The sequence below is a fragment of the Dolosigranulum pigrum ATCC 51524 genome, from assembly GCF_000245815.1.
In the GTDB taxonomy this organism is placed as follows: Bacteria; Bacillota; Bacilli; order Lactobacillales; family Carnobacteriaceae_A; genus Dolosigranulum; species Dolosigranulum pigrum.
The window spans coordinates 57,672-115,342 of record NZ_JH601103.1 but is presented as its reverse complement, the minus strand read 5'-3'; the positions used below and the strand labels follow the sequence as shown (position 1 = coordinate 115,342).

General features: G+C 41.0%; 44 protein-coding genes and 2 pseudogenes (2 of these 46 cut by a window edge). 37 read left to right on the top strand and 9 right to left on the bottom strand.

What is annotated here, in order from left to right; genetic code table 11:
• The 4 genes from HMPREF9703_RS00480 to rnmV all read left to right on the top strand — a co-directional run.
• A protein-coding gene (locus HMPREF9703_RS00480; RefSeq protein WP_004634662.1) for an ATP-binding protein crosses the window boundary here: on the top strand, positions 1-825 show its 3' portion. It extends 633 nt beyond the left edge of the window; only the last 825 of its 1,458 coding nucleotides appear in the window; its start codon lies beyond the left edge, outside the window; its stop codon occupies positions 823-825.
• A gap of 23 nt (positions 826-848) precedes the next feature.
• Complete coding sequence (locus HMPREF9703_RS00475; RefSeq protein ID WP_004634660.1) at positions 849-2,030, top strand: class I SAM-dependent rRNA methyltransferase; 1,182 nt, start codon at positions 849-851, stop codon at positions 2,028-2,030.
• A 95-nt stretch (positions 2,031-2,125) separates the two neighbouring features.
• Entirely contained in the window at positions 2,126-2,899 is a 774-nt protein-coding gene (locus HMPREF9703_RS00470) for a TatD family hydrolase (RefSeq protein ID WP_004634659.1), read from the top strand.
• Positions 2,899-3,456, top strand: coding sequence for a ribonuclease M5 (gene rnmV, locus HMPREF9703_RS00465; protein ID WP_004634657.1), 558 nt, complete (start codon positions 2,899-2,901; stop codon positions 3,454-3,456). Before HMPREF9703_RS00470 ends, rnmV begins: the two co-directional genes overlap by 1 nt.
• A 257-nt stretch (positions 3,457-3,713) precedes the next feature.
• On the opposite strand, the gene HMPREF9703_RS00460 is transcribed toward rnmV, so the two are convergent.
• Entirely contained in the window at positions 3,714-4,313 is a 600-nt protein-coding gene (locus tag HMPREF9703_RS00460) for a TetR/AcrR family transcriptional regulator (RefSeq protein ID WP_004634655.1), read from the bottom strand.
• Positions 4,314-4,442: 129 nt separating this feature from the next.
• Between HMPREF9703_RS00460 and HMPREF9703_RS00455 the strand changes: the two genes are divergently transcribed.
• Both HMPREF9703_RS00455 and HMPREF9703_RS08530 read left to right on the top strand, forming a co-directional pair.
• On the top strand, positions 4,443-5,144 hold the full coding sequence (locus HMPREF9703_RS00455; protein ID WP_004634654.1) for an ABC transporter ATP-binding protein: 702 nt from the start codon (positions 4,443-4,445) through the stop codon (positions 5,142-5,144).
• 9 nt (positions 5,145-5,153) lie between these two features.
• Positions 5,154-9,191 carry an FtsX-like permease family protein gene (locus HMPREF9703_RS08530; protein WP_004634652.1) on the top strand — a complete coding sequence of 1,346 codons (4,038 nt, stop codon included), beginning with the start codon at positions 5,154-5,156 and terminating at the stop codon, positions 9,189-9,191.
• 116 nt (positions 9,192-9,307) lie between these two features.
• On the opposite strand, the gene HMPREF9703_RS00440 is transcribed toward HMPREF9703_RS08530, so the two are convergent.
• The gene (locus HMPREF9703_RS00440; protein WP_004634650.1) at positions 9,308-9,595 is read right to left on the bottom strand and encodes a hypothetical protein; all 288 of its coding nucleotides are present in this window, start codon (positions 9,593-9,595) and stop codon (positions 9,308-9,310) included.
• Positions 9,596-9,877: 282 nt separating this feature from the next.
• Between HMPREF9703_RS00440 and HMPREF9703_RS09250 the strand changes: the two genes are divergently transcribed.
• The 7 genes and pseudogenes from HMPREF9703_RS09250 (at position 9,878) to metF (ending at position 17,845) form a co-directional block, all read left to right on the top strand.
• On the top strand, positions 9,878-11,194 hold the full coding sequence (locus HMPREF9703_RS09250; protein WP_081476603.1) for a sensor histidine kinase: 1,317 nt from the start codon (positions 9,878-9,880) through the stop codon (positions 11,192-11,194).
• Positions 11,193-11,648 (top strand): annotated as a pseudogene (locus tag HMPREF9703_RS00430) (DNA cytosine methyltransferase); the annotation flags it as partial. The gene HMPREF9703_RS09250 and the pseudogene HMPREF9703_RS00430, both read left to right, overlap by 2 nt.
• A 98-nt stretch (positions 11,649-11,746) precedes the next feature.
• Positions 11,747-12,763: an acyl-CoA thioester hydrolase/BAAT C-terminal domain-containing protein gene (locus HMPREF9703_RS00425; RefSeq protein ID WP_040376741.1), complete on the top strand. Its 1,017-nt coding sequence runs from the start codon at positions 11,747-11,749 to the stop codon at positions 12,761-12,763.
• Between the two features lie 42 nt (positions 12,764-12,805).
• Positions 12,806-13,732 (top strand): annotated as a pseudogene (locus tag HMPREF9703_RS09110) (helicase-related protein); the annotation flags it as partial.
• 18 nt (positions 13,733-13,750) lie between these two features.
• Entirely contained in the window at positions 13,751-14,539 is a 789-nt protein-coding gene (locus HMPREF9703_RS09165) for a LytR/AlgR family response regulator transcription factor (RefSeq protein WP_306424275.1), read from the top strand.
• 181 nt (positions 14,540-14,720) lie between these two features.
• On the top strand, positions 14,721-16,982 hold the full coding sequence (gene metE, locus HMPREF9703_RS00410; RefSeq protein ID WP_004634639.1) for a 5-methyltetrahydropteroyltriglutamate--homocysteine S-methyltransferase: 2,262 nt from the start codon (positions 14,721-14,723) through the stop codon (positions 16,980-16,982).
• Between the two features lie 5 nt (positions 16,983-16,987).
• Positions 16,988-17,845 (top strand): methylenetetrahydrofolate reductase [NAD(P)H], encoded by an 858-nt coding sequence (gene metF / locus HMPREF9703_RS00405; protein WP_004634637.1) that lies wholly within the window; start codon positions 16,988-16,990, stop codon positions 17,843-17,845.
• Positions 17,846-17,889: 44 nt separating this feature from the next.
• Here the strand turns inward: metF and HMPREF9703_RS00400 are convergent, their stop codons facing one another.
• Positions 17,890-18,810, bottom strand: a complete 921-nt coding sequence (locus tag HMPREF9703_RS00400; protein ID WP_004634636.1) for a LysR family transcriptional regulator — start codon at positions 18,808-18,810, stop codon at positions 17,890-17,892.
• Between the two features lie 157 nt (positions 18,811-18,967).
• Between HMPREF9703_RS00400 and HMPREF9703_RS00395 the strand changes: the two genes are divergently transcribed.
• From HMPREF9703_RS00395 to HMPREF9703_RS00365, 7 genes are all read left to right on the top strand, one after another.
• A complete protein-coding gene (locus HMPREF9703_RS00395; protein WP_004634633.1) occupies positions 18,968-20,269 on the top strand; it encodes an MBL fold metallo-hydrolase in 1,302 nt (433 codons plus the stop codon).
• Entirely contained in the window at positions 20,266-21,855 is a 1,590-nt protein-coding gene (locus tag HMPREF9703_RS00390; protein ID WP_004634630.1) for a bifunctional metallophosphatase/5'-nucleotidase, read from the top strand. The genes HMPREF9703_RS00395 and HMPREF9703_RS00390 overlap by 4 nt, the downstream gene beginning before the upstream one ends.
• Before the next feature lie 152 nt (positions 21,856-22,007).
• Positions 22,008-23,795 (top strand): flavocytochrome c, encoded by a 1,788-nt coding sequence (locus tag HMPREF9703_RS00385; RefSeq protein WP_004634628.1) that lies wholly within the window; start codon positions 22,008-22,010, stop codon positions 23,793-23,795.
• A 260-nt stretch (positions 23,796-24,055) separates the two neighbouring features.
• Entirely contained in the window at positions 24,056-25,087 is a 1,032-nt protein-coding gene (locus HMPREF9703_RS00380; protein ID WP_218914821.1) for an ABC transporter ATP-binding protein, read from the top strand.
• Entirely contained in the window at positions 25,084-25,974 is an 891-nt protein-coding gene (locus tag HMPREF9703_RS00375) for a carbohydrate ABC transporter permease (protein ID WP_004634625.1), read from the top strand. Before HMPREF9703_RS00380 ends, HMPREF9703_RS00375 begins: the two co-directional genes overlap by 4 nt.
• A 71-nt stretch (positions 25,975-26,045) precedes the next feature.
• Complete coding sequence (locus tag HMPREF9703_RS00370; RefSeq protein ID WP_040376849.1) at positions 26,046-26,855, top strand: carbohydrate ABC transporter permease; 810 nt, start codon at positions 26,046-26,048, stop codon at positions 26,853-26,855.
• Between the two features lie 99 nt (positions 26,856-26,954).
• Positions 26,955-28,280, top strand: coding sequence for an ABC transporter substrate-binding protein (locus HMPREF9703_RS00365; protein WP_004634620.1), 1,326 nt, complete (start codon positions 26,955-26,957; stop codon positions 28,278-28,280).
• 84 nt (positions 28,281-28,364) lie between these two features.
• Here HMPREF9703_RS00365 and HMPREF9703_RS00360 read toward each other — a convergent pair whose 3' ends face one another.
• From HMPREF9703_RS00360 to HMPREF9703_RS00350, 3 genes are all read right to left on the bottom strand, one after another.
• Positions 28,365-28,577, bottom strand: coding sequence for a hypothetical protein (locus HMPREF9703_RS00360; protein WP_040376739.1), 213 nt, complete (start codon positions 28,575-28,577; stop codon positions 28,365-28,367).
• 240 nt (positions 28,578-28,817) lie between these two features.
• The gene (locus HMPREF9703_RS00355) at positions 28,818-29,156 is read right to left on the bottom strand and encodes a hypothetical protein (RefSeq protein ID WP_004634618.1); all 339 of its coding nucleotides are present in this window, start codon (positions 29,154-29,156) and stop codon (positions 28,818-28,820) included.
• A 107-nt stretch (positions 29,157-29,263) separates the two neighbouring features.
• A complete protein-coding gene (locus HMPREF9703_RS00350; protein ID WP_004634616.1) occupies positions 29,264-31,888 on the bottom strand; it encodes a cation-translocating P-type ATPase in 2,625 nt (874 codons plus the stop codon).
• Between the two features lie 392 nt (positions 31,889-32,280).
• On the opposite strand from HMPREF9703_RS00350, the gene HMPREF9703_RS00345 reads away from it, so the two are divergent.
• From HMPREF9703_RS00345 to HMPREF9703_RS00315, 7 genes are all read left to right on the top strand, one after another.
• Positions 32,281-35,721 (top strand): pyruvate carboxylase, encoded by a 3,441-nt coding sequence (locus tag HMPREF9703_RS00345; RefSeq protein ID WP_004634614.1) that lies wholly within the window; start codon positions 32,281-32,283, stop codon positions 35,719-35,721.
• Between the two features lie 112 nt (positions 35,722-35,833).
• On the top strand, positions 35,834-36,655 hold the full coding sequence (gene purR / locus HMPREF9703_RS00340; protein ID WP_004634612.1) for a pur operon repressor: 822 nt from the start codon (positions 35,834-35,836) through the stop codon (positions 36,653-36,655).
• Positions 36,656-36,784: 129 nt separating this feature from the next.
• Positions 36,785-38,158 carry a bifunctional UDP-N-acetylglucosamine diphosphorylase/glucosamine-1-phosphate N-acetyltransferase GlmU gene (glmU, locus tag HMPREF9703_RS00335; protein ID WP_004634610.1) on the top strand — a complete coding sequence of 458 codons (1,374 nt, stop codon included), beginning with the start codon at positions 36,785-36,787 and terminating at the stop codon, positions 38,156-38,158.
• Positions 38,159-38,241: 83 nt separating this feature from the next.
• Positions 38,242-39,216 carry a ribose-phosphate diphosphokinase gene (locus tag HMPREF9703_RS00330; protein ID WP_004634608.1) on the top strand — a complete coding sequence of 325 codons (975 nt, stop codon included), beginning with the start codon at positions 38,242-38,244 and terminating at the stop codon, positions 39,214-39,216.
• Between the two features lie 108 nt (positions 39,217-39,324).
• Positions 39,325-39,798 (top strand): NusG domain II-containing protein, encoded by a 474-nt coding sequence (locus HMPREF9703_RS00325; protein WP_004634606.1) that lies wholly within the window; start codon positions 39,325-39,327, stop codon positions 39,796-39,798.
• 281 nt (positions 39,799-40,079) lie between these two features.
• Positions 40,080-41,408, top strand: a complete 1,329-nt coding sequence (rsxC, locus tag HMPREF9703_RS00320; RefSeq protein WP_004634604.1) for an electron transport complex subunit RsxC — start codon at positions 40,080-40,082, stop codon at positions 41,406-41,408.
• Positions 41,409-41,410: 2 nt separating this feature from the next.
• Positions 41,411-42,475 carry an RnfABCDGE type electron transport complex subunit D gene (locus HMPREF9703_RS00315; protein ID WP_004634602.1) on the top strand — a complete coding sequence of 355 codons (1,065 nt, stop codon included), beginning with the start codon at positions 41,411-41,413 and terminating at the stop codon, positions 42,473-42,475.
• Positions 42,476-42,535: 60 nt separating this feature from the next.
• Here the strand turns inward: HMPREF9703_RS00315 and HMPREF9703_RS00310 are convergent, their stop codons facing one another.
• Together HMPREF9703_RS00310 and HMPREF9703_RS00305 are read right to left on the bottom strand one after the other, a co-directional pair.
• The gene (locus tag HMPREF9703_RS00310; RefSeq protein ID WP_004634600.1) at positions 42,536-43,102 is read right to left on the bottom strand and encodes a chromate transporter; all 567 of its coding nucleotides are present in this window, start codon (positions 43,100-43,102) and stop codon (positions 42,536-42,538) included.
• Positions 43,099-43,656 carry a chromate transporter gene (locus HMPREF9703_RS00305; protein WP_004634598.1) on the bottom strand — a complete coding sequence of 186 codons (558 nt, stop codon included), beginning with the start codon at positions 43,654-43,656 and terminating at the stop codon, positions 43,099-43,101. The genes HMPREF9703_RS00310 and HMPREF9703_RS00305 overlap by 4 nt, the downstream gene beginning before the upstream one ends.
• Before the next feature lie 201 nt (positions 43,657-43,857).
• Here HMPREF9703_RS00305 and gorA point away from each other — a divergent pair, with 201 nt between their 5' ends.
• On the top strand, positions 43,858-45,216 hold the full coding sequence (gene gorA, locus HMPREF9703_RS00300; RefSeq protein ID WP_004634597.1) for a glutathione-disulfide reductase: 1,359 nt from the start codon (positions 43,858-43,860) through the stop codon (positions 45,214-45,216).
• 86 nt (positions 45,217-45,302) lie between these two features.
• Here gorA and HMPREF9703_RS00295 read toward each other — a convergent pair whose 3' ends face one another.
• Positions 45,303-46,172, bottom strand: coding sequence for a helix-turn-helix domain-containing protein (locus HMPREF9703_RS00295; protein ID WP_004634595.1), 870 nt, complete (start codon positions 46,170-46,172; stop codon positions 45,303-45,305).
• 174 nt (positions 46,173-46,346) lie between these two features.
• On the opposite strand from HMPREF9703_RS00295, the gene HMPREF9703_RS00290 reads away from it, so the two are divergent.
• From HMPREF9703_RS00290 to HMPREF9703_RS00255, 9 genes are all read left to right on the top strand, one after another.
• Positions 46,347-47,540 carry an MFS transporter gene (locus HMPREF9703_RS00290; RefSeq protein WP_004634594.1) on the top strand — a complete coding sequence of 398 codons (1,194 nt, stop codon included), beginning with the start codon at positions 46,347-46,349 and terminating at the stop codon, positions 47,538-47,540.
• A 93-nt stretch (positions 47,541-47,633) separates the two neighbouring features.
• Positions 47,634-47,756 (top strand): hypothetical protein, encoded by a 123-nt coding sequence (locus HMPREF9703_RS09155; protein WP_004634592.1) that lies wholly within the window; start codon positions 47,634-47,636, stop codon positions 47,754-47,756.
• Between the two features lie 340 nt (positions 47,757-48,096).
• Positions 48,097-49,500 carry an NCS2 family permease gene (locus HMPREF9703_RS00285; protein WP_050815196.1) on the top strand — a complete coding sequence of 468 codons (1,404 nt, stop codon included), beginning with the start codon at positions 48,097-48,099 and terminating at the stop codon, positions 49,498-49,500.
• Between the two features lie 171 nt (positions 49,501-49,671).
• Entirely contained in the window at positions 49,672-51,642 is a 1,971-nt protein-coding gene (locus tag HMPREF9703_RS00280) for a S9 family peptidase (RefSeq protein WP_004634588.1), read from the top strand.
• Positions 51,643-51,784: 142 nt separating this feature from the next.
• Positions 51,785-52,345 carry an aminoacyl-tRNA hydrolase gene (pth, locus tag HMPREF9703_RS00275; RefSeq protein WP_004634586.1) on the top strand — a complete coding sequence of 187 codons (561 nt, stop codon included), beginning with the start codon at positions 51,785-51,787 and terminating at the stop codon, positions 52,343-52,345.
• Between the two features lie 49 nt (positions 52,346-52,394).
• A complete protein-coding gene (mfd, locus tag HMPREF9703_RS00270; RefSeq protein WP_004634583.1) occupies positions 52,395-55,919 on the top strand; it encodes a transcription-repair coupling factor in 3,525 nt (1,174 codons plus the stop codon).
• Position 55,920: 1 nt separating this feature from the next.
• Positions 55,921-56,973: a MazG nucleotide pyrophosphohydrolase domain-containing protein gene (locus tag HMPREF9703_RS00265; RefSeq protein ID WP_004634581.1), complete on the top strand. Its 1,053-nt coding sequence runs from the start codon at positions 55,921-55,923 to the stop codon at positions 56,971-56,973.
• A gap of 2 nt (positions 56,974-56,975) precedes the next feature.
• A complete protein-coding gene (locus HMPREF9703_RS00260) occupies positions 56,976-57,248 on the top strand; it encodes an RNA-binding S4 domain-containing protein (RefSeq protein ID WP_004634579.1) in 273 nt (90 codons plus the stop codon).
• A 207-nt stretch (positions 57,249-57,455) separates the two neighbouring features.
• Positions 57,456-57,671, top strand: the 5' portion of a protein-coding gene (locus HMPREF9703_RS00255) for an FtsB family cell division protein (protein WP_004634578.1). It continues 249 nt past the right edge of the window; only the first 216 of its 465 coding nucleotides appear in the window; it begins with the start codon at positions 57,456-57,458; the stop codon falls past the right edge of the window.

Here is a 57,671-nt window from a genome sequence, read left to right as displayed (position 1 = left end):
GAGCACGGTGATCGTGATGAATTAGATGCGTTGTCACGTGATTTTAACAAGATGGTATTGGCACTGGAAGAGACTGAAAAAGCCTTGAACCGACAAGAAGAGCGGCGGAAGACTTTCATGCAGGATGCAGCCCATGAGATGCGGACGCCACTGACAACGATCAATGGGTTGTTAGAAGGATTAGAACATAATGTGATTGCAGAAAATAACCGTCTGCGCAGTATTCAACTGATGCGCAAAGAAACGACTCGCTTGATCAGACTTGTTAACGAGAATTTGGATTATGAAAATATTCGCTCCAATCATATCAAGTTGAACAAAACCCACATTTCACTTAAAAATATTTTTAGTGAAATTCGCTATCAGATGGATAAATTAGCCAATGAATCGAATAATCAATTAGAGATCGCAGAGGCGAATGAGCTGACGGTTTATGCTGATTATGACCGCTTGAAGCAAATTTTTGTGAATTTAATTAAAAATGCCATTCAATTTACCGAAAATGGAAAAGTATCGGTGAAGGCTTGGAAAAGTGAGTATGGGACAGTGATTGAAATTGCCGATACGGGTATCGGGATGAGTGAAGAGCAGTTAGCTAATATTTGGGAGCGATATTATAAAGCAGATGCTTCCAGACGAAATACTAAATATGGTGAATCAGGCTTAGGTTTATCCATTGTTCAGCAACTCATCACACTACATGATGCGCGGATTGATGTGACCAGTGAAGAAGGAATCGGCACAACCTTTCGCTTAGAATTTCCGGACTCACCAGAACAAGCACAAGGATTGAACCGCCAAGGAAAAAAAGATTTGATCGAATAACAGAAAGGGAACGATATTACTAGATGAAGACAAAGCAAGTAAGAGAATTAGCAACTAATCGCATTAAGGCAGGATACCCCGCTATTGAGGAGCTAGATTTCGCTTCGCGCCTCAGCAAGGAGGATAAAGATGGTGATTTACTCCGTCTGATTGGTCATAATGAAGAGTTCTTAGGTCTTGGCTACTTAGGAAAAGAGAATCGCTCAGTCGGCTGGATGTTAACGGATCAAGAAGAGACGATTGACCAATATTTCTTCCAAAAGTTATTCATGGATGCTAAAGCAAAACGTGGTTCGTTGTATGCAGATGAAGGGACAAATGCTTTTCGCGTTTTTAACGGTGCTGGCGATGGACTGGGTGGCTTAACGATCGATTATTATAATGACTATTATGTCGTCTCGCTGTACAATCAAGGGATTTATCGCTTCTTAGATGCTATTCAGCAAGCACTGTTTGATGTATTCAAGGAGGCTAAAGGGATCTATGAGAAGAAAAATGTGGCCGGTAAACCTACTCAGAGTCGTCTGATTCATGGAGAAGAAGCCCCAGAGCCGCATCTTGTCCGCGAAAATGGCATTCGTTATGCCACGTACTTAAATGATGGCTGGATGACAGGGATTTTCCTCGATCAACGTCATGTGCGGGCAGCGATGATGAATCAATATGCGGTGGGTAAGCGTTTATTGAATTTGTTTAGCTATACGGGAGCCTTTTCCGTAGCAGGAGCGATGGGCGGAGCGACTCAGACAGTTAATATCGACTTAGCCAATCGTTCAAAGGAACTAACAGCTGAGCAGTTTGAAGTGAATGGATTGAATCCTGATGATCATGAAATTCGCGTGATTGATACGGCTTCGTATCTTGATTATGCCAAAAAACACGCCCTTGAGTTTGGGGTAATTGTGATTGATCCACCAACATTTGCGCGGAGTAAAGCAGGAACATGGCGGATTGAAGAAGATTATCCACAAGTGATTGCGGATAGTTTGGCTGTGTTAGAGACAGGTGGGACACTGATTGCTTCGACCAATGCATGGATGTTATCGGCGGATGAGTTTTATGATTTGATTTTGGCGGGTTTCAAGCAAGCGGGTGTGGATGGTGAAGTGATTGAGACATATGGCCTTCCAGAAGACTTCCCCACAAATCGTCAATATATCGAAAGCCAATATTTGAAAGTCTTTGTCTTACGAAAATTAAATTAGATAGTGGCATGCAGAAGAATAGTGGATTTTCTTCTGCTTTTCTATAGTTAGCGTGTTATAATAAAAAGAGCAATCAGATAGTTGAGGAGAATGTTATGTTTTTCGATACCCATACGCATATTAATGTGAAGCAATTTAATGAAGATGTTGAGCAGACAATAGATCGAGCACGTGAGGCGGGGGTGACGCGCATGTCGGTGGTTGGATTTGATTATCCAACTATTGAGCGGGCTTTTGATCTGGCTGCAAAATATGAAGGGATTTATCCAACAATTGGCTGGCATCCAACTGAAGCGGGTAGCTTCTCTGATGAAGTGGAGGACTTTTTGCGTCAAGCTTTAGGTCGTCAAGAGGTCGTGGCAGTTGGCGAGATGGGCTTGGATTATCATTGGATGTCGGATCCGAAGCCTGTTCAGCACGAAGCTTTTCGTCGTCAAATCCAGTTAGCAAAAGATGTTAGCAAGCCATTGACGATTCATAATCGCGAATCGACCGAAGATGTCTATCAGATAATGAAAGAAGTTGGTTTACCGGAAGCTGGGGGGATTATGCATAGTTTTGGTGTAAATACGGAATGGTTGCATAAGTTTTTGGACTTAGGTTTTCATATTTCTTTAAGTGGTGTAGTGACGTTCAAGAATGCACCGGAAGTGAAAGAAATTGCGAAAGAAGTGCCACTCGAGCGCTTATTAATTGAGACAGATGCCCCGTACTTAGCGCCAGAACCGAATCGAGGCAAGCGTAATGAACCGGCTTACGTGCGCTATGTTGCTGAGGAAATTGCACGCTTGAAGGGATTATCACTAGAAGAGATTGCCACACAAACAACTCAAAATGCCAATCGTTTATTTAAGTTGGCGGATCAATGATGCAGGTGAAAGAAGTAATTGTCGTGGAAGGTCGCGACGATACGCAACGGATAAAACTAGCTGTGGATGCTGATACGATCGAAACAAATGGGTCAGCGATCGATAGGGATGTCATTGATCAGATTAAACATGCCCAAGCTAAGCGCGGTGTCATTGTCTTTACTGATCCTGATTTTCCTGGTGAAAAAATTCGAAAAATCATCTCGCGTGAAGTACCAGGTGTCAAACACGCATTTTTAACACAGGATGAAGCACGCCCCAGCCATAAAGGCAGTCTGGGAATCGAACACGCTAGCCGAGAGAGTATCCGGCAGGCTTTATCAGCGGTGTATACTGAACAAACAAACACCTCTACGTCAGAACCGGTCTCTAAAGCATTCTTAATGAAGCATGGATTAATTGCACGCCCGAATTCCGCTGAGTTACGAGCAGAGTTAGGACGACGGCTGCGCATCGGCTATACGAACGGTAAGCAGCTTCAAAAACGACTGGCTCTTTTCGGTTTAACCGAAGCAGATGTTGAATCAGGCTTGGCAGAGATCGCACGTAAAGACTAAACGTAAAAATATAAGGTCCCCAAAAAGTTAGAGCAATGATCCTAACTTTTTTGGGGGCCTATTACTATATTAAAGTTTTTTGTTTTATACGAGAGAGTACTATCAGCCAAGGTCGAACCAAAATGTATTTCAAAAAAGATTTAATAGGAACTGCAATAGACATTATAAATATATCTGAAATAGTTGTTGATATAGGTGTTCAGGCCGTTATTTATGCCAATTAGTGGCTTCTACAACGGAGTACTTGCTTGTTATGTCTAATGATCTTGTGGGTTCAAGCCATAGTTAGCAATCGGTTGAATGCCAGCTTCGCTAATAAACTGAGCAATTGCTTCAGGCGATTCTTGCATGCCGCGGTCGAACCACTCCCAGATCACACTTGTATAAATCGCCGAAATCATCACGGCTACATAATTATCGGGTACCATAACATGAGCAGGGCGCGTCCAATGAGGCAATTCATTCATTTTTTCAGAGACAATATTGGCAATCACTTGCTCGAAAGTAATACGCATACTGGATGATCCGTTTGGGCCGAGTAAGGCACTGAGTAAATCAGCATGCGTCGCAATGAGGTGCGTGATATCGGTTAATAACCGGGTGATATCATCGTAGTTATGCGCTAAATCAGCTGTATTGAATTGATCCACGGTTTGGGCTAGTTCATGAACAATATCAGCTTGAATCGATTCCATTAAGTCATCGATATTATCATAATGCAAGTAAAAGGTGGCACGATTAATATTGGCTGCTTTTGTCAGCGAGCTCACCGTTAAATTATGCAGTCCATGAGCATTGATTTTCGAAATTAAAGCCTCTTGAATGGCTTGCCGTGTTTTTTCCTGACGTCGGTCCATGATTTTGACTCCTTTTCTTAACAAAAATAGACAAAATGTTGTTTAATAAACACATTATATAATAATGACCTTATTTTTTCAAAATGATACGTTATAATAAATGAGTAAGTGAGTGAGAGGAGATGAATAATGAGTTATATTGATGTAATTAATGAGTCGAAATTCTTCACCTCAGGAGAGTCCAAGGTGACGGCCAATGATCAGATGACATTCAATATTGAAAAAGGCGAATTTGCAGTAATTGTGGGGCCATCTGGGGCAGGAAAGACGACCGTGCTAAATATGTTAGGAGGCATGGATTCAGCGGATGAAGGAGAGGTTATTATTGATGGCAAAAATATTGCTGAGTTCGATACGAAACAACTGACCCAGTATCGTCGCGATGATGTGGGATTTATTTTTCAATCGTATAATTTAATTCCCAATTTGACAGCGAAGGAAAATGTTGATTTTGCCGCTGAGATTTCGCCAGATGCACTGGACTCAGAAAAAGTACTGGAGGATGTGGGGTTAGGTCATCGGAAAGAGAATTTCCCTGCTCAGTTATCGGGTGGGGAGCAACAACGTGTGGCGATTGCTCGAGCGTTGGCGAAGAAGCCGAAGCTCCTCTTATGTGATGAACCGACTGGCGCACTAGACTTCGAAACAGGTAAAAAGGTACTGGAATTGCTTCAGTTTTCTAAAGAACAATATGGTGCGACAGTGGTTGTCATTACGCATAACCAAGCGATTGCGCCGATTGCTGATCGGGTAATCGAAATTGCGGATGCCAAAGTACGGAACATGACGATCAACGAGTCACCGGCTAGTGTTGACTCGATTGAATGGTAGGTGGCGTAAGTGAAGTTATCAGCCTTATGGAAAGATACCTTTAGAGAAGTGAGAGGCACGTTAAGTCGATTTTTATCTATTTTTGCTATTATCTTTTTAGGTGTTGCGTTTTTTGCTGGCTTAGTAGCGACGGGACCGGTTATGATGGAGACATCCGATGCGTATTATAAGGAGCATAACTTAGCTGATATGCAAGTGTTGTCGACGGGCGGACTGGTCGATGAAGATATTGAACGACTGGAAGCCGTGGAGCATGCGGTGGTTGAACCGGGCTATATGTTGGATATCTTAATCGGGGATAATCAAGCAGTCCGGCTTTTCGGAATAAACGATGATACAGTGATGAATCAATACAATGTGCAGACTGGACGATTACCAGAATCTGTCAATGAGATTGCGCTGGATAGGGACTTAGCTTCTGATTATGAGTTGGGTGACATCGTGCAATTGGTAACAGAAACAACCGAAAATTATGCCGATCATATTGATCAAGACACGTTCGAATTGGTTGGATTTGTCGATTCGCCCCTCTATATCGAAATGGATAACCGTGGCTATACCACTATTGGAACCGGGGTGTTGAATGGATTTGGGGTGGTCCAGGATGAGGTTTTTAACTTGGATCAATATAGTATGCTGAATGCTCAGTTCCAAGATATTCAAAAGTTCGCCTTTTATTCTGATGACTATGAACAACAATTGGCCCAACGAACAGAAATGGTTGAAGAAGCTTTTGATGGGCGAGAAGAAGAACGCTTGGCCGAGATTAGAGCAGAGGCAGAAGACGATATTGCCAAGGCCCGCGATGAGATTGAAGTGGCTAAGCAAGAATTGAATGAAGCAGAACAAGAATTGTTGGATGCTCGCGAAGAATTAGATCAAGGTTGGGCGGACTATGAAGCGGGTCGTCAAGAATTGGAGCGCAAAGAGCGTGATGCTGAGATGCGCTTGCAGACGGCGCGCAATGAATTGGCAGCGGGGCGCGAACGATTAAGCCGAGAAGAAGCGCGGTTGCGCCAAGGTGAACTACAACTGCAGGAAGCAAGGGCACGATTGAACCGTGAGAGCGCTCGGCTAGCGAAAGCCGAGCAGGAATTAGAAGCCGGCCAGGAAGCATTCCGGGCCGGGCAAGCGGAGTTGGTGGACGCTGAAGATAAGTTAGCGCGAGGTCGTCAGGAGTTCCAACAAGAGAAGGCAGCGGCTGAAGGGAAATTGGCAGCTGGCGAACGCGAACTGGTCCAAAAACGAGCGGAACTGGATGCCGGTGCGGAAGCACTGGCAGCTACGCGCGAGGCTATCCAGGTGATTCGCCCGGCTGTCAAGCGGGGGGAAGTGCCGGACTTGAGTGCGTTACCTGATTTGGATCAATTAGTGGGAAGTTGGCTGGATAAGGATCAACTGCAAGCAGAGTTAGACGCATTAAATATTGATGCTGAACAACTGGAACACGAATTGCGTGAATTGGAAGCTGCGTTAGCTCAATTAATTGCCGAGGCACCATCTGCGGAGCCGGTTGATGAATTAATTGAACCAGCTCCGTCATTAGAAAATGACGCCAATATGGATAGTCAGACTTCAGAATCTACAGCTGAAGCTGACTCGACTAATCCAACTTCACCAGCTGCGAATGCTGAACAGTCAACTAAGGCTATGGCGGAGTTTAATCAAGAAAAAGCAGTACTCGAACGTCGCATCACTGAAGTGAAAAAAGTACTAGCAGCTGTTCGCAGCCAAATAGAAGAGAAGCACGGCCAATTGCCACATGCTTTAGATCAAGTAGCATGGCGTGAGCGTGTCCTCGCGTGGCTAGCTGAGAAAGAAACGGAACTTGATCAGCGTGAAACAAAGCTTGAAACGGGTCGCCAGCAATTAGTTAAAGCAGAACAGGAATTAACCGCTGGGCGTCAACAGATGAAAGCAGAATTGGCAGAGGCGCGTCGTGAATTAGAGGCGGGCGAGCGGGAAGTACGAGCCGGCCGACAAGAGCTAGCTGAAAAACAAGCAGAACTCACTGCTGGCGAGCGACAATTAGCAAGTGGACGCCAACAACTAGCAGCGGGACAAGCTGAATTATCGCGACGTCAAGATCAAGTTTCAGCTGGCTGGGAGCAACTTCAAGCTGGTCGAGCGAAATTAGCAGCCGGTGAAGCTGAGTTAACTCAGCATGAAGAAGCAGCGCGTCAACAACTGGCTGAAGCTGAGGCAGAATTAATGGATGCTCGAACTCAGCTGGAAGCCGGTGAAGCTGATTATGCAGCAGGACGAGCCGAATATGAAACAGAAGAAGAGTCAGCCCTTAGTGAAATTGAAGAGGCTGAAGCTGATATTGTACAAGGGGAAGAAGACTTAGCAGATTTAGAGGTTGATTATACGTTTAATGATGCCTTAAGCTTCCCTGGACTTTCTGAATATGGTGAGAATGCTGAACGGATGCAGTCCATCGCAACTATTTTTCCAGTCTTTTTTGTTCTTTTAGCCTTGTTGATTTCTTTAACAACCATGTCTCGTATGGTGAGTGAAGGTCGTACCCAAATTGGGACAATGAAGTCACTCGGTTATTCCAATACATTAATTGGGGTAAAATACTATATGTATGCTTTTGTGGCAACAATTGCCGGAAGTATCGGTGGATTGTGGCTCGGTTTTTGGCTATTCCCGACAATTGTAATGGAAGCTTATACGGCGATGTACCGGATGATTCCAGCGCAGACCCGATTTTATGGATGGATTTCACTCATATCTGTTATCGGAGCGCTATTAGCAACGGGCTTAGCCACCCACTTATCACTGCGGTCATTGCTCCGACAAAATGCGGCTACCTTACTGCGACAAAAAGCGCCTAAAGTCGGACAGCGCAATATCTTAGAGCGTATTCCAGCGTTATGGAACCGACTGTCGTTCACCCAAAAAGTCTCTGCGCGTAACTTATTCCGTTATAAAGGCCGGATGATTATGACAATTATTGGTGTTGGCGGCGGAGTTGCCTTGCTTTTAGCTGGATTTGGCTTAGCAGATTCAATCAGTGATATTGGCGATCGTCAATTTAATCAAGTGTATAACTATGATGCGCTTGTCCAAGTTGACACCGACGAATCAGCGGAGCATATTGAATCCCTTGAAGAGACCTTACTGGAGCAATCACTCGTTCGAGATGTTGCTCGTGTGAAACAGAAAAACATAACGATTGAAGCAACGAAGCAGTATGATGGGATAGTTTTGGTGCCGGAAAATGTCGAGGAATTTGATCAATTTATTCACCTCTATGATGCAGATGATCGCGAGACCATTTATCAATTAGACGATGAACAGGTAATTATTTCTGAAAAATTATCAGAACTAACGGCTGTTGAAGTAGGGGATGAGTTGACCGTATTGGATAATCAAGATGAACCGCAGACAGTCATCATTGGCGGTATCGTAGAACACTATGTCGATCATTATGTATATATGTCCCCTACATTATACGAGCAAACATTCGGGGAAACACCGGACTTCGATGCACGGTTCGTTCAGTATGATTCAGATGCCAGTGGACCGGAAGCTGATGAAGAATCCTTCCGCCAGCAAATAGCTGAAGAACCAGCTGCTTTGGCTATTATCTTACAATCAGATATTTTTGATCTAATTGAGACATCTCTGGGGAGTTTAGAAGTAGTCACAATGGTCTTGATTGTTTCGGCGGGCGCACTGGCCTTTATTGTCTTGTATAACTTGACGAATATTAATGTCAGTGAACGTGTCCGAGAATTGTCGACGATTAAGGTGCTAGGCTTCTTCGATAAAGAAGTGACGACCTATGTATACCGCGAAACATTGATCCTTACCATTATGGGAATTATTGTCGGTATGGGGACGGGTATCATCTTGAACCGTTTTATCTTAGATACAGCAGAACTGGATTTCTTAATGTTTGTTCGCGAAATTCATGGAAGTAGTTATCTCTATGCGACATTACTCATGCTAGGCTTCTCGATGATTGTCATGACCGTCATGCACTTCAAGCTCAAGCACATTGATATGCTAGAAGCCCTGAAGACAAAAGATTAATCGAAGCGATGGCTAGTAAATAAATAAGAGCGATAAGTTCAAACGAAGGACATATCGTATCAAAAAAGGCTCACTCCACTAATGGGGTGAGCCTTTAACTATGCTGAATAAAGTGACTATTGAGTGAATATGACGAGGGAAGCACCAATAATGATGCACAGAGGTGTCCCCACAAGTACGATTAAGACAAATCGAGTAAAATCAACGGAGGAAAAAGATCGCTTATTGATAAAATAGTAAACGATTGGATAGATAATAAGCGGCACTAAGGTGTTGATAACAATAGGATACTGATCGAATGATCCACGCGATAGCCAGTAAAAAAAGCCGATTCCAGCTACTTGAAATAAGTAGATGATCATAAATGTAGCAAACGAAAATCGTTTATCTGTGAAATTACTCATAAAACTACCTCCTTAACATTAGTTTACATAATATATCAAAAATTAGCAACCGTTCTATTTAAATAATAATTTTCCCCCCTAAAAATTACCAATTAATAATAACTTCTGATTTCAGTATAAGAAATAAGTTACTCTGATAAAAGTAATCATTCTTATTCGGTAGCTATTAGTTCTTATGTGGTTTGAGTGAATGTTGTCATGAAATAGTATATGTTCACTTAAGACAAGAATAATACCGAATAAGAAATATTTCTGTTGTAGGTGTGCATTTTTTGATATGATATGAATAATAAGGAGAATGTGGTGATGGATACTAACATATACATATTAAGAAATATTGTTTATTATTATTTAAATTTACAAGCTATATTGTATATAAGCGATTCGAAAAATATAAATATACAACATAAATATAAAAAGATAATAATAATTATTATCACTAGTTTTGTGCTAGAAGCGGTAGTTGCTGATCTGTTTTTTATATCTCAGTTGAGTAAATTTATATTTTTTATTATAACGTATAAATGTTTAGTTAATAATAAGAGACAATTTGATTACAAGTTAATTAATATTATTATTTTCAGTGATATTATTAGAGAAACCGTTGATATGATAATTAATATTAGTTTTAGGCATATCTTCAAAAATGAGTACATCACATTCAACGAAGGATTTCTCGAGCTATTAGTCATTAGTTTGATTTTTATTGTGTGTATATATTATATTAAACCATATTATAAACAAATTACTGAAGATACAGGGCTTGGACCAGCAATTATGGGGATATTCATATCTTTCACATTATTTTTAACATTTAACAATTTAGTTATTAATGCAACTGATCAACTGTATAATTATCCATTATTGTCATTATTTTTATTCTCTCAGCTTGGACTTGCCGGCGTTCTATATTTTTTCTTAAATAAAATATATAATCGACAAGTTAATAAAAAGAAAATAGAAATGTTAGAGAAATATACACAAGATCTTGAAAATAGTCATCTAAAATTGAGGAAATTTAAGCATGATTACAAAAACTTACTTCTATTAATAGATAGTTTATTGAAGGAACAAAAATATACCCAAGCACAGCTATATTTAAAAGAACTTAATGATTATTCAACCGATGAAATGATGTCAACAGTATCTTCATATAGTGATATAGACAATATTAAACATGATCAATTTAAATATTTATTATTGGAAAAAATCTTTAAAATGATTAAAGAAGATATTTTGTTTCATTTTGAATGTAAACAACAAATGAGTAAATTTAATATGAATGATTTTGATGCGGTTCGATTAATTGGTATTTTATTAGATAATGCGATAGAAGCTACATTAGAAATTGAAAAAAAGCAAGTTAATATAGTGGTCAATCAAGTGGACGAAACACTAGAAATAACAATAGAAAATACGTATGAAGTTGACCAATTAAGTCATGTGGAAATGTTGTATCAACCAGAATATACGACTAAAAGTGGTCATGATGGTTTAGGATTGACTATTGTGGATCAGATGAGTAATTCGTATCATAATTTATTTGTGCAGTATCATCCAACAGATTATTTTTTCACTGTTGTTGTTATAATAACTTAGGGAGAGGATATTTGTTGTTTCATGTCTTGGAGCAAATAACTTTTCTTTTAATAAATTGGAGAGGAAAGAAACAAGACCACTAAGTGAATTTTTAGAAAAGGATGTAAGTGAACTTTATACAATGACCCAACCTTATATGCTGAAATTTTTAAATAAAGGTATAGATAACAGTTTTAGAGGGCGGCTCAAAGTGATTAAAGATTTTTCGTATACTATTTCTACAAAACAAATGAGAGTACCTAATTCTGGAATAATAGATATTGGAAATGGTCAGTATAGGTATTTAACAGAAAGAGAATGTTTAAGACTCATGGGTTTTGATGATAGTGATATAGATAAACTAGAGGGAGTATATCCAAGAAGAAAGAATTGTAATTCAAGCAAACTGTATAAGCAGGCCGGCAATTCTATTGTGGTTAATATTTTAATGGCGATTATTAAAGTGTTAATGTAGATTAGTGTAAATAATATTCTAAAGATGATATAATAACTACAAGCAGATTTTTTAAATACTAGTAGAATCTGTATTCTATTTTAAAGTAGGGGAATAAAATATTTTTTATAATCTTTTCAATTGTTATTATTTTAGTAGTTTTAGTTTTTATTCTTAGAATATATAATGACCATAAGTATAAAGATATCAATGCTTTGAAAATTCCTGAATATTATAAGGATGTTACTAATATAAGTTTATATCCTACAGATATTGATGGAGTTGATGTAACTTATGTAGATGAGGGTAGGATGCAAGGGTTTAGATTTGTGCCTAAGGAAAAATCACATAAGGGTCTTGTAATTTGTTTTGGAGGTTCTGAGGGAAGTCCAAATTTTGAGACTGCTAAAAGATTGGCTGAAGAGGGATATGAAACCTTTGCACTATTTATGTTTGGAATGAAAAACCAAGAACAAACTCTGAGAAAAATTCCTTTAGAACAATTTGAAAATGTCATCAATTATTTAAATAAAAATATAAAAGACAATAAGCCAATAAGTGTTTTGGGAGCGTCAAAAGGTGCAGAATATGCCCTTAATTTGGCTAGCAAATATTCTGAAATAGATAATCTGATTTTAATAGCACCTTCATCTTATAATTTCGCCGGTTTAGATTTTGAAGATTATGGTTCATCATGGACATATAAAGGCAAGGAACTTCCATATATAGATATAAAAAAATCATCATTTAATTCATTTTTTAAAAATATTATTGTTCCGAATATTATTAAAAGTCCTATTAGCTATAAAGAAACTTATAATAGTGCAATAGAAAAAGACTCATCAAGCCAAGATAAACTAATACCAGTCAAAGATGTTAAGGCAAATATATTGATGATTGTAGGCGAGGATGATTTGATGTGGGATAGCCTTGCTATGGCAAATAAAATAAAAGAACAAAACCCTAAGGCAAAGATTTATTCATATAAAGGAGCAGGGCATATATTTGCTGGCAATGGTGTTTTAAATTTAGGAAAAATTAGAATTGCAACAGGTGGGACAGCTGAAAACAATGATAAAGCAGAAAGTGAATCAAGAAAAACTATTGATGCTTTCTTAAAAGAAAACCATAAATAAAAAAATACTTGGGTATTTAAGGACGGTAGAAATTTAAAATCTATTGTCTTTTTTTGCTCTAAAAAGGAGGTAGTAAATGATTTTAAGAATATACAAGAAGCAATAAAGTATGAAGTGTTACAAGACGAAAAAGAATATTTAAAACTCTTAAAAGTTATAGGTAATAATCAGAAATATGATTTTTATAGCCAATTAAGTATATACAACAAAGAACCTGAAGATAGAGATTATGCGACTTTTGATATGTGGAAAAAATATTTTGGCAGAGTTGTTATGAGAGGTCAAAAGAGTATTCCAATTTTAGTTGGAAGTGATATAAATCAAAGAGTTTCATATATTTTTGATATTAGTCAGACTACATCAATGGATAGGAATATTAATGAGGTTAGTTTATGGCAGTTTGACCACGAAAATCATAACGAGGATTTAAAAGAAATAATAAGAGATTCTTCATTTGAAGCTAGTGATTCACTCAATGAAAATATATTTTCTTTGAGCTGAATTTATGGAGATGAATATATTCACTTGGCTCTTGCTGATTTGAGAATAGATATAGAGGATAGACTGAGTTTTGAAAAGTTTATGAGAGACTCAATATCCTATGCGATAGTTAATAGGTTTAATACATCCTATCCTATGGATATGGAAAATTTAATAAATAATTTTTCTAGAATTAATACAATTTCTTTAGAACAGATAGGTCTTGTAATATCAAGGGTTAGTGAAGATATTATAGATAAAATAAAAGAAAAATCTAAGGAAATGGATCGTGCTAGGATGCTGACAGAAAGGGCCGCTGCCGACTATAATAGAGATATAGAAAATATAAATGAAGATAGAGGAGGTCAAAATGATTTATATAGACGAGTTGATAGGTCAAGAAGTAGAGATGGACGAGTTTTCACAGATGGAAGCGACAGAGGAAATAGCGATGAAGCTCAAAGAGAAAACCTTGGATATGAAAGCAAATATCAAATATTAAATGCAATGGACTTTGGCATACCTCAAAAAAAGGGAGAGGAATATATGTTTCCAATACTTATTTGCGAAGATGATTCAAGACAACTGGAACAAATAACTCAAATAATTAAACAGTACTGTGCAATTTATCAAGGGCGATTTGAAATTGCTTTAGCAACATCAAATTCAGCAAAATTGTTAGAGTACATCAACGAATATAATATTCAAGGAGGGACATATTACTTGGATATTGATTTGGGACAAGAAATGAATGGTATAGATTTAGCAGATAAAATTAGAACAATTGATGTAACGGGTAAATTTACATTTATTACTACTCATGAAGAGATGGCACCACTGACATTAAAACGAAAAATAGAAACATTTGATTTTATTGCAAAACATAGTAATGATTATTTGAAAAAACAGTTAATGACAAATTTAGAATTAGTCTATAATCGATTTATACAGCAACAAAAGAGAAAGGCAATTACTGTGGTTAGATTTAAAGTAGGGAATATTTGTTACAAGCTACCTATAGATGATGTTGTGTACATGACTACATCAGACAAACCTCATCGTTTAACACTATACACAAAACGGGGAAAACATGAATTCTATGGTAAAATTAGTGACTATGAAGAGAAATATTTAGAATTAACTAAAGTATCACAATCTACCTTGGTTAATTTTGATTATGTAGATATGTTTCGTGTTGATAAACGAATGATTGTATTTACGAATGGTCTGTATGTGGAGTGCTCAAAGCGTTATGTAATGGAAATAAAAAATAAGATGCAAGGTATTAATATTTGAAGAAACGATTGTAAGTCAACTGCTTGGATGGATAATTTAAGCAGTTTTTTCATATGTAGCATAGGATGAATTATTGCCATAGTTTTAGCCTATGGAGAAATGCGTTTAGAGCGTATTATACGGGGTGAAGATTCTATGATAGACTATTTTTAATCAATCAAAACAAGGGAGCGGATGACAGATGACAACTTCAACAATCGGATTTCCTCGTATTGGAAAATTGCGAGAATTAAAATTTGCTACACAAAAATACTTCAAACAAACTATTAATGAGTCAGATTTACGTCAAGTCGCAGCTGATTTGCGCAAGGAGCACTTAACCTTACAACAAGCACGCGGGATTGATTTTATTCCGTCGAATGACTTTAGTTTCTACGATCAAGTATTGGATGCGGCTGTATTATTCAATATTGTGCCAGAAAGATACCGTGAATTAGGCTTGAGCGAACTAGATACGTATTTTGCACAAGCACGCGGATATCAAGGCGATGCTGGAGATGTAAAAGCGCTAGCACTGAAAAAATGGTACAATACCAACTATCACTACTTAGTCCCTGAAATTGAGCCAAGCACAGAGATTAAATTAGTCGGCGAGAAGCCCTTTAATGAATATGAAGAAGCGAAGGCGTTAGGTATTGAGACTAAACCCACTGTTATTGGGCCATTTACGTTGTTGAAGCTAGCGAAGTTTACAGATGAGCGTCAGCCGTCAGCGGTGGCGAGTGAATTGGCAGCGGTGTATAAAGAATGGTTCGCTCGCTTTAATCAGTTAGGAGCAGACTGGGTACAGTTAGAAGAGCCGTCGCTAGTGCTTGATTTAACTGAAGAAGACAAGACCTTACTTCAGACATTATACACCGATTTGTTAGCTGAAAAAGGAGCGCTCAGGGTGCTCGTTCAAACGTACTTTGGTGATGTGCGTGATGTATATACGGAGTTGCTAGCGTTAGATATCGATGGATTAGGACTTGATTTTGTCGAAGGTAAGCAGTCACTGGCTTTAGTCCAGGAGCATGGCTTCCCAGCTGATAAGACACTTTTCGCTGGGGTTGTGAATGGGAAAAATATTTGGCGTAATAATTATCAAGAAACATTGAAACTCGTTAAGCAACTGCGCAAAAAAGTGGAACAAATTGTGCTATCAACGAGCTGTTCCCTTCAATTAGTGCCATATACATTAGAGAATGAAACAGCACTAACTGATGAGCAAAAAGCGCATTTAGCCTTTGCTACGGAAAAACTGGATGAATTAAATGAACTAGATACAATCTTGGAACATGGCGCGCAAGAAGCACTGGAAGCTAATGTAGATTTATTCGATGGTTCTCGCGTGCAATCGGATGATACGGTTCGTCAGCAGGTTGCAGACTTAACAGAGGATGACTTTACTCGTCGACCTGAAGCGAAAGAACGTGTAGGAATTCAGCGCGATGCGTTCGACTTACCGCTATTGCCGACTACGACAATTGGCTCATTCCCACAAACAGCTGAAGTGCGCAAAAACCGTAGCGACTTCCGTAAAGGGGAAAAATCAGCAGCGGAATACCGTAAGTTTAACGAACAAGAGATTGAACGTGTTATTCGTCTGCAAGAAGAGATTGGTCTAGATGTGTTAGTTCATGGTGAGTGCGAACGGAATGACATGGTTGAATTCTTCGGTGAGAACTTGGATGGTTTCTTATTTACGGAGAAGGCATGGGTTCAATCATACGGAACGCGTTGTGTGAAGCCACCAATTATTTGGGGTGATGTGAAGCGAAGAGAAGCTATTACGGTTGACTACTCTACGTACGCCCAAAGCTTAACCAATCAGATTGTAAAAGGGATGTTAACAGGTCCGGTAACCATCTTCAACTGGTCGTTCCCACGTGAAGACTTATCAGTGAAAGACGGTATTTACCAATTAGCGCTAGCTATTCGTGAAGAAGTCCTAGATCTGGAAGCCCATGGTATTAAAATTATTCAAATTGATGAAGCTGCTCTTCGTGAAAAGTTGCCGCTCCGCCAGACAGACTGGTACAGTGAATATCTTGACTTCGCTATTCCAGCTTTCCGCTTGGTTCACTCGGGGGTACAACCACAGACACAGATTCATACGCATATGTGCTACAGTGAGTTCGAAGATATTATCGAAAGTATCGATGCAATGGATGCTGATGTGATTAGCTTCGAGGCTTCACGTTCGGATCTCAGCTTAATTGATACGTTAGTCGATGTGGAGTTCCAAACACAAGTCGGTCCAGGAGTATATGATATTCACTCACCACGTGTTCCGAGCCAAGCTGAAATCGAACGAGCACTAGAAACATTTGTCAATAAATTACCAAAAGAAAATATTTGGGTAAACCCAGATTGTGGATTAAAAACACGAAGCATTAAAGAAACAAGACCCGCATTGGAGAACTTAGTACAAGCAGCGAAAGCTATTAGAAAGCAGGTGTAACGAACATGACCATCATCGATAAATATCAACAAAAACAGGTTTTTTCTTTTGAAATGTTTCCACCAAAGGGCAAGCATAACATGGAAAAACTGCATGAAACGATTGATTTATTCTCCACATTGAAGCCAGATTTTATTAGTGTCACGATGGGAGCAGGGGGTGTCGGCAATTCGAAAGGGACCGTTGATATTACAGATGATATCCAACAAAGATATCAGATCGATAGTGTGGTCCACTTGCCCAGTATTCATTTAAGTAAGCCAGAAGTATCAGATATATTGGCGGATCTTAAGCGTCGTAATATTAGCAATATTTTAGCGTTGCGTGGTGATGAACATCCAGGTACAAGCCGGTCGCAAGACTTTAACTATGCGAGTGATTTAATTGAATTTATTAAAGAGTCGGGCGATTTTAATATATTGGCAGCGTGTTATCCAGAAGGTCATACGCAAAGTGCTTCTATTGTCGAAGATGTGAAGCATTTGAAGCGGAAGGCAGATGCTGGGGTGGATGCATTCGTCACGCAATTGTTCTTAGATAATGAATATTTTTATCGTTTTAGAGAACGTGCTGATATCGTCGGGATCGATCAACCGATATCAGCAGGCATTATGCCAGTCACGAGTAAGAAACAAATCGAACGCATGATTCAACTGACTGGGGCGAATCTACCGAAGAAATTTGTATCAATTATTGACCGCTTCGGAGATAATCCGAAAGCCTTGCTAGATGCGGGAATTGCTTACGCAGTGGATCAAATTATCGATCTCTTAGCGCAAGATGTGAACGGGATTCATCTGTATACGATGAATAATTCCTATATTGCCAAAAATATTTATCGTGCAATCAAAAATATTGTCTAATGTATAAAAAATGCCAAGTCTGTCACCTAGCAGATTTGGCATTTTTAGCGGGTGGTGTAGCCATAAGATTCAATGATTTTTTGTAATTGATGGATGTAAACGCGAGCGACAGAAGTCAGTTTGGCTTTATCATTGGAAATCCAGCCTAAGCGCATCGTAGCATCGACATTCAAGGGAATCGAGATAATATCTTCCCCGTTCAAATCAGTACTTAAAATACCGGAACTAATCGTATAACCATTCAATCCAATAATTAAATTAAAAATAGTTGCTCGGTCACTGACATGAATCGTCTGCGATAATTTCGATAATTGGACTACTTCTTCGGCGAAGTAACCAGAATTCATCTCACCTTGCTCGAAGGCTAAGAAGGGATAGGGGGCTAAGTCTTGTGGATCAACACTTTTGCGATGAGCAAGTGGATGAGTGCGGGTAACGAAGACATGCGGCGAGGCTTCGAATAGGGCGTGATAGGTTAGGTCGCGTTCTTTTAATAATTTGCGAATGACCCGCTCATTGTGATCACTTAAGTATAAAATCCCGATATCACTTCTAAATTCAGCCACATCAGCAATGATGTCATAGGTTCGCGTTTCGCGTAATGTGAAGTCATATTCTTCCAATTCTAAGTTCTTGAGTAGCTGGACGAAAGCATTAACCGAGAAGGCATAATGTTGTGTGGAGATAGCAAGCAACTTTTTAGCGGGCTTCTCACTATGATAGCGATCGATCATTAAGTCCGTCTGTTCTAAAATTTGGCGGGCATAGGCTAGAAACTCGGTCCCATCGACTGACAGAGAGACACCGCGGTTAGACCGATTAAAGATCGTAATCCCCATTTCCTCTTCTAATTGCTTAATAGCTGCGGATAGACTAGGTTGGCTCATGAATAATTGTTCAGCGGCTTCGGTGATCGAACCACATTCAACGACTTTAACGATATAACGCAATTGATCAAGTCGCATAGATTGGACTCCTTTCATTTGTCTGTTTTAAGCTAGTATACCACAAATTTAGCGTTAATATGGGCTGGAGACAGATTCTGATTCAAGCTGTGTCAACCGTTGACGTAGGCGGTATTTCTTGTTAAAATAAACTGTCATACGAAAGGGAGCGATTGTAATGAGTTGGATGACGATTCATAGTGGGTTAGAGCGAATAGGTGGTAATATTGTTGAAATAGCAACAGAGCGTGTGCGCGTGTTGACCGATTTTGGGGTGGGCATTGGGGATTCAGATGCATCAGATGAGCACCAAATGAGTGACTTGGAACAACATCTTTTGGCTGGGTCACTACCTCGAATAGAGGGAGTATTTGAAACAGATCAATTTCAACGTGTTACTTTAGCGGATCGTCAGACAGATGAACGGCCGCTGGTTGTTATTTTGTCACATTTACATATTGATCATATGGGTGGGTTAATTTATTTGCCGAGTGATGCGACGGTTTATATGAGTGAATCGACTTGGCGCTTATATCAGCAGCTTATTCAATTAGGACTGGAACAACTCCCTACTTGTCAGATGGTTCCAGTGAATGAAGATGAGTGGATTGACATTGAAGATATTTCTTTTTGTCTGAAGAAGAGTGATCATGATGTGCCGGGAGTTGCATCGATTTGGTTAGAGACACCGGATGCTAAATTGATTCATTCGGGTGATTTTCGCCTGCATGGTACGTCGCCGGAGGATGTGCTGGATTGGGCGCGGGCAGCTCATGAGTGGCAACCGGATATTTTACTAATCGAAGGGACAACTTATTCCAAAGGTACCGATGAAGGCAAGGTTGACAACCAAGAAGAATCGAATAAGGCACGGCTTTATTTGGCTTCTGAAGCAGCCTTAGTTGCGGAGTTTAAGCAACTCTTAAAACAACAAGATCAACTGATAGCAATCAACTTATATGAACGAAATATTGAGCGAATTGTCGCACTTCATCGGGCGGCGCAGCAATTGGATAAGACCTTCGTGATGGAAACAGCCATTGCCCAGCTTGTTCGTGCGTTTTACCCGGATGAGAAAATTGTGGAATGGAGTCCCGTAGTGAAAGATGAGATATTAACCCAGCCAGCTAAGTTTATTTTGCAAAATAGTTATGCTCATATAGATCGCTTAGCGGAAATAGGTGCGGGATTATATTTGCATAGTAATGGGACACCTCTGGGAGATTATGACCCTGAATACGCGCAGATGCTGAGCCGAGTGGAGGCAGCAGGGTTCGAATTTCAACGCTTTGCGGTCAGTGGTCATGCGACACCGGAAGATATTTTAACCATTGCTAAAACCATTGATGCGACATGGACAATTCCGTGGCATACGTTCAATCCCGAGCGCTTAGAGCAGGCGTTAGAAGCAATTGGTCTACAACCATTTATGCCGAGTTGTCAACACTCTTATGATTTAGCGAAAGGATTATGCGAATGAAAACTTTAACCATTTTTGAAACCAGTGACGTTCATGGCTACATTTACCCATCAAATTACCAACAAAAAAAAGAAAATCAGCCATTCGGGTTGTTGAAAATTGCTCAGTTGTACCAACAAGAAGTCGCAACCTTGGATGGTCCATCGTTATTGATTGATAATGGAGATATTTTACAAGGGTCACCGCTCAGCTATTATGTCAAAAAAGAACATGATGTACCAGATGAGTTAATCCGTCTCTACAATGAGCTACCGTATGATGTAGGTGTTGTGGGGAATCATGAGTTTAATTATGGTCTGCCTTATTTAAAACGGGCGATTGAACAGCTGAATCATCCGATTGTGTCGGCGAATATATTAGATGAGACGGGGAGTCCAGCATTGGGTAAGCCGTATGAGATTATTGAAAAAGATGGCATTCGTTGTGGGATTTTGGGGCTAACAACGCAACATATCCCGCACTGGGAGCATCCGAGTCATTATGAGGGGTTGACCTTTAAGTCAGCTGTTGAGATGGCTAAGCACTTTATCCCTGAATTAAGAACGCAAGTGGATGTTGTGATTGTCAGTTATCATGGCGGATTCGAAAAAGATTTGGATACTAGAGAAGAGACCGAAGTACAAAATGGCGAAAATGAAGGAATCCGTTTGTTAGAAGAAGTGGCTGACATTGATGTGTTGTTGGCAGGCCACCAGCATAATCATTATGCCCAAGTGGTGGATGGAACACCGATTGTGATGCCTGGTCATAAAGGAAGTTATCTCGGAAAAGTAACCCTTCATTTTTCTGAGAGTGAGACGGGATTACATTTGGAAGATGCCATTCCTGAATTGCTTCCGGTTGAGGAGATAACGCCGATTGATGATGCTTTGCAGTCTAAAGCCGAGCCACTTCATCAAGCAGTGAATGAGTGGCTGGATCAACCGATAGGACGGATTGAAGGCAACTTATTAATCGAAGATGCCCATGAAGCACGACTAACGGGTCACGCCTATGTGGACTTCATTAATCAAGTACAGATGGCATATGGTCAGGTGGATATCTCGGGAACTAGTATTTTCCGCGATGATGTATTAGGACTTGCTGAAGAAGTGACCACGCGTGATATTGTGACGAATTATATTTACCCGAATACGATCGCGGTGGCGGAATTGACCGGCGCAGAACTGAAAGCTGCCCTGGAACAATCAGCTGAATATTATGTGGTTGATGATGCAGGACAACTGAGTATTAATCCCGCATGGTGTGATCCGAAACCGAAGCCATATAATTATGATATGTATGCGGGTGTACAGTACACCATTGATCTGGCGCAGCCGGTGGGGTCTCGCATTACGACCCTTCATTATCACGGGGAACCGATTAAACCTGATCAGACATTAGAAGTAGCGGTCAATCTTTACCGAGCAGTAGGTGGTGGCGATTATACCATGTTTAGTGCGGATAAAATTGTACGCGAAGTGACTGTTCCAATGACCGAATTAATTGCTGACTATATCGCTGAGCATACACCCGTGCAAGTGACGGCGACATCTAACTTCCAAGTCATTCACTCTGAATTGGACAAGATCTATCCAACCCAATAAAATAGAATAAATACTAAGGCTGAGAGAAATCTCGGTCTTTTTTTATTGACATAATAAGTTAAAAAATAGAACAAAACTATTTTTCAGTGAGTAATTTCACAAATAAAATGAAATATGTTATACTATAAATAAATATTATAAGGAGTGTAATAATGAAACGGATAAATTTTAAATCAGCAGCTTTATTAGTAGCAAGTGGTTTGGTATTAGTAGGGTGTCAGACGACAGGTGATACAGCCAGTGATGTAGCGGGAGAATCTGGAGTCTATGAAGGGACCGGAGAAGGACGTAATGGCAATATTGTAACAGAAGTAACGATAGAAGATGGAAAAATAAAAGCTATTGATGTTGAAAGTAGTGAGACGGAACGATTGGCTGAGCCAGTTTATGAACAGTTGCGTGAAGAGATGATTGCACGCAACTCTACGGAAGTTGATTCTGTCTCAGGGTCAACCATGACCAGTGAAGGCTATATTAATTCGGTGACTAATGCGTTGGAGGAGAATAATGTTGAATTAACGGAAGCGACCGATCAGTCTGAGGCATCCGATAGTCAGACGGGGCAATTGGATGAAGAGTATACGTATGATGTTGTAGTTGTTGGGGCAGGTGGAGCAGGTTTTAGTGCAGCGATTGAAGCAGCCGAACAAGGCTATTCAGTCACTATTATCGAGAAGATGCCAGTGACCGGTGGGAATACGTTGATTTCTGGTGGTGAGATGAATGCACCGGGCAACTGGGTACAAGAGAAGTTAGGGATCGACGGAGATAGTACGGATATTTATTATGAAGATACGATGGAGGGCGGTAATAACGAAGGGAACCCAGAATTAGTCCGCTTAATGGCTGATAGTGCCTTAGCATCCGCTGAATGGTTAAAAGATGAAGTGAACGTTGAGTTCTTAGACGATCAATTATTCCAGTTTGGTGGCCACAGTTTCCAGCGGGCACTTATTCCAGTCGGTCATACCGGTCAGGAACTAATCGACAAGATGGAAGCGAAAGCAGATGAGCTAGGTATTGATATTTATACCGAGACAGAAGCTCAGTCCCTACTGACAACAGATGATGCTGTCAGTGGTGTCGTGGCAACTAATCATGGCCAAGAAGTCACCTTCAATGCAGAACAAGGGGTTATTCTAACAACGGGTGGCTTTGGTTCAAATGTTGAAATGCGGACAGAAGCTAACGAAGAATACGACGACCGTTATGGGACAACGAACTCTCCTGGTGCGACAGGCGACGGCATTATTATGGCACAAGAAGTTGGCGCAACTGTCGATAACTTGGAACATATCCAAACTTACCCAGTATCCAATCCAAAAACAGGGGAAATCTCGCTTTTAGCGGATAGTCGCTTCGATGGTGCTGCGTTAATTAATCAAGAAGGCGAGCGATTCGTCGAAGAATTAGAACGACGCGATGTTATCTCAAAAGCGATTATTGATCAAACAGGTGGCTACGCGTATCAAGTCTGGGACCAGACATTAGGTGAAGAGACGGGAACGCTTGAAGCTCACCAACGCGAGCTGGAACAACTGCAAGAACAGGATCTGATCTATGTAGCCGATACATTAGAAGAAGGAGCAGAATACTGGGATATTCCGGTTGAACAGTTCATGGAGACAGTCGAGAAGATTAATGCATACGCAGAATCTGGGGAAGATCCAGACTTCAATCACCGAAAAGGCTTAGCTCCGATTAAAGATGCGCCATTCTATTTCCAGAAGGCGGCTCCATCAGTACACCATACAATGGGTGGATTAGTGATTAATGAGCATGCTGAGGTATTGAATGAATCAGGTGAGCCGATTAAGAATTTATATGCTGCTGGGGAATTAACCGGTGTTATTCAAGGAGCCAACCGTCTAGGAGGTAACGCCATTACGGATATTATTACCTTTGGGCGTATTGCCGGCAAGCGTATTGGGCATCATTAAGCTAGCCAATACAAGTGAACTAACTGTGTAACTTAAATGAGTGGCTTACTTCCGAGATAAGTTGGGAGTGAGCTACTTTTTTCTGTTAATAATGATATATTATGTTGAGGTTTTTAATCAACTATTGTAAAAAATGGCCGTAAATTTTATAATGGATGAGGAGAGAAAAAATCTTCGTAAGGTGAGGTTATTTTTAACCTACATGTAGTGAATAATGAGAAGGAGTGACTGGTGTGGAAGTCAAATTTGATAATATTCGGATGAGCTTCGATGGGACAAAAGAGGTCTTACGTGATATTAATTTTAAAATCCCAGAAGGGAAGCTCGTATCCATCTTAGGGCCGAGTGGATGTGGGAAGTCAACAACATTGATGTTAATTTCAGGATTAACGTTCCCAACTGAAGGAGAGATCTACTTCGGAGATCAGCAAGTAACGAAGCACGATGCAGTGAAGCGAAAAGTCGGCATGGTGTTTCAAAACTATGCACTTTACCCGCATTTGACGGTATTGGAGAATATTATGTTCCCCTTGAAGATGCTAGGTGTGAAAAAAGCGGAGCGACGCGAACGAGCGCTTGAATTAGCTAAGTTAGTTCATATTGATGAACATACAGATAAAAAACCAAAAGAGCTCTCAGGTGGACAACAGCAGCGTGTTGCGATTGCGCGGGCATTAGCGAAGCGACCATCTATTCTATTGATGGATGAGCCTCTGTCGAATTTGGACGCACGACTTCGTATAGAGATGCGTCAAGAAATTCGCCGGATCCAACAAGAAACGGGCGTCACCACCGTCTTTGTGACGCATGATCAAGAAGAGGCACTCAGTATTTCTGATGAGGTAATGGTCTTGCACGATGGGAACTTACAACAATATACAGATCCGATTACCCTTTATGAGAAGCCATCGAACTTATTTGTAGCGAAATTTATCGGGACACCTGTTATTAATACACTTCAGGCGGCTGAACATGCTGATTTACTTACGAACTTAGGGTTGTCTGCAGCTCTAGAAGCGCGGGTTGCCACGTTAGGATTACGTGCCGAGGATTTATCTGTAGTGAGTGACGAAAGCCAGTCAGTGTTTGAAGCGACGGTTGATCATGTAGAACGTGTAGGGAAAGACACGACCCTTCACTTGACAAAAGGTAATGCCCATATTGTGGCGACTGATATTGATCGTATCCCTGAAGTCGGTGAGCGTGTCATGATGGGGATTGATCCACAGAAGGTTCACTATTTTGATCAAGCGGGGATTGCCATTCAGATGCAAGTAGGTGACCACGTATGAAAGAACGACCAACCATAAAGCGAACCTTACAAGCGTTACTCTATTTACTGCCGATGCTCTTGATTATTGGAACCTTTAACTTATATCCTATTTTTCGTTCTTTCGAGATGAGTTTTTGGGCAGATTATAACTTCTTCAAGCAAGAAGTGAATGCGTATGGATTAGATGCCTTTAAGACGGTCTTTAGTGATCCACAATTTTGGTTAGCGGTGCGCAATACATTTATTTTTGTCTTAGGCGTAGTGCCTATTTCGATTATTATTTCTTTAGCAATTGCCTTGATGTTGCATTCGATTGATTTCTTACAAGGCTTTTTCCGCTCGATTTATTTCTTACCGTTCGTTACTTCAACGGTTGCGGTATCCATCGTGTGGCGCTGGTTGTATCACTCACAATATGGATTGATTAATTATTTCTTAGGGTTATTTGGATTTAATAGTATTCAATTTTTAACCGATCCGAAGTATGCGATGACTGCACTAGTGATTATGTCTGTATGGAAAGGGCTAGGCTTTAACATTATTTTATTTTTAGTGGGCTTAAGCAATATCAATGAGACCTATTATCAAGCAGCAAAAGTCGATGGAGCGCGTCCGTGGCAACGGTTCACCAACATTACTTTTCCGCTGCTCAGCCCGACCATGTTCTTAGTGTCCGTGATGGGTGTGATTAGTAGTTTTAAAGTATTTGATCAAGTATTTGCACTCTTTAACGGACGACCAGGCCCAGCTAATTCTGCTCTAACAGTTGTGTACTATATTTTTGACAAATTTTATGTTGAAAGCAACTATGCAGTAGCGAGTGCAGCCGGTTTGGTTTTATTCTTAATTATCTTATCGTTCACATTGATCCAAATGTGGTTCAATAAGCGATTCATGCAGTACTAGGAGAGGAGACGGACATGTTTAAATCAGGATTTTTAGGTGAACGAAAGCAGCATGCAACAGCTGGAGTCAATATGTTAAAAATTGTATCATATATTATGTTGATTATTGGGTCCTTGTCGATGATTTTACCGTTTTATTGGATGATTGCAACCTCCCTGAAGACAGGCGCAGAAGCGGTAGCGACTCCACCTGTTTGGTTCCCAGAGAGCTGGCGATGGAGTAACTATGAGCGAGCATTGGAAGTGGCTCCGTTCGGCCGATACTTCCTCAACAGTTTGCTTATTACCGCAGCAACAACTGTGGGAGAATTAGTTACATCAATTTTGGCGGCCTTTGCCTTTGCGAAGATGAATTTTTATGGAAAAAATGTCTTATTTACGATTTTAATTGCGACGATGATGGTACCATTCGAGTTACTGATGATTCCTAACTACTTGACACTTTCGAAGTTAGACTTGATCAACACGTATGGAGCGATGATTATTCCATTCTTGGCCAGTGTGTTCTCAGTCTTTATGTTAAAGCAAAACTTCGAAGCGGTACCGAAAGAGTTGTACTATGCAGCAAAAGTTGATGGAACGAGTGACTTTAAGTTCTTATGGCAAATTTTAGTCCCACTCTCGAAGTCCAGTGTTGTAGCAGTAACGATTCTAAAAGCAATTAGCAGCTGGAATGCGTTCTTATGGCCACTTATTGTAACGAACGAAACATCACTACGTCCACTGCCAGTTGGTTTGCAGGCCTTCACGACTGAAGCGGGAACGTATTTCGAATTACTAATGGCCGCTGCGACGATTGTAGTCGTCCCAATGATTATTATTTACATTGTTTTACAGAAATATATTATTCAAGGGGTTTCTAATACCGGGGTGAAAGGTTAGTCAATCTTTTGTGAAAAAATAGTTTATTTTAGCTAGTCATGTATGGTATATTATACTTGTCGATAGACACTTTAATTAAATCAAAGGAGTATGTGGAGTATGGATTTTAAGAAATTGGCAAAAATGTCACTTGCAATGATGTCAGCGGGAGCATTGTTAGCAGCTTGTGGTAATGGGGATTCAGCAGATAGTGGGAAGGACACTTCAGCAGGAGCAGATGACCAAGCAGCTGTGACTGAATTATCTGAACCGGTTGAAATTACGTTCTGGCATGCAATGAATGGGCCACACCAAGAAGCATTAACAGAACTTGTGAATAAATTCAATGAGTCACAAGACATGGTGACCGTCAATGAACAAGGACAAGGAAGCTATGATGACTTGAACCAGTCAATTAAGGCAGCTGCGACATCGGGTGATTTGCCAACAATGACTCAGTTGACCCCAACAGATGTACCAGAATTAGCATCTAATGATATCTTAGTTCCATTAACAGATGAGTACTTGACTGAACGCGGTCTAGAACAAGAAACATTAGACGATATTTATGAAGGGTTCTTAGATAGTTCACTTTACCAAGGCGAACGTTTTGCCTTACCATTCTCAAAATCCGTTCGTGTGATGTTCTACAACCAAGATTTACTTGACGAACATGATGCCGAAGTACCGAAATCATGGGATGACCTTGTTGCATTAGGCCAAAAAATGGCTGAAGCTAATTCAGATGCGGTTGCTTTAGGATTAGAGAACGGTATTGAGATGGAGTGGGAAACATTAGCTCGTCAGAATGGATCAAAATTTGCTGATGGTGAAGTGGCTGAGTTGAACACACCGGAAGCAGTGGAACCACTTGAGATGATCCAAACAATGCTTGACGAAGGATATGCGCGTACAGCAGGTGAAGATGGTTACATGTCAGGGCCATTTGGTAATGGAGCTTCAGCAGTCTACATTGGTTCATCAGCTGGAACAGCTCACGTTGCCCCAGCAGCTGAAGGAATTAATTGGTCAACAGCACCCATCCCAACATACAACGATACGGAGCTTGCTTTATTCGCGGGGAATGACTTAGGTTTATTCCAATCAGCATCAGCAGAAGAACAGCTAGCATTTGTTGAGTTTATGAAGTTCTTATTAGAACCTGAGAATTCTGCACAGTGGGCTGAAGCAACAGGTTACTTACCGGTTCGTCAATCAGCATTAGAGTCTGACAGTTACCAAAAATTCTTAGAAGAAAACCCAGCGTATAAAGCACCAACTGAAATGCTTGATTACGGTATGGCAAGCCAAACATTTGCTAATTACAGTACGTTCCGCCAGAACACAATTGATGCCATGGAATCTGTTACAATCTCTGGTAACAAACCACAAGACGCACTTGATACTCTACAAAAACAAACCGAAGCATTATATCAAGAAAACTAAGTAGATAAAAAGCACAGTAAAAAAGTAGCCCCTGAAAAGGAGGCTACTTTTTTTACTGTGCTGATTTTTCATTCTAGGGTAACGTTAGACTTGACCATTTCTTTTTTTCCATTCTTCCCATGTTTCATCATAGTGTTTTTCTTCTCTGCGTTTATCGAAATACCATTTCGTGACGTAATGTGATGTTGTTATCGAAAGTGTGATCCACCACCTATGTTTGTGTCCGGATAAAGAAGTCATCCCTTCTACAATGAAGAAAGCGGTTAAGTTTCTTAGAATAAGGTTTAGCCAAAACATTTTGTAGATCACTCCTTGTCCTAACACTTGGTTTTAGCACTTGATCTATTTTGGTCTATGATAGATTAATTCTTCCATTATAGTGTTGGTGCAATTGTATCAGGTAGATTGACGTATTGCAAGTGATAGGGTCGCGATTCAGATGGCTAGTGAGCATTCACCAGCATAAAAAAGCACCAACTTCTTATCCACCAGAAAGTAGAGTAGGAAGTTGGTGCAAGTGATTAACCTAGTTGTAGATTAGTCTTCAATGACGTCAACCGGTCCGTGGTCATCGATGTGGTCACCATGTTTGTGGTGCAAGCGACCGTCAACAAGGTAATCGGTGTGATCACCGTGTGGCACTTGTTCATGCTCACAGTCTTCAGAATGGTCACAGTCAGTATCAACTGGATGACATTCATCAGGGTTTTTGTCACTGACAGGAATTTTACATTCATCCCAGTGTTCCCCGTGTTTATGGTGTAAGTGGCCATCGTGAACATAATCGGTGTGATCATCGTGTTTAATCCGTGTGTGTCCACATTCTGGAGAATGTTCATGGTCATGGTGTGAGTGTTTGTTGCAATCAGTACTCATATGAATCACTCCTTCTTAAATTCTTATCCTCATTATACCATATTGGAGCAAAATTGTGAATAATAGCATCAATAGGCATATTTTTTATAATCAATTAATTTGTCAGATTATCGGCTAAATAGTTTTTTTAGTTCGGTGATTGCTGTTGTGCTGAGAGCTAGACCAAGTGAGATGAATAGTTCGGTTGCACCAAAGCTCGCTGGAATACTGAAAATTTCACGTGTGAACGGTAGTAGTGTGATTGAATAGAGTCCAATACAGACGACAAAGGCTAAAATAGCCCACTTGTTCGAGAAGAGTCCTAATTCCCAAGCGGTCTTTTTCGTTGAACGGGCTGGGAAAACTTGGAATGTTCGCGACAAGATAAGTGTTGAGAAAGCCATAGCAACGCCTAATTCAACCGAAGTTCGGCTACCGATCAATTGTGCGATAATGACAAAGATAGCAATGGTAACCCCACGGAAGATAACATTCTGCAAGGTTCCTCCAGCGAAGATTCCTTCATCCGGATCGCGTGGTGCTTCAGTCATGACATGATCTTCAGATGGTTCAAGTCCTAAGGCAATAGCAGGCAAGGCATCGTTCGCTAAGTTAATAAATAGAAGTTGTAAGGCGGTGAACGGATTAGCTAAGTTGAAGATAAGGGCAAATATAATAGCTCCCACTGCACCTAAGTTACCAGAGAATAAGTAAGAAATTGATTTCTTAATATTGTTGTAGACATTACGGCCCACTTCAACTGCTCCTACAATCGAGACAAAGTTATCATCCGTTAAGATCATGGCGGATGCATCTTTGGCAACATCTGTTCCTGATCCCATAGCAATACCGATATCTGCTTTCTTCAAGGCTGGCGCATCATTCACACCATCTCCAGTCATTGCAGTGACTTTATTTTTCTCTTGCCAAGCGTTGACGATACGAATTTTATTTTCAGGCGAGACACGCGCATAAACAGAGATACGTTCTAATTTTTCCATCAATTCAGCATCGCTTAAGGCATCTAATTCTCGTCCGGTTAGTGCTAAGTCCCCCTCTGAGAAGATAGCTAAATTCTCAGCAATCGCGCGAGCAGTTGTTTTATGGTCACCGGTAATCATAATTGTCCGGATACCGGCTCCTTTAGCTTGGGCCACTGCTTGAGCGACTTCTTCACGCGGAGGATCAATCATAGCCATGAGTCCGACTAAGATTAAGTCGTGCTCATCATCTAATTCAAGTGTCGAATGATCAACCGGTTTGTAAGCGAAGGCTAATACGCGTTTGGCTTCTTCAGAATATGTTTCATTCTGTGCTTGGAAGGACGCTAATGCTTCTGGGGTTAGTGGCTTCACTTCACCGTTAATCAAGACTTTGGCACTGCGGCGGAAGATGACATCAGGACCTCCCTTTGTCAGCATGAATTGTCGGCCGTCAATATTGTGTAAAGTAGACATTAATTTTCGGTCCGAGTCAAAAGGTAGCTCGGCAATACGCGGGTAGTGGCGCTGGATTTCATCATACGGCTGGCCAGAGTCATTACTGTGCAATATAAGTGCCGCTTCAGTGGGATCACCGGCTGTTTCGCCGTCTTCAGTAATATAGGAATCATTCGCTAGAACGGCTATATTCATTAAGAGGGTTGCTGTATCGGACCAGTCTTCTGGCTCACCATGAAATGGATTGTCTTCTCCTGCTAAGTAGGAATTCACAACCGTCATTTTATTTTGGGTTAAAGTTCCGGTCTTATCTGTACAAATAATAGAAGCGGAGCCTAGCGTTTCGACAGCGGGTAACTGACGAATAATGGCATGACGATCAGCCATTTTGTTCGTACCCGTAGATAAGACGATCGTAACAATGGATTGAAGGGCTTCGGGAATAGCTGCTACAGCCACAGCTACAGCAAACATAAAGGAATTAATGAGTTCACCCGTAACATCAGTGACGCCACCGCTAAATGCACGGAAGGCAGACAGGGCAAAAATAAGCACAGATAAGGCTAAGATTCCCCAGCCTAATTTGACACTGAAATCAGCTAATTTGCGCTGCAGTGGGGTTTCTTTCGCTTTCGCTGATTGAATCAGCTGAGCGACTTTACCCATTTCAGTCTCTAGCCCAGTACTAGTGACTAGAAATTCGCCGCGGCCATTAGTAACTAATGTGCTAGAGAAGACCATATTCGATCGATCACCAAGCGGCATCTCTTCATCGAATTGGGTGACTTCTTTTGAAGCAGAGATGGATTCTCCGGTGAGGGCACCTTCTTCTACTTGTAAGGTTTGCGCTTCGAGCAAGCGACCATCAGCGGGAATGTAATCTCCAACTTCAAGCGAAATAATATCGCCAGGGACAACATCTTTGGCTTCGATTTTTTGATAAGTTCCGTTACGCAAGACTGTGGCGGTTGGGGCTGAGAGGTTTTTCAGTGATTCCAGTGAATCTTCCGCTTTTCGTTCTTGAATAACGGTAACGATAGCGCTAATAATAACAATCCCTAAGATAACGCTCGACTCAATAATATCACCGAGTGCGATCTGGACCACGGCAACGATGAGAAGAACAATCACCATTGGATCTTTGAAGTTAGACAGGAAGAGTTGCCAGAGCGGTTTTCTCTCTCCTTGACTAATTTCATTAAGTCCGTATTGTTCTAAGCGCTGGGCCGCTTCCTTGGCACTTAGGCCGTGTTCTGAGGCGTTCAGCTGTCCTTTGAGCTCATCGATTGATTGTTGATAGACAGGTGTTGACATAATTTCTCTCCTTTTTTGAGTACGTTTTTCAAAAAAAGACGCATGTGGAAATATAACTTACTACATCCCACATACGTCTCACTATTTAATCCAACACCAGCAGCATCAAGTGCTACGGTTGGTGGTGTTGGCACAGATAAGCTTGAATTGTTTATCTGTCAGTTACTCCCGTACTCATATTTAGTTTGTTAATCTAGTATACAGTGCCCAGAAGCAGAAAGCAATACCCAAAAGCAGAAAAATAGATTTTTTTCTAGAGGGCAGATTTTTTGAGGAGAAAGATAAGTCGGACCTATATTTTTAGCTCATATCTGTTATAATTGAAGTGATGTACGTTTGTAAATGATCGATAAATAATGAAATCAAACGGTATTGTAGAATGGAGTATGATGATGAAGAAAGTATTAGTTGCAAACCGTGGCGAAATCGCGATTCGAATTTTTAGAGCATTAACCGAACTCGATATCCAAACGGTTGGTATTTATGCGGCTGAAGATGAGCAGTCCGTGCACCGATTCAAGGCAGATGAGGCGTATCTAATCGGTGAAGGGAAGAAGCCGATTGATGCATACTTAGATATTGAAGGCATTATTGCCTTAGCGAAAGATATTGGGGTAGATGGAATTCACCCGGGATATGGATTTTTGTCCGAAAATCTGGAGTTTGCTCGTCGTTGTGAAGAAGAAGGCATTACTTTCATTGGGCCTAAGTCGGAACATTTGGATATGTTTGGGGATAAGTTAAAAGCAAAAGCGGTTGCTCTGGCAGCAGGAATTCCAACAATTCCAGGAACAGATGGGGCTTTGGATCAAGTAGAAGATGTATTAGCGTTTGCAGAAGAGGCGGGTTATCCGGTTATTATGAAAGCAGCGCTTGGTGGTGGTGGTCGCGGGATGCGGGTGGCGCGTACACCAGAAGAAGTGAAGGAAGGCTTCTCTCGTGCTCAGTCTGAAGCGAAGGCTGCTTTTGGTCGGGCAGATGTTTATGTTGAGCGCTTTATAGAAAACCCGAAACATATTGAAGTGCAAATTTTAGGTGATGCACACGGGAATATCTTACATTTATACGAACGAGATTGCTCGATTCAGCGTCGTCACCAAAAAGTTGTCGAACTCGCGCCGAGTGTCAATTTACCGGATGACTTGCGGGAGCAAATCTGTCAAGCAGCTGTTCAAGTGATGCAGCATGTGAATTACTTAAATGCGGGAACAGTTGAATTCTTAGTTGAAGGATCGGAGTTCTTCTTCATTGAAGTGAACCCACGTGTTCAAGTTGAGCATACCATTACAGAGATGATCACAGATATTGATATTGTTCAGTCCCAAATCCAAATTGCGCAAGGTTTGTCCTTGAATGAAGAGATGGGATTACCCGAGCAAGAGGACGTCAATTTGAATGGCTATGCCATTCAATGTCGTGTGACAACAGAAGATCCAGAGAATGATTTCTTGCCTGATACGGGTAAGATCAATACGTATCGTTCACCGGGTGGCTTTGGCGTGCGTCTTGATGCGGGGAATGGCTTTGTTGGGACGGTTGTGACACCTTACTTTGATTCGCTGTTAGTGAAAGCTTGCGTTCATGGGCGAACCTTTGATCTTGCTTGTCAGAAGATGGCGCGGGTCTTGAAGGAGTTCCGTATTCGTGGAGTGAAGACCAATATTGCGTTCTTAAAAAATGTTATTCACCATCCAACGTTTATCAGTGGTGATGTGACGACAAAATTTATTGACAATACACCAGAATTATTTGTCTTTCCGAAGAATCGTAACCGTGGGAATAAGACTTTAAAATATATTTCTGATGTGACGGTCAATGGGTTCCCTGGTGTCGGCAATATTGATAAGCCGCGTCTGTCAGCACCGCGAATGCCTGAAGAATTGAGCCTGTTGAAACCGGGCGAAAACTTACCGCATCCAGATTCATTGAAATACGTATTGGAAACAGAAGGACCTGAAGCGGTGGCTCGTCGTGTAAGTGCAGAGAAAAAATTAATGCTGACGGATACGACCTTCCGTGATGCGCACCAAAGTTTGATCGCTACACGGATGCGTTCATATGATATGTTCAATATTGCCCGGCAGACGAACCAAGCGCTCCCAAATGTTTTCTCCCATGAGATGTGGGGTGGAGCGACCTTCGATGTGGCCTATCGCTTCTTAACTGAAGACCCATGGGAGCGTCTGCGCAAATTACGTGAATTGATGCCGAATGCCTTGCTTCAAATGTTATTCCGAGGTTCGAATGGTGTCGGTTATGCAGCTTATCCAGATAATGTCTTACAAGAATTTATCCGCTTAGCAGCCAAGAATGGTATTGATGTTTTCCGCATTTTTGATAGCCTGAACTGGATCCCACAGATGGAAAAAAGTATTCAATTCGTCCGTGATAATCAAAAAATTGCCGAAGCAGCGATTTGTTATACCGGAGACTTGAACAGTGCCAGTGAGACTAAATATACGTTAAGTTATTATAAGGAATTAGCTCAAGAACTGGAAAAACTCGGTGCGCATATGATTGCGATTAAGGATATGAGTGGACTCTTGAAACCAGATGCAGCTTATCGACTGATCAGTATGTTGAAAGAAGCAGTTGATTTGCCGATTCACTTGCATATGCACGACACGAGTGGAAATGGGATTTACACGTATGGAGCAGCAACAAGAGCTGGCGTTGATATCGTTGATGTAGCACTTAATGCATTCAGTGGAATGACTAGTCAACCCTCAATGGGTAGTCTATACTACGCCTTGGAAAATTCTGAGCGGGAGCCAGACTTAGATATCGAGAATGTGGAGCAGATTAACCGTTACTGGCAAGATATTAGAGGGTTTTACCGTATTTTTGAAGAAGGGATTTCAAGTACAGCAACCGAGGTGTACAAGCATCAGATGCCAGGTGGCCAGTATACGAACTTGAAGCAACAAGCCAAAAGCGTCGGTCTGGAAGATAAGTGGGACGAAATCAAGGATATGTACGCGACAGTTAACCAAATGTTTGGTGATATCGTGAAAGTGACGCCATCATCCAAGGTGGTCGGCGATATGGCACTATTCATGGTTCAGAATAATCTAACCGAAGCGGATGTGTACAAAAAAGGTCGTAGCTTAACTTATCCACAATCGGTCATTGACTTCTTCAGTGGCAAGTTAGGGCAACCTGCTGGCGGCTTCCCAGAAGAATTACAACAGCTTATCTTAGGCGAGACAGAAGCCATTACTGAACGACCGGGTGATTTGTTGGAGCCAGTTGATTTTAGCAAAGTTGAGGCTGAATTAGCAGAGAAGTTGAACCGTCAAGTAACCGAAGAAGAAGTGTTGAGCTATATCATGTATCCGCAAGTATTCTTAGATTATGAGGACTTATATGAACGCTTCGCTGATGTAACGAAGATGGATTCCTTAACGTTCTTCTACGGTATGCGACGTGGTGAGCAGATCGAAGTGAAGATTGAAAAAGGGAAAACCTTAATTATTTCCTTGAATTCAATCAGTGAGCCGGATCCGAATGGGATGGTGACCTTATACTTCAACCTGAATGGACAAGCGCGGGAAATTCAAGTGAAGGATCATTCGATTACCAGTACGCAAGCTGTAAACAAAAAAGCTGAGCCATCCAATAAACATCACTTAGGAGCAACGATGCCAGGAAGTATTCTAGAAGTCTTGGTGCAGGCAGGTGACACGGTTGAGAAAGGTCAACCTGTTGTAATTACCGAAGCGATGAAGATGGAAACCACAATTCGAGCCAATACATCAGGCACAGTCAAGCATGTCTATGTTTCCGCGGGTGATCCGATTGAAGTCAGTGATTTATTAGTAGAACTTGAGTAGGAAATCTGCCATTCATGAGCATACGAAATGATAAAAACAGTCAACTTGCCACCGGATTTAGTGTATAATGGAGAAGAAGCGAATATTATAAAAAAGAAGAGGAAGAATATACGTGAAAGCAAAACGAAGCGAACGATTAGTAGATATGACTCATTATTTATTGGAGCATCCGTTTGATATTATTTCGCTGACTTATTTTGCTGAGTTATACCAGGCGGCAAAGTCCAGTATCAGTGAAGATTTGAATATTATTAAGGAACGATTTGTCCGCTTAGGGATTGGCGATTTAGAAACCTTCGTCGGAGCAACGGGTGGCGTGCGCTATATTCCCACGGTTGACAGCGAACAACAGCATCGACTAATTGCAGAATTAGTAGAAGAATTAGACGGGTCAGAGCGCCTATTACCAGGGGGATTTGTCTATCTATCCGACGTCTTAGGACAACCGAAGTGGCTCAATCATATTGGACGAGTGATTGCGAGCCGGTACATGGATGAAGATGTGGATACGGTGATGACTGTAGCAACGAGTGGTATTCCAATTGCCCAAAGTGTCGCCCGATTCTTAAATGTGCCATTCACGATTGTTACCCGTGATCCAAAAGTGACAGAAGGAAGTACGGTTAGTGTCAATTATGTTTCCGGATCTGATCATACTAGGGTAGAGAAGATGGAATTAGCGAAGCGAAGTTTAGCAGAAGGGTCAAAAGTAGTCGTGGTCGATGATTTTGTTCGGAGTGGCGGTACGATTGAGGGGATGCGAGCCTTGTTAGATGAGTTCAATGCTACCTTGATCGGCACTACCGTTGTTGTCGAAAATATTGTCGGAAAATCGAGCGTGTCAGCTAACTATCGCTCATTAATCCAAATCAGCGACGTCGATGAACAACAAAATACGATTCAGGTGAAGCTAGGCGACTTTTTTGACGCATAAACATATGAGATCGCTGAAAAATTACGGCTAATGAGATTAGAACCGAACAATATTGTTTTATGCAAGGATGAACGGTGTATGATACAATAAAGGTGATATTGAACCAATTGAATGAGGAGAATTATAGTTATGAAACGTTTTGCAATTATTTTAGCGGCGGGTAAAGGAACGCGAATGAAGTCAAAAGTGAATAAAATGCTTCATCCCGTGATGGGTCAGCCCATGGTTAATTATTCAGTCGAAGTGGCAACACAAGCGGGCGCTGAAGAGATTATTTCGATTCTTGGAGTTGATGCGGAGATGGTCCAAGATTATCTGGGAGATCGTTCGCAATTTGCTTACCAAGAAGAGCAACTTGGAACGGCCCATGCTGTGATGCAGGCAGCTGACTTGTTAGAAGGAAAAGAAGGGACCACCCTAGTTATCTGCGGTGATACGCCTCTTATCTCTAACGAAACTATCGAGAACTTGTACAACTATCACGAACAAGAAGGAGCGAAAGCAACCATCTTGACGGCAATTGCTGATGATCCCTTCAGTTATGGGCGAGTCTTGCGTTCAGAAGAGGGAACAGTCACAAAAATTGTCGAACAAAAAGATGCTACGGAAGAAGAAAAACAAGTTCGTGAAATCAATACAGGAACCTATTGTTTTGATAATAAAGCGTTGTTCGAAGCACTAAAGCAAGTTGATAATAATAATGCACAAGGTGAATATTACTTACCTGATGTTATTGAGATCTTAAACGCTCAGGACGAGAAGGTTTCCGCTTATTCAATGACTGATATGGTGGATTCTTTAGGCGTCAATGATCGGACAGCTCTGGCTAAGGCTAACCAATTGATGCAACAGCGCATTAATCAACAACATATGCTTGCCGGCGTAACGTTAATTGATCCGGATAATACCTATATTGAAGCAGGCGTTGAAATCGGGCCAGATACAACGATTGAGCCTGGTGTATACTTAAAAGGGCAGACGACAATCGGTAGTAATGTGACAATTGGGATGGGCTCAGTGATTACGGATAGTCAGATTGCTGATGACGTTACGATTATCTCCAGCAACATTACAGAAGCAACAGTTGGTCAACATTCTGATATTGGTCCGAATAGTCGCTTGCGTAAAGGTGCTATTCTTGAAGATAACGTGCATATTGGCAATTACGTTGAAGTGAAGAACGCTACCTTAAAGAGTGGCGTAAAAGCGGGGCATCACGCCTATATTGGGGACGCAACAATTGGTGAACGTGTTAATGTCAGCTGTGGGGTTATCTTTGCTAACTATGATGGAATAAACAAGCATCATTCTGTTATCGAAGCAGATGTCTTCATCGGAAGTAATGTAACAATCGTATCCCCAGTAACCGTACAGGCGGGAGCTTTCTTAGCAGCGGGCTCAACTATTAATCAAGATGTAGCAGCAGATGCATTGGCCATTGCTCGTAGTCGCCAAGAAAATAAAGCAGATTACGTGAAAAATTTACCAGCATCTAAGAAGTAACTCATTTAAAAAGGATAACACTTGATTATAGACGCTTACACCATTACACTAGAAGTAACAAATATGACTAAAAGGAGTTAATCATGGGCGAAAAATATCACGATTCAAAGTTGAAGATTTATTCATTAAGTTCCAACCGACCGTTAGCTGAAAAAATTGCGGCTGATGTAGGTGTTGAGTTAGGGGACGTGACGGTCACTACATTCAGTGATGGAGAAATCCGCATTAACCTAGAGGAAAGTGTTCGGGGTGATCATGTTTACATTATTCAATCCACATCTGCACCATCGAACCAACATTTAATGGAACTATTGATTATGATTGATGCTTTACGACGAGCAAGTGCGAAGACGATTAATGTTGTTATTCCGTACTATGGCTACGCTCGTCAAGATCGTAAAGCTCGCTCGAGAGAACCAATTACAGCGAAATTAGTTGCTAATATGATTACCGAAGCGGGTGCTGATCGTGTACTGACACTTGATTTGCACGCAGCACAACTGCAAGGTTTCTTCGATATTCCAGTTGATCATTTACTGGGAGCACCGCTTTTGGCTAATTGGTTTATTGAACATGATTTCGTTGGCGATGATGTCGTCGTTGTCTCACCAGATCATGGCGGGGTCACACGCGCACGTAAACTGGCTGAATTCCTGAAATGTAGCATTGCCATTGTTGATAAGCGTCGTCCAAAAGCTAACGTCGCTGAAGTTATGAATATTATCGGTGATGTGGAAGGGAAGACTACCATTCTGATCGATGACTTAATTGATACAGCCGGCACAATGACGGCTGCCGCGAATGCCTTAAAAGATCGTGGCGCTAAGTGTGTCTATGCCTGTGGATCACATGCTGTCTTCAGTGGACCAGCGATTGAGCGAATTCGTGACTCAGCGATTGAGAAGCTTCTGATTACCGATTCTATTTACTTACCAGAGGAGAAACTAATCGACAAGATGGAAGTCATTTCAGTCGGGAACTTGATCGGTCATGCGATTTTACGTATTTATGAAGATCGTCCAGTCTCGCCATTATTTGAGAAAAAATTTGTCGAGTAAGTCTAACGAAGATGATCACGGAATGAAATGAGCTTAAAAGGATATAGCTGCCTTTCTTGAGGTGAGGTGGGTATGTCCTTTTATATTTTTTGGAAGGAGGAGATTCGGATGCTGACCAAGTTGTGGAATAATCTCAAAAAAATGAAACTACTGGATGTAGTTATTCTAGTAACACTGTTCGTCGCATCATTTATTCCACATGGGATCTATGCTTATCAGCTCAGTCGAATCGGTGATGATATCAACATTGTAGCGACTGTATCGATTGATGGTCAAGAAGTGTACCGAACTCCACTAGACGGTTCGACGCATGAAGAATTTACCTTACATCCAGCTGATCATCAGTATAATATTATTGAAGTGGATGGTGAGCGTATCCGTAATCGTGAAGATAATAGTCCAGATCAAATCGGTGTGCGACGCGGCTGGATTAGCCAGCCGGGAGAAACAGCTGTCGTCCTACCGCATAAGTTAATTGTCGCTGTTCATGCCGAAGATGCATCAGGGCAGGAGATTAACCCGAGAGAACTTAGGGACGATGATGAACAGACCGAACAGGATGCTATCATTATTCCTAATTAATCAACATCCCTATAGTGTATAACATCACACAATCAATTTGCGTCAAGTATGCAGTATAACCACTCTCTACGCTACTTTGCAAAGCGATTGTGTGTTTTTTAAACGCTAAATTAATGGTAAAAAAATTTGAATTTTCTCTTTTAATTAGAATTACAGTAAGGTATACTGTAATTATTAGGCGTTTTATTTGTTTTTTGAGAAAAATATTTTTAATAATGAGAATATAGTAGATGACGGGAAGTATCAGGTACATAGTGATAGGGTTAGAAAGGATGTTGGCTATGAGATTTTCATTTATGCGTAAAGAACAAGGCTCACACCCAGATGATAAGAAGGGCTATACAGAACATAAACCGATTGAAGAAGCATCGGTACCGAAGATTATGGTGTTCCCTGTTTCCATGCATATCGGTGCACCAGCTGAACCAATTGTTGAGGTTGGTGATCAAGTGAAAGTTGGGCAGAAGATTGCTGAAGAAGGAGGATTCATCTCTGCTCACGTATATTCGTCTGTATCAGGAGAAGTGATTGGGATTGAAGAACGTCCATCAGCAGGTGGCGGTGCAGTGAATAGTATTATTATCAAAAATGATTACCAGTATACCAAGGCTGATCCTATTATTGAACCGGGTCGTGCCAGTGAGTTAACTAATGATGAGATTACAGATACCGTTCGTAAAGCCGGTATTGTTGGAATGGGTGGGGCGACTTTCCCCACAGCGGTTAAGTTATCTCCGCCACCGAGTAGTATGATTGATACAATTATTCTAAATGGGGCCGAATGTGAACCTTATTCAACAAGTGATCATCGTGTGATGTTAGAGTATGCAGATGAGATTGCACAAGGTATTGAACTTGTTGAGCGCTTGTACCCGCAGTTGGCTAACATCTATGTTGGAATTGAAGACAACAAAATGGATGCCATTAAAGTCATGAAAGAAGCAACCGCCCACATCGATAAAGTAACCGTTCAACCGTTGCCGTCTAAGTACCCACAAGGATCAGAGAAAAACTTAATTCAGAATTTAACAGGGCGAGAAGTCCAACCAGGAACATTGCCGGCAGATAATCATATCATTCTAATGAATGTTTCTACTTGTCGGCAAATATGGCGTGCTTGCGAATTGGGTGAACCACTCATTGAACGAATTGTCTCAGTTGCCGGAGATCCAATTAAAGAGCCGAAGAACTTAAAAGTTAAAATCGGAACCCCAATGGATTCATTAATTGAAGATTGTGGTGGCTTCACCGCAGTTCCGGGTAAAGTACTCTCTGGTGGGCCAATGATGGGGAAAGCCTGTGATGACTTAGGAACTCCAATCATTAAAGGGATGACAGCTGTAACCGTTCTGACCCCGCAAGAAGCCGAAGTGGGTGAGCGCCAAGACTGTATTATGTGTGCGGAATGTCTTCACGTCTGTCCGGTTAGTTTACAACCGATCCTTATTTCAGAAGCTTTTGAACGTGGGGATATTGATAAGGCGAAGGAACTTGGCGCCATGGATTGTATCGAATGTGGGAACTGTTCATTCATCTGTCCATCAAAGATTCCGCTCTTAGAAAATATTCGTGGAGCGAAAGCAGCTATTAAAGCAGCAGAGGAGGGCTAAGGATGGCAGGCACAATCAATATCAAAGATGTCGAAAGCAAATTACAGACAGGGCCATCGCCTCATATTCGCAATCCGCGAACATCTAAGCAAGTCATGACAGAAGTAATCATTGCCTTGATCCCTCCGATTATCGCAGCCATCTACTTCTTCGGTTGGTGGGTATTCGTCCAACTCGGAGTTGCCCTGCTTGTTTCGGTCCTATCAGAATATGGTTATCAGAAGCTAACCTATCAAAAGGTAACCCTTCATGACCGTAGCGTTTATGTGACAGGTCTTTTATTGGGGCTAAGTTTTCCTATCTCAGCTCCACTCTGGGTTGTTGCGGTGGCGGCCTTTATCGCTGTTTTTATTATTAAGCATTGGAATTTTGGGCTCGGTGGTGGACTCGGGAAGAATTATCTGAACCCAGCCTTAACAGCCCGGGTGATCGCCAAAGTATTCTTTACGCCATTTTTTGCTAATTGGGTCTTGCCGAAAGGATTCTTCGCTGGCCCATACGGCGGCTATCATGTCGATTACGTGACGACGGCTACACCCCTTGAGTATCTGAGCCGTGGCGCAACTGAAGTGGCTGAAGCTGTTCCTGAATTATGGGAAATGTTTCTCGGTGTCAACATGGGTGGAAACATCGGGGAAACATCGAAATTAGCCATCTTAATCGGAATGATTTACTTAATCGTCAGACGCGTTATTAATCCAAAGATTCCAATTTTGTTTATCCTATCAACAGTGACTGTCGCTTGTTTCTGGTCCGGATTTAACTTGGAATATATGATGGCTCACGCCTTGAGCGGCACCTTATTTTTTGCCGCAACCTATATGGCAACTGACTACAGTTCGGGTGCATTAACACCGGATGGGAAGACCGTCTTTGCCATTGCCGGTGGACTCCTAACAGGGATTTTGCGTATTGCTGTTGGTTTCCCAGGCGCCATTGGTATCGCTATTATTATAATGAATATTGCGGCACCATTCATTGACTCCTGGTTCTTACCGCGCATTTATGGACACAAATCTCGTCCAGAACGCTCATTGAACCGCCAGAGTACAAGTTTACAAAAATAAGAAAACATACAAAAAGGCAATGCTTACCATTCCGTGAGCATTGCCTTTTCGCTGTTCTTTTTATATAAAACTGTAAATCATCATACCTAGCCCACCGCATAGGAGAATTACTTTGATCGGTGATAGTTGGTACTTGCGAATACCAGTGAAGCCGATAGCAAAAAGTAAAACATTCACCAGATTAATGTTGCTTAGCGTCAATAAAGGCTGATCTGTTGTCTGAAAGAGTGCATTAAGGAAAATAGTAAGTCCAGCTGAGGCAATTAAGGCCACTACAGCTGGGCGTAATCCTTCGACTACTCCTTGAAATAAGCGCAACTGCCGGAACTTGAAGTAAAGATAGGCAATCAGTATGACAATAACGAAAGAAGGTAGTACGACACCGATTGTCGCTACAATCCCTCCGAATACCCCCGCAATACGGTTACCAGAAAATGTTGCTGCATTGACAGCGATAGGTCCCGGTGTCATCTCAGAAAGCGTCAAGATATCGATAAATTCTTGCGTTGTCAGCCAACCGTGATTGACGACTAGTTGCTCTTCAATCAAAGGGAGCACCGCATAGCCACCACCGAAACCAAGTGCCCCTACAAGCATGAATGTCAGAAGTAATTCAAGATAAATCATACTGAGTCGCCCTCCTTAAGTGTCGTGATCAGTCCGATTAAACCCGCCCCGAATAAAATCCATAAAATATGAACATGGAAGCCAACAACTAAGATAAAGGCACCGATCATGACGAGGATGGGCACAAGTTTTTGCTGATCAATAATGCGACGCGCCATCTTATAGACGACATTGACAATAATCGCAGCAACACCTGCTGACATGCCAAGTAGCATATTGTTCACATACGGATTATCGCGAACAAGCAAATAAATATAGGATAAACCGGTCATAATCAATAGGGGTGGGAGGACAGTGCCTAAAGTAGAAACCACCGCTCCAAGTACCCCCAACCGTTGATACCCGATCAACACCGACGTATTGACAGCGATCGCACCCGGCGCCGATTGTCCAAGAGCAATTAAGTCCAACATCTCATCATAATCAATCCAACCTAATTCCTTTACGAATTTATCTTCCATTAAGGGCACAATCACATATCCGCCTCCGAACGTGAAGGCACTTAAATAAAACATTGAGGTAAATAATTCCCAATACGATGCACGTTTTTCCACATAAACTCTCCTTTATCTTTAGAACTATTTCTTTAAGTATACTCTTGTCTGAGCTAAGTTTCAAAAGGATTATCGCAAACTATACAAATTTATGTAGAGCTAGCCAGTTGAAAAGAAATTTATTTAGTAAACAGAATAATTGCTATTAATCCGGCAAAAGTGGTATATTGTGAGTGGAATTGATAATAGGAAGGTGATTAGATGAGTGAAACGCATTTTGATTATTTAGTAATTGGTGGCGGTAGTGGCGGGATTGCTTCGGCAAATCGTGCCGGTGAACGTGGGGCAAAAGTGGCCCTGATTGAAGCCAACGAGTTAGGCGGTACTTGTGTCAACCTTGGCTGTGTACCGAAAAAAGTGATGTGGTATGTATCTCAACTCTTGGATGATATTAAGTTATATGGAGAAGGATATGGTCTTGAGCTAACAGATGCACCACAGTTAAATTTTGAGCGTCTAGTGACGAACCGTGAGAATTACATTGATTTCTTACATGGGGCGTATAAGCGCGGACTTGACCATAATCATGTTCAGTTGATTAGAGGTTATGCTAAATTCGTCGGACCAAAAACTGTTGCAGTAGATGGAACGGAATATACCGCTGATCATATCTTAGTGGCTCCTGGTGGACGTCCGAGTCGCTTACCGATTGAAGGAGGCGACCTAGGAATTGTCTCTGATGATGTCTTCGCAATGACGGAATTACCGAAGCGTATTGCTGTGTATGGAGCAGGTTATATCGGGGTGGAACTGGCTGGAGTATTCCACTCATTTGGAGTCGATACGCACTTATTCTTCCGGAAAGAGTTGCCATTAACTGAGTTCGATACCCTCATTCGTGAAGGATACCGCGATATCGCAACAGAAGAAGGCGCGCATATTCACGGGAATAAACCGATCGATAAGGTGACAAAAGAAGCAGACGGAACGTTAGTGATGCACTTCTCAGATGGAACAACCCATGAAACAGACGAGATTATCTGGGCAACAGGTCGCCAACCGAGCACCGATAACCTGGGCCTAGAACATACAGCAGTCGAATTAGATAACAAGGGCTATATTAAAGTAGATAAATATCAAAATACAACAGCAGACGGTATTTATTCAGTCGGTGATGTGATTGGAAAAGTCGAATTAACGCCAGTTGCCATTGCACAAGGTCGTCAACTGTCAGAACGCTTATTTGGTGGTAAACCAGATGCACACGTGAATCATGAAAATATTCCAACCGTTGTCTTCACCCACCCACCTATTGGCACAGTGGGACTAACCGAACGAGATGCACGTGAACAATATGGTGATGATCAAGTCACGATCTATACGAATAGCTTTACCGCTATGCATAGCTCAATAACAGCGCACCGTCAACGCACTCATATGAAACTGGTCTGTGTCGGTGATGATGAACGCGTCGTCGGCTTGCACGGAATTGGTGCGGGCATGGATGAGATGTTACAAGGATTTGCCGTAGCGATCAAGATGGGCGCGACTAAACAAGACTTTGACGATACAATTGCCATCCACCCGACCTCAGCTGAAGAATTTGTCACAATGAGATAACCTGATGATAGAGAAAAGCACGACATTGCCAGAGATGGAGAGTCGTGCTTTTTTGATATTTGTAGAGAAAACTGTAGTGAACGCAATCACTTATGTGCTGCCTGTTTACTAGTCATCTGTTCTTCAATTTGAAGCAGAGTTCGTTCAATATATGGAAGCAATGCCACATTATTCTTTAGCTTAGCAATTGTTAAAGCAGTTTGCGTATGTTCTAAAGCTAAATTCAACTTACCAATTTCTTTGTAAGAGTCTCCCAAAAGCAATTGTAAATCATCTAATAATTGAAGAGACTGATGATCAATAATAAATTGGATAGCTTGTTTAGATTTGAAAATTGAATCTTTATAATTATTAGTTTCGGCAAACATTAGTGCTTGGTGGTAATAAATTATAATTTGCATATTATATGGTACACAACCATTCTTAGATAAATCTTCAGCTTGTGAAAGGTAATCGATAGCTTCTTCGTAATTATTTAAGTCTGAATAAGTGTTCGATAGAGCGATTAATATACGAGACTTTAATTTTAAATCGGAACAATTTTCTAAACCTTGCTTAAAGTTAGAAATACCTTTGTCAATTTGATCATACACACGAATGTTAATAATCCCTGTAATCCAATTGTAGAAGCAGGGATTGTTTTGCTTAATAGTTTGGAAAAGTGGATGGTCAGTAATAAATGACTTAAGTCCTGGATAGTCTCGCTGATCTAAAAGGATATTTACTTGAGAATAAAACTGTTGCAACATATTTTTCTCTGTACTCTCAAATAATAAATCATGTAGGGAAATATTTAATTTGTCCGCAATAGCTTGTAAAGTCTTAATATCAGGAGAGATGATTTCTTTCTCAATTTTAGAAATAACCCCCTGACTCGTAATATTTTCTGCCAACTTTGATTGTGTAAAACCCTTTTCTTTCCGTAATTGACGAATATTGTGTGCATAATAAATCACATTGAAAACTCCCTTTGTTCTGATTGATATAATCATTATACAGGAAATAGATAACCAATAAAATAAAGGATAAAAAAATGTTTTAATTCATATATGAATTTAAAATTGAAAATAATTCATCTAAATGGTAATATACATAGAGGTATATTTCATAAAAAATATTGGAGGGGAAATATGTTTAAAAAAATAATGTTTTCAGATGTTATATCCACATTATTATCTAGTGCTATTGGCATATACATCTATTGGTATGCATATGATATTAGCGGAAATCAGTTTGCAATATCTTTAATTGGAGCGAGTCAATTATTTGCAATCTTTTTGTCTACTGTTGGGGGAGGATTGACGGATAAATTTAATAAAGTTACTTTTATAAAATGCGTTATACTCGCTAAAGTATCAATCTCTTTGATCGTATTAGTTATTGATTCGATGAGGGTTAACTTAATTATATCATTGATGATATACATGTTTGTAACTACTGTATTAAATAGTTTGATATCGCCAACTATGGAAGCAATTGTTCCAATATTGTCAAAAGATGAAGAAGAATTATATCGCTTGAATGCATGGGTAAATTCTTACACTCAAATTTTTAACATTGTAGGAATATTATTATCGGCTGTTTTTGTTGCTTTTTTTACATTTAATCATATTGTTTGGATAGCAGTAGTTCTGAATTTGATAGCATTTGTTACGATTTACAAAGTGGAGTTGAATGAAAAAGAAAATAGGAACACTGAAAATGTTCTATCTAATATAAAGAGTGGCATCAAATATATTATGGATACATCCTATATTAAAAACTTGATTCCAATAGCATTAATAATGAATTTTTGTTTCTGGAGTATTTCTTTGTTATTACCAAAAATTTCAATAGATTCTTTTGGTTTTTTAGATTCCTCATATAGTTTTTTAAAGTTGTTTTTTGCTTTAGGAGGGATAGCAGGTGGATTATATTTTGCAAAGTATTCTGAGACATGGAAGAATAAATTTAAGTTATTTTACAGTTGTTTATTTTTGCAAAGTATTTTTTTGGTATTGATTGGAATAAATTTAAGAGTATTTGATGGGATGCTATCATATAGTCTGTTGCTTATTCTATGGGGAAGTTATGCAGTTGTTAATACTGTTATGTCTATTGTTTACTTTGGCAGCATTCAGAAGAGTGTTCCTGAATATATTATTGGAAGTGTGATTGGTTCGATTTTAACGATATTTTCATTAGTTAATCCTTTAGCTGCGATAGCATCAGGATATTTAACAAAATTTATGAGTGCTCCAACCCTTATTATCGTATTTTCATTCCTTATGTTGATCACTTCATTATTGACAGTTAAGGTGAAAGATTTAAATGAAGCATTTTAAGGAAATGAAGAAATGACAACTTTTCGAGAATTTCATAATAAATCTCTACTGATTTTAAAAAGAAAGCAGTTAAACCTAAGATAGGAATTGTGTATGATAAAAAATGATGGGGAAAGTTACGGTGATATTTTAGAAAAAATGATAGAAGAAGATAATCGGGAATATAGAATAATTGACTATTGGGTAATGGTCTGCGATGTTAAACAGGTTTCATAATGAGGTATGACGGGATAATATAGCATAAACTTTCGTTAGTCGTGGTTTGGAAGGACTAGCGGAAGTTTTTTATTTTGGGGATGTGAATAAGTCTGACCTGTCTTAATATGATGGAGATATGTTTGGTCTATTGTAACAGAATAGTAGTGAACTAACTCAATGTACAATGTATAAAACCGAAAGAAATAATTTTAATTATAAAAATCATTCGTTTTAACTTGAAATAACACGTGGATTACCGTATGATGAATAGGTAATATTAATAATAGAGAGGGTTTTGTTTGTGTTAGAGCGGTTATTTAAGTTGGAGGAGAATGGAACAACGATAGGGACGGAAGTGATGGCGGGGCTGACAACCTTTTTCGCGATGAGTTATATTGTGTTTGTAAATCCAGATATTTTGTCATTGACGGGGATGCCGACGCTAGCAGTATTTATGGCAACGGTGCTATCGGCAGCGATCGGAACGTTGGTATTATCACTGTATGCAAATGTACCCTATGCCCAAGCACCGGGGATGGGGCTGAATGCTTTCTTTACGTATACCGTTGTGTTCGCTCTCGGATTTTCCTGGCAAGAAGCCCTCTTCATGGTGTTTTTAACATCTATAGTAGGTGTGTTGATCACCATTACACCGATTCGACGTCAAATTATTGTCTCTATTCCTGAATCGATTCAACATGCAATTGGCGGTGGAATAGGCGTATTTGTCTCTTATATTGGCTTGAAGAATGCTGAATTATTGTCATTCACAGCAGATGGGGCAGATGTCTTATCAGTGAATGGGGCACCTTATGCGGGAGAAGCAGTGGGAGAGGCAATCGGTTCTGTCACAATTGGTGGAGGCATTATTCCTGAATTAGGAAACTTTGCTAGTCCGTATACATTACTTGCGTTGATTGGTTTAGTCTTGACTATTGTGCTTATGCTGATGCGAGTGAAGGGTGCTATTTTAATAGGAATTGTTGTGACGACATTGATTGGGATTCCGATGGGGGTAACAGATTTATCGAGCTTATCTGATCCATCCACTTCTTATTTAACTGGCTTTAGCGAGTTGTCTCAGACATTCGGGGCCGCATTTGGTGCAGACGGGTTAGGTGCACTACTAGCGAATCCATCACGCTATCCTATTATTTTAGTAACGGTCTTTGCCTTTACCTTAACTGATGTATTTGATACGATTGGGACCTTTGTGGGGACAGGTCGTCGGACGGGCATCTTCACCCAAGAGGACTTGGAATCGATGAATAGCGGTGCAGGTTTGAATACAAAGATGGAAAAAGCGTTAATGGCCGATGTTGTAGCAACAGGTGTCGGGTCGATCTTAGGTACCTCTCCTGTGACAACTTTTGTGGAGAGTGCAGCGGGGATTGGTGCTGGTGGTCGCACTGGACTGACAAGTTTCACGATTGCCGTGCTATTCACTATTACGATGTTCTTCTCGCCACTGATGTTGGTAGTCCCTGGAGCAGCAACGGCACCGGCCTTGATTGTTGTGGGAATCTTGATGATGTCAGCTTTTTCAGAAGTGAATTGGGACAATATGTATGAAGCTGTCCCAGCCTTCTTTACCGCTATTTTTATGGGATTTTCTTACAGCATTTCATATGGAATCGCAGCGGGCTTCTTATTTTACATCATCTCCAAAGCTGCTCAACGCGAACTCAAGAGCGTCTCAATCGTCATCTGGATCACCACAATTCTCTTTATTCTGAACTTTATTATACTAGCGTTTATTTAAATAAATAATTATTTATTTAAATAGAAATTTATTCCAATAGTTATAGTGATTTTCTTACAAAATAAAAATCAAAACAAGCTACTATTACTTTAGATAGCTTGTTTTTAGTTGGACGGTGATTTCTTTTTCCGGTAAAATAAAGTTACCTTAAAAGCTTAGAGGAGTTATGATATGTCAGTTATGACCAATGAGAGTTTATATGAGATTAAGACGGTTTCGGAGCCGGTTGTTCATCAGGATCAGGTGTTTTTTGTTGAGACGTTGGTGGATGAAGAAGAGAATAATTATCAGAAAACAATTTACTGTGTGAATCAGAAGACGGGGGAGAAGGTGCATTGGGGTGATGGTGGTCAGAGCAATACCTCGTTGGCGCTGTCGCCGAATGCCAAGTGGTTGTCTTATCTGTCTACTAATACGGACAATAATAAGCCGCAATTGTTTATTATTCCGCTGTCAGGGGGTTCGGCGGTCCAATTGACGGAAGAAGAACAAGGGGTGAGCACGTATAAGTGGACGCAGAACTCAGCGGGAATTTATTATCAGACCACGCAAGAAGCAGAGAAAGCGACAGAAGAAGAGGCCAAACAACAGCGCAAACTCCCTCAAAAAACAGTGATAACCAAAGTGAAATATAAATTAGACAAGGCGGGAATTTTGCCGACTAATCAGCTGTATCAGTTGAAAAAAGTTACGATCGCAACGCAAGCAACAGAGCTGATTATGGAGCGGTCAGATGCATTTTCTTTCCAATATGTTGCTCAGGATGAGAGTTATGTGTTGTTCGGGGACCGGCTGCATCCTGATGATGAGTGGGCAAGTGGGACAACGGTTTATAAGTATCATTTGGCGACAAAAGATGTGCGTGCGTTGACTCGTGATATTCCGGAAGGTAATTTTTATTTTGTTGGAGCGAATGAGACGGAAGAGACCTATTTGTTGGTGGGGAATGATTTTCAGTATAAGTTTGTCACGCTTGATCAATTGTATGCGTATGATGTCGTTACGGGTAAGTTGACTTGTCTGACCCATGACTTGGATAAAAATGTCGGAGATGTCTTAATTGGTGATACGGCACAAAATGTACAAGGTTTTCCAGTTGAATGGTTAGATAATGAGACATTTTTATTTCCAGTGACGGACCAAGGGAAGATTGTCTTGTATAAAGGGTCGTTGGATGGGCAGTTAGAGGTGTTTGTGGATGAGTGCCAGCATGTAATGGATGGGACGTTAAGTGCCTGTCGATCGCAACTAGTAGCTGTTCGCTCAACATTTACAGAGCCGAGTGAGTTAGGATTAATTGATTTGAGCACGGGGGAATGGACGGCGATTTATAATCCGAATGAGTCGTTTAGCCAGACATATCAAGTGATGGAGCCTGAGCGTTTTTGGTATGAGAGTACGGATGGTGAAGCCAAGATCCAAGGATGGTATGTGCCGCCCGTGCAGGTAAATAATCAACATCCAGTTGTTTTGTATGTACATGGGGGACCGCAAGTTGCTTACGGGGAAACGTTCTTCCATGAGATGCACGTCTTGTCCGCACAAGGTTATGGTGTACTTATGATTAATCCACGCGGGAGCAATGGCTATGGGCAAGCATTTGTGGCCGCTATTTTAGGTGATTATGGGAATAAGGATTATGATGATTTGCTGTTAGGGCTAGATACGATTCTTGAGCAACATCCAGAAATCGACAAGGGTGAACTCTATGTTGCGGGTGGCAGTTATGGTGGCTTTATGACGAATTGGATCGTGGGACATACTGATCGCTTCAAGCGGGCGGTCACACAACGTTGTATTTCGAATTGGGTAAGTTTTTACGGTGCTAGTGATATTGGGCCATTCTTTAATGAATATCAGTTGGGGGCTGATTTATCTGATGTTACGGCGCTGTGGAATATGTCGCCACTCAAGTATGCTCATCAAGTGAAGACTCCACTGCTTATTCTACATGGAGAAGAAGATCTACGTTGTCCGCTGAGCCAAGCTCAAGAGATGTACATCGCCATGAAAAAGTACCGTAACGAGACGAAGCTGATTACGTATCCGCAGTCTAGTCATGGACTTTCGCGAGAAGGATTGCCTAATTTACGAATGGAGCGCTTAACAGATATTCAAGATTGGTTCAAAGCGGCAGAATAATGACTTAGGTGGCTAGATTGAGGTTATTTAAGCCAAAAAGTCGCACGGGTAGAACTTATATGTTATAATAAGCGGTGACGATAACTGGGGAGCGTGTATCCCCGGTTTTTTCACGTGTCTGATAAGAATAAAGGAGATCAAGATGAAATTAATTATTGGGCTAGGTAATCCTGGCAAAAAATATGAGGGAACAAAGCATAATATTGGATTTATTACAATTGATGAATTAGCGCATCAGCTTGGCATTACGTTGAATAAAAGTAAATTTGAATCGACGTATGGTGAAGCGCGGATTGGAACAGAAAAAGTCATTCTGATTAAACCGCAAACATTTATGAATAATTCGGGGCGCTCCGTCCGACCGTGGTTAGATTACTATGATTTATCGACGGATGATGTCTTGGTTATTTATGATGATTTAGATTTACCGGTCGGCAAGGTTCGCTTGCGTGAAGCGGGTGGTTCTGGGGGTCATAACGGAATTAAGAGCATTATTAATTATTTAAGTTCGAAGACATTCAATCGGATTAAGATTGGGATTGGGCGTCCTTATGCTGAGCAAACAGTGATATCGCATGTGATGAGTACGTTTCCGAAAGAAACACATGATGATATGTTAGTGGCTGTCCGTTCAGCGGTGGATGCCACGCGTTTTTGGGCAGAGGGGCATCCATTCCCTGAGACGATGAGCAAGTTTAATTAAGAGTGGGCGGTCGATTCAGAAAAGACTGCCGTAAGAGAGGGAGATTATTGTGTCATCATTAACCGATCGATTATTATCTCAGCCGTCTGTGCAAGAGGTATTACGTGCTTTACAACCAAATACATCCCATCTTCTAACAGGGATGGTGCGCTCAACACGAGGCTTATTATCTCAAGCAATGTACCAAAAACAACCTCAGAAAATCATCTGGGTAACAGAAAATACTTACCATGCTGGTCAATTAGCGACTGATTTAGCTGGAATGGTGGCGGAAGAGGATCTTTATGTATTTGAGACGAATGATGTATTACATGCAGAGTTGGCAGTGAGTTCTCCAGAAGCGCAGGCTGAGCGTATTCGCACTTTGGAATTTTTATCGTCCGATAGACCGGGGATTGCGATTATTCCACTGGCGGGGTTGCGTAAGTTGCTTCCCCCAGTGGAGGCATTTCAATCGTTGTTGTTTAGTGTAGCGTTAGGTGAAGAGGTTGAACTTAAACAGCTGACGAGTCATTTGGTTGATATGGGATATGTGAAGGAACAAAAAGTGACAAAGCCCGGCGAGTTTAGTGTACGCGGTGGGATTATTGATATTTATCCGATTACGGAGGCTCACCCGATTCGAGTGGAGCTGTTTGGCTCAGAAGTTGATTCACTGCGCTCCTTCGATGCAGATACGCAACGGTCGATTGCTAATTTAGCCGAGATGACTATTTTACCGGCACGAGATTATATGTTACTGCCTCAATATGCCGAGCAAGCTGCTGATCGTTTCAAGGTAGCTTATCAGAAGGCGTTAGAGAAGGCCGATAGTGATGAAAAAATTCAACGTCTGAGACAGTCTTTTGAATCGGTTCAAGATTCCTTGGAGGCTGGGGAGCAGAATCGTGAGTATATTAAGTTTCCGGATCTATTGTATCCAGACAAAACAAGTGTCCTTGATTATGTGCACGGAGAAGCCATTCTGTTGGTGGATGAATATCCGCGTGTGCGAGAAAATAATGCCCAGCTAGATACAGAAGAGGCAGAATGGGTTACTGGAGAACTGCAAGGTGGGCGATTGCTTCCGGGACAAGTCTTTTCACAGTCAGCTAAGGATATTCTAGCGGCTACCTCGCTTCCGATGCTTTATTTTTCTCTTTTCCGTAAAGGGATGGGGAGTGTGACGTTCGATAGTATTCATCATATTCATTCGCGACAAGCGCAGAAGTTCTTCGGTCAGATGAAGTTAATCCAGACAGAAATGACAGGTTGGCAGAAGAAAGATACGACTGTTATTGTGATGGGAAGTGACGAAGAGCGCCAAGGTGAAATTCATCGGACATTACAGGACTTTGAGATAGATGCGGTGATTAGTACGATTGATCAGATTCAGACGGGGAGCATTCAAGTTGTTGCTCATACGGTTCGAGAAGGATTTGAATTGATTGATGATAAACTGGTTGTACTGACGGAACAAGATCTCTTTAATAAAATACCGAAACGTCGCACGCGTCAGACGAAGCTATCGAATGCGGAACGATTGAAGAATTATAATGAACTGTCACCAGGGGATTATGTGGTGCATGTTCATCATGGTATTGGTGAATATGTGGGAATGGAGACCATGGAAATCGGTGGTGTGAACCAAGATTATCTTTCCGTGATGTATAAGAACAACTCGAAGCTGTTCATTCCCGTCACTCAGCTTAATTTATTACAAAAATATGTTGCTTCAGAAGGGCATACACCGAAAATCAATAAATTAGGAGGCACCTCTTGGGAGAAGACGAAGCGAAAAGTTGGCTCTCAAGTGGAAGATATTGCTGATGATTTAATCGAGCTTTATGCAGAACGTGAACGCCAAAAAGGTTATGCCTATCCTGCTGATAATGCTTATCAAAAAGAATTCGAAGCCGCTTTTCCTTATAGTGAAACAGATGATCAATTACGGTCAGCTAAAGAAATAAAAGAAGACTTACAAGAAGCAAAACCGATGGACCGCTTATTAGTTGGTGATGTTGGTTATGGGAAGACAGAAGTGGCTTTACGTGCTATTTTCAAAGTGGTTCAAGAAGGAAAACAAGCTGCTTTCCTCGTGCCGACAACGGTTCTCGCTCAGCAACATTATGAGACGATGATCGAACGTTTTGTCGATTTCCCAGTAGAGATTGGTATTTTAAGCCGATTCAAAACCCAAAAAGAAGTCAAAGAAACGATCTCACAGTTGAAAAAAGGCCAGCTGGATGTTGTAGTAGGGACACACCGCTTGTTGTCGAAAGATATTGTGTTTCAAGATTTGGGTCTGCTGGTGGTGGATGAAGAACAGCGCTTCGGGGTGAAGCATAAAGAACGTCTAAAAGATATGAAAACACAAGTCGATGTCTTGACACTGACAGCGACTCCGATTCCTCGGACGTTGCATATGTCGATGCTTGGGGTGCGAGATCTGTCTGTAATTGAGACCCCTCCAGCCAATCGTTATCCAGTCCAAACTTATGTGATGGAAATGAATAGTATCGTTATTCGGGAGGCGATTGAGCGCGAAATGGCTCGTGGGGGTCAGATTTTCTTCTTGCATAATCGGGTGAAGACTATTGAACGCCGTATGTTTGAATTGCAAGAATTAGTGCCAGATGCCCGGATTAGTTGCATTCATGGTCAGATGACGGAGACAGAATTGGAGAATCGTTTGTTTGAATTTTTATCTGGCGAATATGATGTGATCGTGACGACAACGATTATCGAGACCGGTGTTGACATGCCGAATGTGAATACATTAATTGTCGAAGATGCGGATCATATGGGCTTGTCGCAACTGTATCAATTACGTGGACGGGTAGGGCGTAGTAGTCGTGTGGCCTATGCTTACTTTATGCACCAGCCCGGAAAAGTTCTTACCGAAGTGAGTGAAAGCCGTCTACAAGCGATTAAAGATTTTACGGAGTTAGGTTCAGGGTTTAAGATTGCGATGCGTGACTTAGCGATTCGTGGGGCCGGTAACCTTCTAGGCAAGCAACAACACGGCTTTATCGATGCGGTTGGATTTGATTTGTATTCACAGATGTTGGAAGAAGCTGTTGAACGCAAGCAGAATAATGGGAAGTTGAAGAAAACAACACTTGAAATTGATGTTGCCATTAATGCCTACTTGCCGTCAGATTATATTCAAGATGAACGTCAAAAAATTGAACTCTATAAACGAATTCGCTCGCTTACCGGTCGTGAAGAGTACCGTGAATTACAAGAGGAACTCATTGATCGATTTGGAGAATACGACCAACAAGTAGCTGATTTACTCCAAATCGGGTTAATTAAATACTTCGGTGAACGTGCGTTAATAGAAAAAATTGCACGTCAGGATAAGACGATCCAGATTGATTTTTCAACAGAAGCTAGTCAGCAATTATCAGTGGAATGGTTGTTTAAGGCGCTTGGTGATACGACGTTACGTTCGGATATGAAAACTGAAGATCAATGGCAGCTGACCTTTAAATTAACCAAACGAACGACAAAAGAAGACTGGTTAAATAATTTGCTAATCTTTACTGAAGCGTTAGCTAATTTACGAGAATCAGCCGAGAAGGAGGCATAAGATGACTTATCCAATCGATATTATTGGACTTGGCGCTGGAACAATTGATCAATTGCCACTAGGGATTTATCGCAGAATTATGTCTGCCCAGCGACTTGTGGTCCGGACGAAAGATCATCCGGTTGTTGCGCAGCTAGCAGCAGAAGGTATTGAGATTAAAAGTTTTGATCATGTATATGAAGCTTGCAGCGATGACTTCGAGCAAGTGTATCAAGCCATTGTTGATGAATTATTGCAATTAGCAGAGCAACAACCGGTACTCTATGCGGTACCGGGGCATCCCGCTGTGGCAGAACGCACAACGGTTTTACTTCGGGAAAGTTCAGCCAATGTCACGGTGCTTGGCGGGAGTAGCTTTTTAGATGATATGTTCCAAGCAGTTGAAGTCGATCCGATTGATGGTTTCCAGCTAGTCGATAGTTTTGACTTAGCGAGCGATCAACTGAATCTAAATCAGCATCTGATTATTATGCAAGTGTTTAATTCCTTGATGGCGGGTGATGTGAAGTTGACCTTAATGGAACAATACCCATGGGAACATTCAGTTTTTATCGTGGATGCAGCGGGGACAGATCAGCAGCAGATTCAAGAAGTACCGCTTCATGAATTGGATCACTTCGACGGCACCTATAACTTACGCTCGGTATATGTCCCACCAGTTGAACGTCATGAGCAAGTGAATTCTTTTGGCTTGCTAGCTCATTATATTGATGAGATTATTTCAGCAGAAGGCGATCCATGGATTATCGATCAAACCAATCAGAGCCTGATTCCGTACTTGAAAGAAGAAACAGCGGAATTAATTGAAGCGATTGAGTCTGGAGATACGGATCATATGGTCGAAGAACTGGGCGATGTGCTGATGCAAGTTATGTATCATGCTCGAATTGGGGAATTAGCAGGTGAGTTTCAACTAGAGGATGTCTTAGCTGCGCTTAACCGCAAACTGTATCGCCGACATCCACATGTCTTTGGCGATGCAACAGCGAAAACGGCAGAAGAAGTTGAAATATTATGGCAACAAATCAAAGCACAAGAGAAGGGAGGCGATTAATTATGCGATTGGACAAATTTTTGAAAGTATCTCGAATTATTAAACGACGAACTGTAGCGAAAGAGATTGCTGACCAAGAACGAATTCTGATTAATGGAAAAATGGCTAAATCTTCTTCTCGCGTCTCGGTGGGAGATGAATTGGAGATTCGTTTTGGGAATAAGACTTTATTCGTACGAGTTGATGACATTCAGGATACGACGAAAAAAGCCGAAGCCCAACAGTTGTATACGGTTATCGATGAAACATACGAAAGAGACTTTAGAGATGAATAATTGAGAAGTGGCTCCCCATTCTATCTGTGTAATAGGATGGGGTTAATTTCCTTATTTAGTTGTATTATACAATTGAACAAAAAATTAATTTAACAGAAAATCAATGATAAAGTTGTGAAATCGGTTGGCAGAACGGGGTTTTACTGCTATAATAGAAAGTGAGAAGTAATAGATGTAAGATACAATGATTAAAAGGATGGGTACCGAATGAACCAGAATCAGGAATCAAATATTACACAGCTGAATAATTCACACACGCGTGCCTATCATCAGAGTCAACAAATTGTAAAGAAGCGCAAGGCTTATTTGAAAAAGCGAATGATGCTAATCGTTGGGGTGGGGATGTTACTTCTAACTATACTAGCCGTTCCAACACTTAATAACTACATGAAAGCTCATGACTTACGTGAAGAACGTCAACTA

Coding starts and splice junctions, on each gene's coding strand:
- HMPREF9703_RS00475 (WP_004634660.1), top strand. CDS start 849: ATGAAGACAAAGCAAGTAAGAGAATTAGCAACTAATCGCATTAAGGCA.
- HMPREF9703_RS00470 (WP_004634659.1), top strand. CDS start 2,126: ATGTTTTTCGATACCCATACGCATATTAATGTGAAGCAATTTAATGAA.
- rnmV (WP_004634657.1), top strand. CDS start 2,899: ATGCAGGTGAAAGAAGTAATTGTCGTGGAAGGTCGCGACGATACGCAA.
- HMPREF9703_RS00460 (WP_004634655.1), bottom strand. CDS start 4,313: ATGGACCGACGTCAGGAAAAAACACGGCAAGCCATTCAAGAGGCTTTA.
- HMPREF9703_RS00455 (WP_004634654.1), top strand. CDS start 4,443: ATGAGTTATATTGATGTAATTAATGAGTCGAAATTCTTCACCTCAGGA.
- HMPREF9703_RS00440 (WP_004634650.1), bottom strand. CDS start 9,595: ATGAGTAATTTCACAGATAAACGATTTTCGTTTGCTACATTTATGATC.
- HMPREF9703_RS09250 (WP_081476603.1), top strand. CDS start 9,878: ATGAATAATAAGGAGAATGTGGTGATGGATACTAACATATACATATTA.
- HMPREF9703_RS09165 (WP_306424275.1), top strand. CDS start 13,751: ATGGACTTTGGCATACCTCAAAAAAAGGGAGAGGAATATATGTTTCCA.
- metE (WP_004634639.1), top strand. CDS start 14,721: ATGACAACTTCAACAATCGGATTTCCTCGTATTGGAAAATTGCGAGAA.
- metF (WP_004634637.1), top strand. CDS start 16,988: ATGACCATCATCGATAAATATCAACAAAAACAGGTTTTTTCTTTTGAA.
- HMPREF9703_RS00400 (WP_004634636.1), bottom strand. CDS start 18,810: ATGCGACTTGATCAATTGCGTTATATCGTTAAAGTCGTTGAATGTGGT.
- HMPREF9703_RS00395 (WP_004634633.1), top strand. CDS start 18,968: ATGAGTTGGATGACGATTCATAGTGGGTTAGAGCGAATAGGTGGTAAT.
- HMPREF9703_RS00390 (WP_004634630.1), top strand. CDS start 20,266: ATGAAAACTTTAACCATTTTTGAAACCAGTGACGTTCATGGCTACATT.
- HMPREF9703_RS00385 (WP_004634628.1), top strand. CDS start 22,008: ATGAAACGGATAAATTTTAAATCAGCAGCTTTATTAGTAGCAAGTGGT.
- HMPREF9703_RS00380 (WP_218914821.1), top strand. CDS start 24,056: ATGAGCTTCGATGGGACAAAAGAGGTCTTACGTGATATTAATTTTAAA.
- HMPREF9703_RS00375 (WP_004634625.1), top strand. CDS start 25,084: ATGAAAGAACGACCAACCATAAAGCGAACCTTACAAGCGTTACTCTAT.
- HMPREF9703_RS00370 (WP_040376849.1), top strand. CDS start 26,046: ATGTTAAAAATTGTATCATATATTATGTTGATTATTGGGTCCTTGTCG.
- HMPREF9703_RS00365 (WP_004634620.1), top strand. CDS start 26,955: ATGGATTTTAAGAAATTGGCAAAAATGTCACTTGCAATGATGTCAGCG.
- HMPREF9703_RS00360 (WP_040376739.1), bottom strand. CDS start 28,577: ATGTTTTGGCTAAACCTTATTCTAAGAAACTTAACCGCTTTCTTCATT.
- HMPREF9703_RS00355 (WP_004634618.1), bottom strand. CDS start 29,156: ATGAGTACTGATTGCAACAAACACTCACACCATGACCATGAACATTCT.
- HMPREF9703_RS00350 (WP_004634616.1), bottom strand. CDS start 31,888: ATGTCAACACCTGTCTATCAACAATCAATCGATGAGCTCAAAGGACAG.
- HMPREF9703_RS00345 (WP_004634614.1), top strand. CDS start 32,281: ATGAAGAAAGTATTAGTTGCAAACCGTGGCGAAATCGCGATTCGAATT.
- glmU (WP_004634610.1), top strand. CDS start 36,785: ATGAAACGTTTTGCAATTATTTTAGCGGCGGGTAAAGGAACGCGAATG.
- HMPREF9703_RS00330 (WP_004634608.1), top strand. CDS start 38,242: ATGGGCGAAAAATATCACGATTCAAAGTTGAAGATTTATTCATTAAGT.
- HMPREF9703_RS00325 (WP_004634606.1), top strand. CDS start 39,325: ATGCTGACCAAGTTGTGGAATAATCTCAAAAAAATGAAACTACTGGAT.
- rsxC (WP_004634604.1), top strand. CDS start 40,080: ATGAGATTTTCATTTATGCGTAAAGAACAAGGCTCACACCCAGATGAT.
- HMPREF9703_RS00315 (WP_004634602.1), top strand. CDS start 41,411: ATGGCAGGCACAATCAATATCAAAGATGTCGAAAGCAAATTACAGACA.
- HMPREF9703_RS00310 (WP_004634600.1), bottom strand. CDS start 43,102: ATGATTTATCTTGAATTACTTCTGACATTCATGCTTGTAGGGGCACTT.
- gorA (WP_004634597.1), top strand. CDS start 43,858: ATGAGTGAAACGCATTTTGATTATTTAGTAATTGGTGGCGGTAGTGGC.
- HMPREF9703_RS00290 (WP_004634594.1), top strand. CDS start 46,347: ATGTTTAAAAAAATAATGTTTTCAGATGTTATATCCACATTATTATCT.
- HMPREF9703_RS09155 (WP_004634592.1), top strand. CDS start 47,634: ATGATAAAAAATGATGGGGAAAGTTACGGTGATATTTTAGAAAAAATG.
- HMPREF9703_RS00285 (WP_050815196.1), top strand. CDS start 48,097: ATGGCGGGGCTGACAACCTTTTTCGCGATGAGTTATATTGTGTTTGTA.
- HMPREF9703_RS00280 (WP_004634588.1), top strand. CDS start 49,672: ATGTCAGTTATGACCAATGAGAGTTTATATGAGATTAAGACGGTTTCG.
- pth (WP_004634586.1), top strand. CDS start 51,785: ATGAAATTAATTATTGGGCTAGGTAATCCTGGCAAAAAATATGAGGGA.
- HMPREF9703_RS00265 (WP_004634581.1), top strand. CDS start 55,921: ATGACTTATCCAATCGATATTATTGGACTTGGCGCTGGAACAATTGAT.
- HMPREF9703_RS00260 (WP_004634579.1), top strand. CDS start 56,976: ATGCGATTGGACAAATTTTTGAAAGTATCTCGAATTATTAAACGACGA.